The following is a 57,671-nucleotide window of genomic DNA, read 5'->3' on the forward strand; positions in this document are numbered from 1 at the left end:
GCGCCAGGGACGGCGCTCGTCGAGCCCTACAGGGATGTACTTGCCGGGCGTGTCCAGAAAAAGGTCACCGTACCGGGTGACCTCCCCCGAAACTCAAGGACGCGATTACTTGCGGCTGAAATAAAGAACAAGCCGATCCCCCAGCATCTGCAATAACTGCACAAACACCACCAACAGAGCCACAGTAATCACCATGACATCCGTCTGGAACCGTTGATAACCGAAACGTATCGCCAGATCACCCAGACCGCCGCCACCCACAACACCGGACATGGCCGCATAGGACACCAGCGTAATCGCCGTCACCGTGATACCCGCGATAATCCCCGGCAACGCCTCCGGCAACAGCGCCCCCATGACAATCTGGCGGACATTGGCCCCCATCGCCTGGGTCGCCTCAATGATACCCCGGTCCACCTCCCGCAGGGACGTCTCCACCAACCGGGCAAAGAAAGGCGCGCCCCCCGCCACCAGCGGCGGAATCGCCCCGATTACCCCCAGGGACGTGCCCACGATCAGCACCGTCACCGGAATCATCACAATCAACAGGATAATGAACGGCACCGACCGCAACACATTCACCACAAACGACAGGATGGCATAGGCCGCCTTCTGTTCAAGCAGTTGCCGCTTGCCGGTCAGGAACAGCAACACCCCCACCGGCAGACCGATCAGCACACTGAACAGCAGCGACATCCCCACCATCACCAGGGTGTCCCAGCTCGCCCAGCCAATCTCCATCCAGTCCACGTTACCCAGCAGTGATTCCATCATCGCACCACCTCCACATGGACATCCGCTGCATCAAACTCCGCCATCGCCTTCTCCAGGTCACCCCCCACCAGGGACAGGGTCAACTGGCCATAGGGCGTGTCCTTGATGTGATCGATACGGCCGGACAGGATACTGAAGTCCACCCCCGAGGCCCGGGCCACATGGCCCAGCAGAGGCTGGTAGGTGCTCTCGCCCCGGAACGTCAGCCGCAGGATACGACCGCTGGCCTGCTGGTAGTCCTGCTCCATTTCCTCCCGGTCGATATTCTCGCTCTCGAAGACAAAGTCCCGGGTGGTGGGATGCTCGGGATGCAGGAACACATCCGTCACCGGCCCGCTCTCAACGATCCGGCCCGCGTCCATCACCGCCACCCGGTCGCAGATACGGCGCACCACATCCATCTCATGGGTGATCAGCACGATGGTCAGCCCCAGTTCCCGGTTGATGTCCGCCAGCAGGCGCAGCACCGATTGGGTCGTCTGCGGATCCAGGGCACTGGTGGCCTCGTCGCACAGCAGGATGGTGGGGCGACAGGCCAGCGCCCGGGCAATGCCCACCCGCTGCTTCTGGCCGCCGGAAAGCTGCGACGGATACTTGCTGCCCTGATCGGTAAGGCTGACCAGCTCCAGCAGTTCCGCCACCCGCGAACGGATCTCCTCCTTCGAGTAGATGCCGGCAAGCTTCATGGGAAAGGCAATGTTGTCCGCCACCGTCCGTGACGACAGCAGATTGAAGTGCTGGAAGATCATGCCCACCTTGCGCCGGAAGGCCCGCAACTCCGCCGCGTCGTAGTGGGTCACATCCTCGCCATCCACCAGCACCCGGCCACCGCTGGGACGCTCCAGCAGGTTGATCAGTCGCACCAGGGTCGACTTGCCGGCCCCGGAATGGCCGACGATACCGAACACCTCGCCGGTGTCGATGGTCAGGTCGGTGGCCTTCAACGCGGGGATCGCCCGGTCGCCCACCTGGTAGGATTTCTGAACCTGGTCAAGTTCAATCACAAGTCACAAACCTTCCGTAAGGCATTGGCCGTCGCCTTGTGGGCCCCGGCACGAAAAGCCGCTGATTATAACGCAATCACCTCACAAACCCGAATGTTGGATTTTGTATCCGTTCGTGTCCGGGGGCAGGGGTTCGGGCTGGAAGTGTAGTATGATTATTTAGTTTACACATGCACCTATAATCCGGAGACAGCAACCATTGTGAGCGATCCCTCATCCCCGACCACAAGGATGGAATCCACCCAGGCATGGGTCGCCTACCTCAGCCGCGTCGAACTGCCGGTGCTGGCCAACACGCTACGCCGGATCAACGAGCTTACCGACAGCGACAGCAGCACCGTCAACCAGCTGGCCGCGGTCATCATCAACGATGCCCAGCTCACCTCCCAGGTATTGCGGCTGTCCAACACCGTGTTCTACAACCAGACCCGGGTGCAGGTCAGCACCGTCAGCCGGGCCATCACCCTGATCGGGTTTGATTCGGTGAAATCCATGGCGATTTCATCCCTGGTGGTGGATTCGCTGCTCAAGCGCTCCTCCCGCCCCCATCTCCTCAAATGCCTGGCCCGCGCCATCCACGCCGCCGTCCAGGCCCGTAACCTGCTACCCAAACGAAACGAACAGGCCCAGGAGGAAGTCTTCATCGGTGCCCTGCTGATGAACATCGGCGAGCTGGCCTTCTGGGCCTGCGACACGGAACAGGCCATGGAGCTGGAGCACAGCCTGCGGGCGGGCACGTCCCACGTGGAAGCCCAGAAGGAAATCCTCCACAGCACCTTTCCCGAGATCAGCCGCGGCCTGGCAGAGGCCTGGGCCCTGGGGCCTTTTATCCGCGACGTGGTGTCCTCCAGCCGCCCGGGATCCGACGCCAGCCGACTGGCCCGTCATGCGGTGGAAATGTCGCGGTTGGCCGAGGAAGGCTGGCGGACCGCGGAGATGGACCAGTTGATGGATACCCTCGGGAGGGAACTGGACGAATCACCGGCAGCAGTCCGTGACCGGGCCCGACTGAATGCGGGGGAAGCGGGTGAGGTGGCCGTATCCCTGGGTATCCCCCAGGTACAGTCGCTGATGCCCGACGGGTCCGGCGACATCGAGGCGCCCCCGCCGCCAGACATGGATGCGGACCTGCAACTGCGTATCCTGCGGGAACTGGCCCAGAGCCTCACCGAAAAGCCGGACCTGAACACCGTGTTCCAGTTGGTGATGGAAGGCATCCAGCGGGGTATCGGGCTGAAACGGGTGGCCCTGCTGATGCCGGACCGGGACGGACGCAACCTGGTGCTACGGACCTGTACCGGCCCGCAGACCGACGGCTGGCGCAACCACTTTGTGGTGCCACGTAACGGTAGCGGCGCCCTCGGCCATCTGTTGCCCCGGGACGGCTGTACCATCTACCAGCCGGACGCCAAGGCCCCGGAACAGGACTTTGACCCCTGGCTTGGCCGGGTACCCGCCCTGATCGGCCCACTGGTCACCAACGGTCGGATACTGGGGATGTTCTACGCGGATTTCGGCGCCAACGGCAGCGAGCCCGGCGAGGAACACCTGCAGGCGTTCAGCCACTTCCTGCAGCACGCCCAGCTATGCCTGACGCTGCTCTCCGGAAAGTGAATTTCCGGGGAGCAGCTTTCCGGCACAGGTGCCGGTTCAGTGCAGTGCCCGCATCTGCCTCGGGTAGAGGGCGGCGCTCACCTCCGGCTCTTCCAGCAGGTCCGCCAGCTCCCGGTCCACATCGGTTTCTTCCCCCTCTTCAGGCAGCGGCTCGAACAGGGTGTTGAGCCAGGAGGTCACCGAGGGCGCCTCCTCCCGCTCATACTCGTTAGACAGGGCACCAATGGTGCGGAAGCCCACGATGCGCTGGTGACGGGGATCGCGGATCTGCTCGAAGCCACGCCAGTAGATACGGTCGCGGGTGTGCAGCTGTACAAACAGGGTGTCGATGGGTTCGGGGCCATCCTCGGGCTCCTTGCGCACTTCCGCCTCGGGATTGCGCTGGCGGATGGTGGTCCAGGCCGGGTACAGCAATGCCACCGCGTCTGCTTCAACGTGTTCACGGGCAGCACGCAGGATCAAGGCCCACCGGGCCTTGTCGGCATCGGTTTCAAGGGAGTTGATGGGAAGGTCGTAGCTCTGCTCGCTGGAAAGGACTATTGCCATAATCGGCGCGTCCAGCTCGCCCATGGCTTCCGCCTGTGCTACAGACACCAGTTCTTCGATTGCCATCGGTTGGTTCATGGTACTCGCCTCCTCGATGCCATCAGAAAGGGGAACCGGTCCGGAAACCGGCCCCGGAGAACGGGGCAGTCGCAGCCGTCACCCGTTGGCGAGCCTCCGGACCAGCCCTGCAAAGCCTTCCATGTCCAGATTACTCACTCACAGCATAGCCTGTTCCGGCCTAAAAAATAAACGTGGAGTTTGCGGGAGCGGATCACAAGTCCGACCGTTACATTTCCCTTTCAGGGGCAGTTTGCCATAGCTGCTCGTAACGGCCATACCACGGCGCCGCCTCCTCCAGCTGTGCCGCCAGTTGCAGCAGGCGGCCCTCGGCTCCGTGGGGCGCCCCGAACTGGACGCCCACCGGCATGCCCTTCTGGTCCCACCCCAGGGGTAGGGACAGGGCCGGCGTGCCGGTGAGGTTGGCCAGTTGCGTGAACGGCGTTCGCGCCAGGCTTTCCATGGCGAGCTGGTCGATCATGCCAGTGCGATGGAGCAGCTTCCCCGCGTGGGCCTTCACAAGCAGTTTCGACACCACCTTCATGGCCGGTGGCAGGTCCAGCTCACCAATCCGGGCCGGCGGCTGGGCGGTGGTCGGACACAGGTAGAGATCATACCGGCTGAAATAATCCCCCAGAGCACGGGCGAAGTCGTTCCACTGCTGGCGCATGCGCACATAGGCCGGCAGCGGGAAACTGCGACCGAGCATCGCCAGCACGCGGCTGTCCAGCTCGAAGTCATCCTTCGAAGCCCCCTCGGCGAGCGCCATATCGATGAACGCCGGCACCTCGCCAAAATAGATCCCCAGGTAGCAGCGGGCCAGGGCCTGCCCATCAAACTCAGGACTGGCTTCTTCCACCTCGTGACCCAGCGACTCCAGCAGGCGGGCGGATTCTTCCACTGCCGCCACGCAGTCGGGATGCACGTCATCGCCGTACGGGGAGCGGGTAAACAGACCGATACGAAGCCTGCCCGGCGGCTCACTGGCCTGTTCACTCCAGGGGCGGGGTGGCGCCTCAATGCGGAACGGATCGCCAACGGCGGGGCCGGCCAGCACATCCAGCATGCCGGCACAGTCCCGGACGGTGCGGGTCACCACATGGTTGTCCGCCGCCCCCAGCCAGCTCTCCCCGGTGTGGGGCCCCCAGGATACCCGCCCCCGGGACGGTTTCAGCCCCACCAGACCGTTGTAGGCGGCGGGAATCCGGATCGAACCACCACCGTCATTGGCGCCGGCCACCGGCACGATACCCGCGGCCACAGCCGCTCCGGAACCGCCACTGGAGCCGCCGGGGGTGTGGTCACGACCCCAGGGATTTCTGCTTGGCCCCCACAGTTCTGATTCGGTAATGGCCTTGAGACCGAATTCCGGGGTGGCGGTACGACCCAGGAACACCAGCCCCGCTTCCCGGGCCCGGATCACATAGTCGGAGTCCTCCGCCATGACCCGGCGCCGAAGACCCCGGCTTCCCATGGTGCAGGGCTGGCCCGCCTGTTCCTGGCCCAGGTCCTTCAACAGCATGGGGACACCACCAAAGGGACCATCAGAAGGGGCCTGTTGGCGGGCTTCCTCGTACTGGGGAATACAGATGGCGTTGATATCCGGGTTCAGCGTTTCGGCACGGGCGATGGCCGCCTCCGTCACCTCTGACCGGGTGACTTCGCCCCGGCGCACCAGGTCAGCCAAACCGGTGGCATCGTACTGCAGGTATTCGGAAGGTTTCATGGAGTTGATCCGTTGTTATTGGAGTTCCGGACGTTCTTTTCGCATGTCCTGTCGCATGGTTCCGCTTGAGTTTATCAGTAGTTTGACGCGACAGCAGTGCCATCACTCCGAACTGAGCTGATGTTTGACGATTTCGGCAAGGGAGGGGAGGAAGGACCGGTCAACCCGGTACTCCTCTTCCCAGAGTTTCCCGACCACGAGGGCTTTCGGACAGTGGAAATAGACACTGTCCACGGCGACCTTTATGACCACCTTCGGGGCTTTCTTCCCATCCGGGCAGAGATCAAACAGCGCTTCGTCCCGATGGATACTGGCGCGGCCTTTGACACGGATCACCTCATTCACGCCATTGACCATGAACAACAGGCCAACACCAGGGTTCTCGAGGATGTTCTGCAGGCTGTCGATGCGGTTATTACCGGCACTGTCCGGAATCAGGATGGTTCCGGCATCCATCACCTTGATAAAGCCGGGTTCGCCGCCCTTGGGAGAAATATCGACATAACCCTGGCTATCGACCGTCGACAGCAACGCAAACGGACTGTTCTGGATGAACGTCGTGGTGTACGAATCCAGCGCCGGCATGACTTTGGCTTTCACCACGTCCCATGGTTCGGGATACAGCTCCCTCAGTTGCTCCAGTGAAACGATTTCACTCATGATATTGATTCTCGTTGGCATTAGCGCGTTTATTTAAGGTACAGTTCAATCCCAGTCAATCAAACCAGACACGCCGAGATGTATAACATTCCCCGAACGTTTGTCGTTACCTTCCTGTTTGCGACCTCACTGGTTATCCCCCTCGTCGGATGGGCACAGCAAACGGAAGACCAATTCCCCAAGACCATCGAACATGCGTTCGGTACCACGACCATCGAAGAAAAGCCCGAGCGCGTGGCGACCGTGGCCTGGGCCAATCATGAGGTTCCCCTGGCACTTGGCGTGGTTCCCGTTGGCTTTGCTGCCGCCGGCTTCGGTGACGACAATGGCGATGGCCTGCTGCCCTGGGTCAGTGCCCGGCTCCGGGAGCTGGATGCCGACACCCCCGTGCTGTTCGATGAAGGTGACGGCATTGATTTCGAAGCGGTGGCGGCGACGCAACCGGATGTCATCCTGGCCGCCTATTCCGGTCTCAGCCAGGCCGACTACGATACCCTGAGCATGATTGCGCCGGTTGTCGCGTATCCCGAGTCTCCCTGGTCAACCGACTGGCGCGAGATGATCCGCGTGAACAGCGCTGGCATGGGCATGACGGCTGAAGGCGAGGCCCTGATCGACAGGCTGGAAGCACAGATCGCCGACAGCGTCGCAGGGTACCCCGAACTCGAAGACAAGTCAGCCATGTTCATTACGCACCTTGACGCCACGAACCTGAGCATCCTGCGCTTCTACACCGCCAACGACACCCGGGTGAAATTCTTCGAGGATCTCGGCATGCACTCACCTGAAAGCGTGAACCAGGTAACCGGGGAAGGGCAGTTTTCCGGAGAGGTCAGTGTCGAGCAGATAGACACGTTCAACGATGTGGATATCTTTGTCACCTATGGCGCCGAAGAGCTCCTGGAGCCGCTGGAGTCCAATCCCCTGATGTCCAGGATGCGCGCCATCGAGAATGGTTCCGTGGTGATGCTGGGCAATGGCCCGGTCGCCACCGCGGCCAATCCTACCCCCCTGTCGATCCCCTGGGTGCTTGAAGACTACGTCAAGGTGCTGGCGGACGCCGCACGCAAGTCACAATGACGGCACAGTCGGCGGCGACGGGCGGAGTATCGTCTTTTTACCGGAGCAATCTGGCAAAATCGGCCAGCCTGATGGTGCTGGTCGCGCTGCTGGCGTCACTTTGCCTGCTTTCCATCGCCGTTGGTACGCGCGACGTTCCCTGGCCTGATATTGTCTCCGCACTGCAGGGGCAGGTGAACAGCATCGGTGAGGCCGCCGTCGCCATGCGCATTCCACGCACGGTCCTGGCCATCATTGCCGGTGGCGCACTCGGCGTCGCCGGCGCCATCATGCAGGGCGTGACCCGCAACCCCCTGGCCGACCCGGGCATCCTGGGGATCAATATGGGGGCCTCACTCGCGGTGGTGATCGGGCTGGCCTGGTTCGGCATGAGCATGGCCCAGGCCTATGTGTGGACGGCGATCCTCGGCGCCGGCCTGACCGCCGTCTTCGTCTACGCCATCGGCTCGCTGGGCCGGGGTGGCGCCACTCCCCTCAAACTGGCCCTGGCCGGGGCCGCCACCTCGGTGGCCCTGTCCTCGTTTACCATCGCGGTGATCCTGCCCCGGAACGACATCGCAGGAGGGGTGAGGTCCTGGCAAATCGGCGGGGTCGGCGGCACCACCTTCGACACCATCGGGCTTGTGCTGCCGTTCCTGATGGTGGGCTTCGTGATCAGCCTGCTGTCGGCCCGGAAACTCAACACGCTGGCGCTGGGGGATGACCTGGCGGCCGGCCTGGGCGAAAAAGTCGCACTGGCCCGGGGCACGGCAGGACTGGGCGCCATCCTGTTGTGCGGCGCTACCACTGCAGCCTGTGGCCCGATTGGCTTTGTCGGGCTGGTGGTACCGCACCTGTGCCGCCTGCTGGTGGGGGTGGATCACCGCTGGCTGCTGCCCTTTTCCGCGCTGAGTGGCGCCAGCCTGTTATTGCTCGCGGATGTGGCCGGTCGCCTCGTCGCCCGGCCCAGTGAGCTTGAGGTGGGCGTGGTTACCGCCTTCATCGGTGCCCCCTTCTTTATCTGGGTTGTCCGTCGGCAGCGGGTGCGTGACCTATGACCTCAGACGCTTCCCACGCTCTCGCCGGTGTGAAGGCCGGGCGCCAGCGCCGTGCTCGCCTTTGGTGGGGCGTCATGGCGGCCCTGGTTCTGATCCTGGTCACCGCTATTGCGGTGACACTGACGCTGGGGCAATCGTTCACCCCGCCCCAGGATGTGCTGCGGGTGTTGATGGGGGAAAACGTCCCCGGCGCCAGCTTTACCGTCGGCCACCTGCGCCTGCCCCGGGCGGTCTTGTCGGTGCTGGTGGGCATGAGCTTTGGTCTGGGCGGTGTCGCCTTCCAGATCATGCTGCGTAACCCACTGGCCAGCCCGGACATTATCGGTGTCAGTTCCGGAGCCAGCGCCGCCGCAGTCTTCGCCATCGTGATCCTGCAACTGGACGGCCCGGCGGTGTCGGTCTTTTCGGTCATTGCCGGACTCGGGGTTGCCCTGCTGGTTTACGGGCTGGCATCAAAGAATGGAGTGGCGGGTACTCGTCTGATCCTGATCGGCATCGGCGTCGCGGCGATGATCGAAAGCTTTATCGCCTATATCCTGGCCCGGGCGCCGGCATGGGATCTGCAGGAGGCCATGCGCTGGCTCACCGGCAGCGTCAACGCCGCGCAACTGAACGAGGCCGTGCCGGTACTCTTGGCATTGCTGGTCTTCGGTGGCCTTCTGCTCAGCCGGGGGCGTGATCTCGAAGCGCTGCGCATGGGCGATGATATGGCGGCGGCGCTCGGGGTCCGGGTCGGCCTGACCCGGATCACGGTGATGGTCTGTGCCGTGGGCATGATCGCTGTTGCCACCGCCGTGACCGGCCCCATCGCGTTCGTGGCGTTTCTGTCGGGACCCATTGCGTCGCGTCTTATTGGCCCTAACGGTTCGATCCTGATCCCGGCAGCCCTGGTCGGCGCCTGCCTGGTGCTGGTGGGGGACTACATCGGGCAATTCCTGTTGCCGAGCCGCTACCCGGTCGGCGTTGTCACCGGCGCCCTGGGTGCACCCTATCTTATCTATCTGATCATTCGCGTGAACCGCAGAGGAGGCTCGCTGTGACCGCCGCTCACCATCTTGTTGTCGAAGACCTGTCCGCCGGCTATGGCGAGCGCACCATCCTCGATGGTCTTGATCTGGACATTGCCCCGGGGCGCATCACCTCGATTGTCGGGGCCAACGCCTGTGGCAAGTCCACCCTGCTGCGCACCCTTTCGCGACTGCTGGCGCCAAGCAGGGGACAGGTCCTGCTGGATGGCAAGTCCGTGCACCGCATTCCCACCCGCGAGCTGGCCCGCACCCTGGGGCTGCTGCCGCAATCGCCGGTGGCCCCCGAAGGGATCACCGTTGCCGATCTGGTCAGCCGGGGGCGCCACCCCCATCATGGCCTGATGTCCCGCTGGAACTCCCATGACGACGAGGCCATCGCCAACGCGCTGGAGGTGACCGGAATCATCGATCTGGCCGACCGGGAAGTGGATGAACTGTCGGGCGGGCAACGGCAGCGGGTCTGGATCGCCATGGCGCTGGCCCAGGAAACCGATCTGTTGCTGCTGGATGAGCCCACCACCTTTCTGGATGTCAGCCATCAGGTCGAGGTGCTGGACCTGCTCACCGACCTGAACCAGCACCGTGGCATCACCATTGTCATGGTGCTGCATGACCTGAATCTGGCCGCGCGTTATTCCGACCACCTGGTTGCCATGAAAGGGGGCGGGCTGTACGCCCATGGCCAACCCGGGGATGTCCTGAATGAAGAGGCCATCCTGTCGGTCTTTGGCCTGCGTAGCCGGGTGATTGCCGACCCGATTTCGGGCAGGCCGATGATGCTGCCGATCGGTCGCCACCGGCTGGCAGGGGAGTAGGCCAGAAACCACCCTGGCGGCGTTGATGGCATACCTGTTGTCGCCAGCCAGGGCACACCGCCTTCAGTAAATGATTATACTTCTCATTATTGACTTCATTACGATGCCCGGACAAACTATGACATCCTTTTAACCAAACGTTATAAGGCGGGCGCCTGAGCCCGCCAACCTGTCGAGGATGTCGAGTATGAGTGATAGTAGAACCGGACTTGATGCGGCACGGACACCGTGGCAACGCATCACTACCGCCCTGCTGTACTGCGTGCCATTGGCCGTTGCCCCCATGGGCGGGATGGCCCAGGAGAGCAGTGACACCAATGAGGGGGAGGCCTACCGTCTCGCTCCCATTATCGTCAACGCCCAGGCCAACGCCGACGATGACGCCAACTCCACGGTGGCCCAGGAACTCTGGGTGGGCGGCAAGGTCGCCACCAGCATCCTGGACACCCCCGCCTCCGTGTCGGTGATCACTGAAAAGGAAATCGAGCAGCGGGACGCCAACACCACCGAGGAGGTCCTGCAATACACTCCTGGCGTTGTCACCGAGTACTACGCCACTGACGATCGCAACGACTATTTCAAGATTCGCGGCTTCCAGGCCACCACCTACCGTGACGGGCTGACACTTGGCTCCATGCGCGGCGTTCGCGAGGACCCTTACGCTTTCGAACGGGTGGAAGTATTGCGTGGCGCCAACTCAACCCTGTTCGGCCCGGCGGACCCGGGCGGCTCCGTGAACTTCGTGAGTAAACAGCCCAAGTTTCAAAGCTTTGGTGAGGGCTACGTCACCTATGGCTCCTTTGATCACAAAGAGGCTGGCGTTGATGTGGGTGGCGCCCTGAACGATTCCGAAACCGTGGCCTACCGTTTCACGGGCAAGGTCAAGGACAGCGAGCGTGAATACGACTATTCCAGGGACGACAGCGAGTTCGTGATGGGCGGCCTGACCTGGGAACCGACCGCGTACACCTCGGCAACCGTCATCCTGGACTACCTGAACCGGGACAGCACCCCCAACAGTGGCGGCTATCCGTTTGACAAGGAATACGACCGCAGCGATTTCTATGGCGAGCCGGACTACAACTTCCACGATGTTGAACGAACCAGCGTGACCGGCCAGCTCACCCATGACTTTGATAACGGCCTGGTTCTGCGGGGCAACCTGCGTTACAGCGATCTGACCGATGATTCCGGCTACGTTTACATCACGGATTCGGTCAACCGGACGGGCACCGTGGTGGATCGCGGTTATATCGGCACCGACAGTGAGGCCGAAGAGCTGATTGGCAACGCGATGCTGCAATACGATGTCAGCTTTGAGCGGGTCGACAGCAGTACACTGGCGGGGGTTGAGTACCGCGACGCGTCCAGTGAGAGCACCTCTGTCTACGCGCCGGCGGATCCGATTGATGTCGCCAACCCCGTCTACAGCGGTGCCCCCAGCAGCCTCACGCCCTACAACAGTGAGGAACAGGACTATAAGACCAAAGCGGTTTTCCTGCAGCAGAACCTGTCCTTTGACGACCGATTCATCGTTACAGCGGGTGTGCGCAACGATAACCTGGATCTCTCCAGCGATGACAGACTCGCCGACACCAGCTCTTCCGATGACTTCTCGGAAACGTCGGTACGCGGTGCACTGACCTATATCGTGAACGATGAAATCTCCACCTACGTCAGCATGGTGGAGTCGGTGGCCCCCCCGTCCATCGGCACGGATCCCGAGCGCGGCGAACAGTATGAACTCGGTGTGAAGTATTCACCGATCGCCATCAATGCGTTGTTCTCGGCGGCCATCTACGACCTGACCAAGAAGGACATCAGCATCAGGGTTGCGCAGGATGACGGCACCATCGAAAGTGAAACCATCGGCAAGTCCCGCGTTCGTGGTCTTGACCTTGAAGCCAAGACCGAGCTGACAGACAACCTGAGTCTGACAGGCGGCTATTCCTACATGGATACTGAGGTAGTGCGCGCCGAACCGCTGCGCGATGGAACCAACATCGAGGGCAATGAGTTCAACATTGCTCCAAAACACAGCGCCTCCCTCTGGAGTTATTACACCCTGCCAAACCTGGGGATGAGCTTCGGCCTGGGCGCACGCTATACCGGCACCTACTACTTTGACGCCGCAAACACGGCCAAAAGTGAAGCCGCCACGCTCTTTGATGCAGCCTTCAGCTACCGGGTCTTCAGGAATACCGACCTGAAGGTCAACGTCAGCAACCTGCTTGATGAACAGCATGTCGTAGGATCGGGCACGGCCGACTACTACAACCAGGGCCGCGAAATCACTGCAAGACTGAGCTACAGCTGGTAAACAGTCACGCCATCACGGGGGCGGTCACTGGCCGCCCCTGTGATGCCTACCCGAATGTCCCCTTCCCTCCCGAAGACGCCTCCCTGATTATGAAATCGGCGTCAGCCTGACAGCGAACGGTGGCGTCCACATCAGCTTTTCGGGTACCATCCGAAAACACGCCGAAAGTGTTACTCAATCTTATAACCAACTGAATTAATAACACTTTTTATTTCCTTTCCCGGCAAACATCCGGGCTGAACCGAGAGAAGGACTGTCCATGCATCACCCTGGCCGGTTTCCCCGTGTTACACAGACTGTGGGGCTGCTGGTGCTGAGCTGCATGCCGTTCCTGTCCCACGGTAACACCACCCCGGTGGAAGACTGGCAGGCCATCATCCGCGATACGCCCTACTGGGACAGCCAGGGGGTCTACAGCAATATCCTCGACATCCGCCGCTGGGTACTGGAGGAGTCCGGGTACTGCGCCGACCAGGAGCGGCACCTGCTGTTTGATCACCGGGGCCGGTTCATTGGCTATACCAGCGATGGTGCGACCCGTGCGGAAACCCAGAAGCGCCTGAATGAACAGCGCGAGAAACTGGCGCGGCAGGGTCGCGCCACCGGCTGGACCCCCGGCGATGCCACCACCACCGGTTACCCCTTCGCCCTGGCCTGCGACCAGCCCCATGCCCGTCTGGACGAGGCCCGCAGCCGCTATCTGGGAGATGACACCGACGCCCGGCTCTGGGGGCGATGGGACGACCTGGATTTCGCCACACGGGAGAATCCCGGCACCCTCCACGACGCCCTGGTCTATGTCTACGGCACCCGAAGCCGCCAGCAGCAACAGTCACTGCCGCCGGAGCTGCCCCGCTACCTGGCCGGTATGATGATGATTGAGAGCGGTGGACGTACCCGGGCCCATTCCGCCGCCGACGCCAAGGGCATCATGCAGCTCACGCCCCAGGTGCTGTCGGACTGTGGCGTGGCCCCCCGTAATCACTGGCACCGCCTGGCCCAGCTCGACTGCGCCATCAAGCTGATGAGCCAGAACGCCCGCATCCTGGAGCCGGCCATCAACACGGCCTTCGCCGGGCTGCCCAAGGCGAAACGCCAGCGGCTGTTCACCCTGCTGCTGATCCAGGCCTACCATGGCGGCGCCACCCGGGTACTGCGCCTGCTGGAGGACGACGAACTGGGCGGGCCGGCGCAATATTTCGCCGAACACCATGAACGCTTCACCGCCGGTGATATCGCCTTCGGCATGATCTTCCATAACCTGGGCCGGGATCGACTGGGTCTGGCATCCCTGTATTATGTGGCGGATGTGGAACTGGCGACCCAGGCCATCTGTGAAGAACCGGCCCTGACCCAGACTCCGTTCTGCCAGTCGCCCTGAACCCGTCCGGAGGATGTCTTGCCGTCATTCCTGCCTCCGGGGCTGAGCCCCGACATTGCCGTACTGCTGATGGCCTGCTCCGCCTTCACTTCCATGGTGACGGCGGCCCTGGGCGCCGGCGGGGGTGTCATGCTGCTGGCGCTGATGGCCATGTGGATACCACCGGCGGCGGTCATTCCGGTGCACGGCATGATCCAGCTGGGCTCCAACGCCGGGCGCATGACCCTGGCCTGGCGCCATATCGACTGGCGGGTGATTGCCGCTTTCGCGCCGGGGGTGTTGCTGGGCGCCGTGGCGGGCAGCCTGGTACTGGTCCAGCTCCCTCCCTGGGCCTGGCAGGTGACCATCGCCCTGTTTGTGCTCTACCTGTGCTGGGGCCCGAAACTGCCTCCCCTGGCACTGGGCCGGAGCGGGATACTGGTGGCCTCGGCGCTGACCAGTTTCATCTCCCTGTTCGTGGGGGCCACCGGTCCCCTGGTGGCGGCGTTCATCAAGCAGATCCACACGGAACGTTTCACCACGGTGGCCACCTTTGCCACCGCCATGACCCTGCAGCATCTGCCCAAGGCCGTGGTATTCGGGTTCGCCGGGTTTGTCTTCAGGGACTGGATCGGATTCCTGGCCGCCATGATCGCCTGCGGCTTCGCCGGCACCTGGTTGGGGCTGAGGCTGCTGAACCGTCTGGGCAACCGGGCCTTCGGCCAGTTCTTCAATATCCTGCTGACACTGCTGGCAATGCGGCTTCTATGGCTGGCCTGGTTGCAGTGGACAGGATGAGTCCGCCGACCATTCAGTCATCCTCCGGCGCGGGCACCGACACCACCTGGTTACGCCCCTGAGCCTTGGCGGCATAGGCGCCCTCATCGGCCCGTGCCATCACTTCCTTGGGGCCACTGTCCCCCGCCGTCAGTTCGGTGAGGCCGATACTGGCGGTAACGCCATAGCTCTCACCGTCGTGGTGCAGCCGCAGCGCTTCAATTTCCGCCCGCACCCGTTCCGCCAACGCCCTGGCACGGTCCAGGCCACAGGCCGGCAGCAGGATGGCAAACTCATCACCGCCAAGACGCGCTATCACATCCGACTGGCGAACCGACTGACGGAGGATATCCGCCAGCTGACGTAGCAATTCGTCACCGAGCAGGTGCCCGCCCTGATCGTTCACCGGCTTGAAGTGGTCCAGGTCAATCATCATCAGCACCGTGGGAGTCTGCAGGCTGGCGGCCTGCCCCAGCCATTTCACCAGATCCGCCGCAAAGGCCCTGCGGTTGAGCAGGGAGGTCAGGCTGTCGTGGGTGGCCTGCCAGGACAGTTGCTGCTCCTGCTGGCGGCGCTCGCTGTCGTCCCGGATAACAAACACCAATCGCTCGTCGGGGCTCCCCCGGCTGACATGGAGCATGGTGATTTCCACATCGAACGTCTGCTGCTGTTCGTTTCTCAGCACACCGTCCATGCCCTGGATCTCGTCACTGGCCAGGAAGTGGGCGGCGCTCCACTCCTCCTGCCCGGTCTCGAAGGACACCAGCTCGAAGAGAGACTGTCCCTCAAGGCGACCGGACGCACCGATAAAGGTGTCCGTTGCCCGGTTGGCGTAACGGATATTGCCGAGGGTGTCCGTCATGATAACGCCTTCGTACAGGGCACCCAGGATGCTCTCGGCCCGCTGTCGTTCGGCCCGCAGGCGGGCTTCCACTTCGGTACGGTCCGAGAAAACCCGGTTGAAGGCTTCCGCCAGATCACGGATTTCCCGGTACCCACCGGCATCAACCGGCCGGTCCCGCAGCCCCAGGTGGCGGTCGCGGATCTGTTCCGCCAGTTCTTCCAGGGGGTTGAGATAGCGCCGGAACAGCCACACCGCCAGAGGCAGCAGGATCAGCACCGCCATGGCGGCCGTCAGCGCCAGGGCTTCCCGCAACCGGTTGGCCGGTGCGAAGGCGTCGTCCAGCGGCCAGGTGGCCGTCACAAACCAGGGCGCCATGTTGAGCTGCTGCACCGCTACCATCACGTCCTCACCGTTCCGGTTCCGGGTATGGGTTACCCCCTCGAAACAATTCATGGCGTCCATTGCCGCCTGATTTACCATGGACACGGACTGGATACCCTTGACCATATCCTGCTGCGCCAGCAGCAACCCTGAACGACTGGCCACCGTCACGTAGCCATCATTGCCGATAGCGGTCCTGCTCACCTCGCTGAGGAAGTTGCTGGAGGTCAGGTCGATAAACCCGGCGAACAGACCGACAAAGCGCCTGTTGTGATCGAATACCGGGGCGGTCATGACCACACTGGGGTGGCCGGTGGCATGGGAGGTGAAGGGCTCGGATATCTGCGGCGCCAACTGGGCCACGGTGTCCCGGAAATAGGCACGATCGGACAGGTTTATGCCGGTCAGATCCAGCAGGTCGGGATACTCCTCCAACAAGACGCCGTGTTCATCCACCAGGAATATGTTCCGGAACAGGTGGCGCAGGGGTTGCTGGCGTTCCATCAGCAATGAGGAGAAATTGCGGAACGAGGCACTGTCCATGCTCATGGTGTCCGCCGCCTCGGTGAGCACATTGAAGCGTACCATCAGTTTGCGATCCAGCTCATAGGCCACCATCCTGGCGACCGTTTCCACCTGGTTGCGGGCCTGCCGTTCGAGCTCTTCCCGGCTGATTACCATATTGAACAGACTGACAAACACCACGGTCAGCACGATGGCGCCCACAAACAGCACCACGCCCCGGTTGGCCAGTCGATCAAACCATGCCCGCATTCAAGCGTTCCCCATTCGATATCGGCGGCGTGATGAGCATCGTTGGTAGAGCGTAACCCCCGTGAAGTCCTGATGTGATACCCGCAGTCTATCAGAGCGAGGCAAATCTGACTGCCGGGCAGTACGGGTTTCACTGGATGCCACCAATAAAAATTGTTATCGTTTGCGTTCAATCTTCTTCCCATCAGGATAGTGACCATGCCTGAACATTCAGACCTGACTGCCCTGGGGTCCCCGCTGGAAAACCTGGTCGCCATGGGCGGCCCGGTCATGTATGTGCTGATTGCACTGGCGATTCTGGGGCTGCTGACGTTCTTTTACCTGACCATAGCCGGCGCCCTGTTCGCACCACGCTCCGGAGGCCGGGTCCGTCGGGACGTGGCCGAGTGGAAGCAGGCCGGGGGCGGACAGCCGCCTCGCCCGTCCGGCTCGTTCCTGGCCCGCTGCAATCCCATGGTCTCGCTGACACAACGGGCCATGACCGGCGTCAGCAACGGCGAACCCACTGACGCCCTGAGGGAAAACCTCGCCCAGGGCGCCCAGAAGGCACTGCAACCCTTCGAAGCCCCCCTCAAGATCATTGAAGTGATCGCGGCCCTGGCCCCGTTACTGGGCCTGCTGGGCACGGTCATGGGCATGATGGAGGCGTTCAGCGCCATGGCCACTACCGAGGGCCGCGCCAGCGCCAGCCAGCTCAGTGGCGGTATCTACGAGGCACTGACCACCACCGCCGCCGGCCTGGTGATCGCCATTCCCTTTGCCGCCATCGCCGCCTGGGCCGAGTTCCGCCTGCGCCGGCTCAACAGTCACATGAATGAGCGCCTGCTGGATATCCTGAACCTGGCCACCGCGGCCACGCCGGCCCAGGCTGAAAAGGAGCCTTCACGGCAGACTGGCAGATCCCCGGAGGACACCCGGGAGTCCTACCAGCCGACCCGGGTCGCCCATGCCGCTGGTTAAACCCCGGCCCGCACGTCCCATGCCCATCCGGATGACGCCACTGATCGACGTGGTGTTCATCCTGCTGGTGTTCTTCATGGTGACCAGCTACCTGTTGCCCACCGGCTACCTGGAGCTGGAGAACGACACCTCCGCCAGCCGGGGCGTGGATGGCGAACCCCTGCCACAGCTGCAGCTCCTGGCCAGTGGCGAGATCCGCTGGCAGGACCGGGACTGGCAGTTGGAGGAGCTCAGCCGGCAACTGGTGAGCACCGGCCAGCGGGAGGTCCGGCTGGCCACCGATGGTGACGTTCCCCTGGAGCGCTTTACCCTTACCCTGAGCACACTGGATAACGCCGGCATCAACGCCCAGTGGAAACGCTCGACGCCCGACAGCAAGACAACGCCGCAACCATGACGCCATTGACCCCGGAACCCTTCGAGGACAGCAAGTCGCTGCTGGAAAGGGTGGAAGACAGCCTGCTGCCGTTGATCAACCTGGTTTTCCTGCTGTTGATGTTCTTTATCGTGGCGGGACAGCTGACGGATACCTCCCTGCCGGAACTGCCGGAAATGGCCTCGTCGGAAGCAGGCGAAGAGCCGGAGGCGGACCTGGTGGTCAACGATGAGGGCCAGTTCCTGGTGGCCAACGAACCGGTCACCCTGGATCAACTCGCTGGTGTATTACCGGCACCGGACGACACCGAAGAACCGCTGCGTATCGGTGCCTCCGGCAAAACGGCCATGGATGAACTGGAAAAGCTCTTCCGCGCCCTGGAAGAGCTGGGCCATGAGGAAGTGATCCTGCTGACGGAGCCGGCGGAATGAACCATACCGCCCGCGCCCTGATCCTGGCCACGGCACTGGTACTCACCGCCATCACCCTGTGGCTGGCCATGCCTTCGGTGCCGACCCTGGAACTGAAAACCCGGGGCAACGCCAATGTCACCACACCGGCCCTGAAAGTATCCCTTGCCGGGGGCACACCGGCCCCGGAGCCGGTAGAGAAGCCCCCTCAGCCCGCTCCGGTTCCCGAGCCCGTGCCTGAACCAGAGCCGAAGCCCGAACCGGAACCTGAGCCCGAACCAGAGCCAGAACCCGAGCCCGAACCAGAGCCGGAGCCGGAGCCACAACCTGAACCGGAGCCCGAACCAGAGCCAGAACCCGAGCCCGAGCCGAAACCTGAACCGCAACCAGAACCAAAGCCTGAACCACCCCCCGAGCCCCAACCGCAACCGGAGGAGCCCAGGGAAACGGAGGTTTCCGATGTTGCCCCAACCGCCGACGTCGAGGCGGAGGCAGCCGTGAGCACACCGGACCCCGACGCCGGTGCGGACCTGGCAACCCAGCAGGAGCAGGTGGAACTGGTGGCCGGTGATGACGAATCCGTGGACCAGTACCTGAGTGACCTGAGCCGACATCTGTCCCGGTATCGGGAGTATCCCCGTCGGGCCCGTCGCCTGGGCCAGGAGGGTACCCCGGTGGTGGAGTTCGAGTTTGACCGCAACGGCAAACTGCTGGAAGCCCGCCTGCGGGACTCATCCTCCCACCGGCTGCTGGATCAGGCTGCCATCCAGCTGTTGCGGGACGCCAGCCCGTTACCGGAGGTGCCCGACTCCATGGTCGGCAAGAGCTTTACCTACACCCTGCCGGTAGGGTACAAGTTGCGTTAATCCGTAACGCGGCTTCATCCCCCATGACGCTTGATCCCAAAACCGGCCGGGCCATTGCCCGGCTGATGTGCACCACCACCCGCGACATCCTCTGGTCCAGCTACCGTGACCGGTTGCGCCAGACCCGCCCCCACAGTCACCTTGAGTGCCGTACCGGCAGCGGTCGCGCCACCTACCACCGTTACGACCACCGCAACCAGCACCACCTGATCACCTATGGCGTGGGCATGGTGATGGCCAAGCAGGCGCCGGAAACCGCGGTCAGCTGGCTCTCCACCCGCGAGATTCGCAGCCGGGGCTATTTCGGCGGTGAGGTATCGGTGCTGAACCTGCTGGCCCACACCTGTACCCACGAATTTGCCCACCTGTTACAGCAGCATGCCGGCAAGCGCTACCACGGCTCGGTCCACAACCGGGATTTCTATCGCCTTCTGGACCAGCTCAACGAGGATGGCCTGGCGGCCCGGACCCGCGAACGCCTGGCCGACCTGGCTCAACACCATGGCCTGACCCTGGACGACGGTCCCATGGTCATGCCCTGCCAGCAGACGCAGGCAGCGCAATGGCAACCGGGAGATCCGGTGCGCTTTGGGGAGGGGCGTTCAGCCCGGGAGGGACGGATCCTGCGGGTCAACCGCAAGACCTGCACGGTGGAAGGCACCGGCGCCTCCAGGGGCCTGAGGTTCCGGGTGCCCTTTGTCATGCTGGAGACGACGGAGTAAATCGTCAGGACGCGGCGCTGGCGGGCTCCGGCACACCGGCGGCCAGGCACGCCTTGAGTTCCGGTATGCAGGAGCCACAGTTGGTGCCGCACTTCAGCTGCCTGCCCAGGGCGTCCACATCGGCGGCGCCGTCACGGATCGCCGCCTCGATCTGGCGCTCGCCAATCCCGAAACAGCTACACACCAGCGGCCCGACATCCGCCACCTCCACATCCCGGGCGGACAGCAGTCCACGCCGTTCCTGGCGGCTCAGGGTGCGGCCATCAAACAGCGACGACAGCCAGCCCACATCCGGCAGGTCGCTGGCGTCACGGGCCACCACCAGCACGCCCTGGAGGCGCCCGTCCACCAGCCGGGCGGCCCGATAGACACCGGAGGCGCTGTCCTCCAGCACCAGGTCGGGCACCCCGCCAAGCCAGCGGGTGACCTGACGCTGCCAGGCCACGGGCTCACAGCCCGCCACCCACCAGGCGTCGCAATGTTCCTGGGGCACCCGGGTCCAGTAATCCGCCTGCCAGCCCCCAGGGGCGTTCCGGGGGCGAAGCAGGCGACCGTGCCAGGTGGCCTGTACCGGCCTGACCGACACCACCCCATACTTGGACTCCGGCTGCCCGGAGACCGGATCGGTGACCGGGGCAATCAGCGAGCTGGCCAGGGCGCTCAGGCTAAACTGGTTGTTCCAGTGGATGGGCACGAACACTTCACCGGGGCGCTGGCCGGGTTCGGCCCGCACCCGCCCCAGGAAGTCGCCACCGCCGTCACGACTGGCCAGGCGGGCCAGGCCACCCGAGGTCAGTCCGAGACGGCCCAGGTCCTCCGGATGCACATCGATAAAGGGCTCGGAACGGTGCTGCACCAGACGCGGGGAGCGGGCGGTGCGGGTCATGGTGTGCCACTGGTCGCGGATGCGACCGGTATTGATGATCATCTCCCGGGCCTGCTCCGGCCTGGCGTCCGGCAGTCTCGGCTGCACCGGCACAAAGCGGGCGCGACCATCATCGGTGCTGAAACGACCATCGGTGAACAGTCGGGCGCGGCCGGTGGGGTCGGCCCCGGTCACCGGCCACTGGATGGGGGCCAGGTCCTCATACGCCTCATCGGTGAGGTCGGCCAGGGCCAACAGGTTGAACTGGCGCTCGCCCCGGTTGTCCAGCGCCGATAAACGGGCATGCTCCCGGAACACGTCCGCTGCGTTGGTCCAAAGGAAGGCCTCCCGGTAACCCAGGCGCTGGCCCACCTCCGCCAGTATGCGCCAGTCGGGGCGGGCCTCGCCGGCAGCGGGCAGGAACCGGCGCTGACGGGAAATGCGGCGTTCCGAATTAGTCACCGTGCCATCCTTCTCACCCCAGCCTTCCGCCGGCAACAATACATCCGCCAGCTCGGTGGTGTCGGTCCGGGCGATGCAGTCGGAGACAATCACCACCGGGCAGTGCTTCATGGCCTCGCGGATCCGGGGGGAATCCGGCAGGCTCACCGCCGGGTTGGTGCCCATCACCCAGAGCACCTTAATCTCGCCACGATGCACCGCGTCGAACAGATCCACCGCCTTGTGCCCCGGGGCCTCGGGAATCCGGTCGGTGCCCCAGAAGCGGCCGATCCATTCCCGGGCGCCGGGGGTGTCGTATTCCATGTGCGCCGCCAGGGTGTTGGCCAGCCCGCCCACTTCCCGTCCGCCCATGGCATTGGGCTGGCCGGTAAGGGAGAAGGGGCCGGCACCGGAGCGACCGATGCGCCCGGTGGCCAGGTGGCAGTTGATGATGGCGTTGCCCTTGTCGGTACCCGCCGAGCTCTGGTTGACGCCCTGGGAGAAGGCGGTGACCGTGCGCTCGGTCCCGGCAAACCAGCGGTAGAAGGTCACCACGTCCTGCTCCGGCAGGTCGCAGATCTCCGCCACTTGCTGGGGTGCAAAGGCGCTGGCCCGGGCCGCCGCCAGGGCTTCGTCGAAGCCATTGCAGTGCTGTCCGATGTAGTGGTCATCCAGTGCCCCGGTATCCGCCAGCCACACCAGCAGGCCGTTAAAAAGCACGGTATCGGTGCCCGGTTTCAGGGCCAGGTGCAGGTCCGCCAGCTCGGTGGTGGCGGTGCGCCGGGGGTCAATGACCACCACCCGCCGCCCCGGACGGTCCGCGGCCTTCATGCGCTGGTAGAGCACCGGATGGTTCCAGGCGGCGTTGCTGCCGGTGAGCACCAGCAGGTCCGCCAGTTCCAGGTCCTCGTAACAGCCCGGCACCACATCCTCGCCGAAGGCCCGTTTGTGGGCCGCCACGGCGGAGGACATGCACAGCCGGGAATTGGTATCCACATGGGGCGTACCGATAAACCCCTTGGCCAGTTTGTTGGCGGCGTAGTAGTCCTCGGTCAGCAGCTGACCGGACAGGTAGAAGGCCACCGATTCCGGACCATGGTTTTCCACCGCTGCACGAATGGCGCCGGCCACCTCGTCCAGTGCCCGATCCCAGGTGACCCGGCTGCCCAGCACCCGGGGGTAGAGGGTCTGCCCCTGGCTGCCGGTGGTCTCGTGCAGGCTGGAGCCCTTGACGCAAAGCCGGCCATGGTTCGCCGGATGCGAGGTGTCGCCCGCCACCGGTGGCCCGCCTGCCGCCCGGTCGTTGGAATGGGGTGTGGCCAGCACGCCACAACCCACACCACAGTAGGGGCAGGTGGTCCGACGCGGTTGTTGGAGGTTCTGGTTGCTCACGGTCGCTCCGCAAATTCCCTGTGTCCAGTGGCCGGACAAACAAAAAGCCCGACGGCCCTGCCCCCTCAAGGAGTCCTCAGACTCTGAGAGCAGATCCGTCGGGCTTCGTTGCCCGCTGTTATCCCGCCAGAGACTGGTATCGCTGGCGGAACATCAAATTGGTTGTGTTCAATAATAAGCAAGAATGGTTCCACAGCCCTCGGATACGGACCTTCCGGAAGACCGGTGTTGGTAAATGTCCATGGCATCAGGTCATTACGGACGTCGGCCCGCCCTATAAAGAAGGGCATAAGGATCAGCCCCTACCCAATCATCGCCACTTTCCGCACATGACTGGTGCGCAGCGCCCGAAAATGCACCGCCGATTTCCCGGGGAATCCCGCCAACTCATTGCCGAAAATTTTCACAACGCTGTTTTACAAGGGAATTCAGAACTGGCACAGGTTCTGCAATGTCCTGGACAAGAGCGGGCCCAATGGCGTGGTCGGCTCCGGGAGTCCCAGCGCATGTCCTGAGGATCCCACTGACATTCTGACTGATCTGCAGACATTGGCGTCTGTCTCCCTGGAAACCGGGGGACAGGCGCTTTTTTTTTGGGCGAAATATCGAGTGAAAGACGTTTGGGGGAAGCAATAATGAAACGGAATCTGATACTGGCCGCGTCCCTGGTCCTCGGACTGACGGGTACCGCCCACGCCGAGATCGGCCCGGCGGAAAAGCCGGACCTGAAGCTGGGCTTTATCAAGCTGACGGATATGGCCCCCCTGGCAGTGGCCTGGGAGCAGGGCTTCTTCATGGACGAGGGCCTGTTCGTGGAACTGGAGGCCCAGGCCAACTGGAAGGTGCTGCTGGACGGGGTCATCACCGGTGAACTGGACGGCGCCCACATGCTGGCGGGCCAGCCGCTGGGCGCCAGCATCGGCTATGGCACCCAGGCCGACATTATTACCGCGTTCAGCATGGACCTGAACGGCAACGGCATCACCGTTTCCAACGATGTCTGGGAGATGATGGAGCCGCAGATCCCTGCCAACGACACGGGCAACCCGCAACACCCCATCAGCGCAAGCACCCTGAAACCCGTGGTGGAACAGTACCGCGACCAGGGCGAGCGCTTCCGCATGGGCATGGTGTTCCCGGTGTCCACCCATAACTATGAGCTGCGTTACTGGCTGGCGGCCGGCGGCCTGAACCCCGGCTTCTACGCGCCCCAGCGGGGTGACACCAGTGGCACTCTGGAGGCAGACGTGCACCTGTCCGTGACTCCGCCGCCGCAGATGCCCTCCACCCTGGAGGCCGGCACCATCCAGGGCTACTGCGTGGGCGAGCCCTGGAACCAGCAGGCGGTGTTCAAGGGTATCGGTGTGCCGGTGATCACCGACTACGAGATCTGGCCCAACAATCCTGAAAAGGTGTTTGGCGTGACCGAGCAATGGGCCGAGGAGAATCCGAATACCCACCTGAGGCTGTTGCGGGCGCTGATCCGTGCCGCCCACTGGCTGGACGAGAACGATAACGCCAACCGGGACGAGGCGGTGGAGATCCTGGCCCGCTCCCAGTACGTGGGTGCGGATGAGGAAGTAATCGCCAACTCCATGACCGGCACCTTCGAGTACGAGAAGGGCGATGTGCGGAAAGTACCGGACTTCAACGTGTTCTTCCGTTACTACGCCACCTACCCGTACCCGTCTGACGCCATCTGGTACCTGAGCCAGATGCGCCGCTGGGGCCAGATCCCGGAAGCCAAATCGGATGACTGGTACATGAAAACGGCGAAGGAGGTCTACCGCGCGGACATCTACCAGGAAGCCGCCCGTTCACTGATCGAGGACGGCACCCTATCGGCGGAGGATTTTCCGGACCTGGACGCGGAGAACTTCGAGCGGCCTCACCAGGGTGAACTGATCGACGGTGTCGCCTTCACCCCCCGTGAGCCCAACGCTTACATCGACAGTTTCGAGATCGGCCTGAAGGGCGACGACACGCCCTGAAGCCGGAACCACAAGAGGGAGAACGGCCATGAGCACCCTGAGCCAAACCAGTCCGTCCACGGGGGGCAGCCGCTGGCTGTCCGCCCTGGCGGCGTTTTTCAACCCGCGCCAACTGGCATCGAAGGCGCAGCAACTGCTGTTGCCACTGGTGGGTATTCTGCTGTTCCTCGGGTTCTGGCATCTGGCCGCTCCCCAGGTTCAGACCTCCCTGGGTGCCTTCCCGGGTCCGGCGGATGTGGCGGAACAGGCCGGCGCCCTGTGGCAGGAACACCAGGATCAGCGGGCCCGGGCGGACAAGTTCGTCACCATGCAGGAGCAGCGTAATGAGCGCATCCTGGCGGAGAACCCGGATGCGGAGGTGAAGATCCGCGACTATCCGGGGGCGCCCACCTTTATCGATCAGATCGGTACCAGTCTGGTGACGGTGCTGGCCGGGTTTGCCCTGGCCACGGTGATTGCGGTGCCGCTGGGCATTGTGGTCGGCCTGAACCGCCATGTGAATGCGGCGATCAATCCGCTGATCCAGGTGTTCAAGCCGGTGTCGCCGCTGGCCTGGCTGCCGCTGGTGACCATGGTGGTGTCGGCCACCTATGTCAGTGACGATCCGATGTTCGAGAAGGCGTTCCTGACGTCGATGTTCACGGTGACCCTGTGCAGCCTGTGGCCAACGTTGATCAATACCAGCTTCGGGGTAGCAGCGGTGAATCCGGACCTGGTGAATGTCTCGAAGGTGCTGCGGCTGTCGTTCTGGACCCATGTGCGCAAGGTGGTGCTGCCGTCGTCGATTCCGATGATTTTCACCGGTCTTCGGGTGTCCCTGGGGATTGCCTGGATGGTACTGATTGCGGCGGAGATGCTGGCGCAGAATCCGGGGCTGGGCAAGTTCGTGTGGGATGAGTTCCAGAATGGCAGCAGTGAGTCCCTGAGCCGGATCATGGTGGCGGTGCTGGCCATCGGCTTCATCGGGTTCCTGCTGGATCGGGGGATGTTGCTGATTCAGCGCAAGGTGGCCTGGAACGAATAACTTTTGCCTTTTGGAGCATGACGCACTGGGCGGGGTGGCTCTTCGGAAACATTAAGTCGAAGACTGTCTTGGACACCTGATTCTTTTAACTTAGGAGTATGACGCAGTAGCTGGGAGGCCTGTTTGCCGGACACGCCGGTGAATACATCCCTGTAGGCTCGTCGAAAAGGTCCCTCTTTTCGACGGTCCGGCAAACAGGCCTCCCACCCACTGCTCCGCCAACCTTGGGGGAAACCATGAGTAAATCACATCTTGAATTGACTGGCGTCCAGATGGCTTTCGGTACGCCATCTGATTCCTTTATCGCCCTGGACAATCTGAACCTGAAGATCAGAAAAGGGGAGTTTGTTTCCCTGATCGGCCATTCCGGTTGCGGCAAGTCCACCGTGCTGAACATCGTTGCCGGGCTGCTGAATGCCAGCAAGGGTGGTTGTGTGCTGGACGGGCAGGAGGTGAACACACCGGGGCCGGAGCGGGCGGTGGTATTCCAGAACCATTCTCTGATGCCCTGGCTGACGGTGTACGAGAACGTGGAGCTGGCGGTACAGCAGGTGTTCCGCAAGTCCATGAGCAAGAAAGAACGGAAAGAGTGGATCCTTCATAACCTGGCGCTGGTGCATATGGACCATGCCATCGACAAGCGCCCCGGGGAGATTTCCGGCGGCATGGCGCAGCGGGTGGGTATTGCCCGGGCGCTGGCCATGAAGCCCAGTGTGCTGCTGATGGATGAGCCGTTCGGGGCGCTGGATGCCCTGACCCGGGCACACCTGCAGGATTCGTTGATGGAGATCCAGAAGGACCTGAACAACACGGTGATCATGATCACCCACGATGTGGATGAGGCGGTGTTGCTGTCGGATCGCATTGTGATGATGACCAATGGCCCCGCCGCCACGGTGGGCGAGGACCTGGCCATTGACCTGCCCAAGCCCCGGGATCGGGTGACCCTGGCGGATGATCCGGATTATGTGCATTACCGGCAGGCGGTGCTGTCGTTCCTGTATGAGAAGCAGCGTTTCCCCGGTCAGGGAGAACCGCAGCAGAAGGACGACAACCAGGAGGGCGATGTCACCGACGACGAGCGGCGCGATCTTCAGGCCATCGCCTGAGCATTGTGTGCAATGTCGGTGCAGGAATCCGGGGTGGTGAACGCTTACAGGGCATTCCCGCTCCGGGGCGAAAATCCCGAAAACTGCTTATCCACATGAATTTCATGGATTATTTGATGCTGGCACGGTACTCGCTTTATCTGACGTACGGATGATCGTCCCGGCCATGGATTGGCTGGACCATCAGGAAGTCCCCGGGCCTTCGGGCTCAAGGGCTTCACAGAACATCGTTGTTGGCATTGGCGCCGGACCATCGTTCTCCTTCGGGGGATCTGATGCTCCGGCTTTTTTTCGTCCCGCCGATGCCAATCCGGACAGACAGGAGCAGCCACATGGACTCGAACACACTGGTCATCTGCGGACACGGCATGGTCGCCCAGCGGTTGCTGGAGCGGCTGCACGACGGCGGTCACCCGTTCAGCCGGATCGTGGTGCTGGGTGCCGAACCGGATGCGGCCTACAACCGCGTGCTGCTGTCCTCCGTCCTGGCGGGCGATGCCACCATGGAGCAGATCCGGCTCAAGGAGGACAGCTGGTTCGAGGCCGCCGGCATCGAGCGCCACTATGGCGACCCGGTGGTCGGCATTGACCGTGACAACCAGCAGGTCGAGACCGCGGACGGACATCACTTTCACTATGACGCCCTGGTTCTGGCCACCGGTGCCCGCCCTGCCCCGCTGGGTATTGATGGCGAAGACCTGGAGGGCGTGCTGTCGTTCCGGGACCTGCGGGATACCCGCCGGCTGATTGATCTCAGCCAGCGCCACGGTCGTGCGGTGGTGATCGGCGGCGGTTTCCTGGGCCTGGAGGCCGCCGAGGGCCTGCGCTGCCGGGGCATGGCGGTGACCGTGTTGCATCGTAACCCGTACCTGCTGAACCGCCAGCTGGATACCACCGGCAGCCAGTTGCTCGCCGACAGCCTGGAGGAACGGGGCCTGAGCATCCGCACCGGTCATTCACCGGGCGCCCTGTTGGGCAAGCGCTGCGTGCGCGCCGTGCAACTGGACGACGACACCCTGATCAGCACCGACCTGGTGATTACCGCCGCCGGCATCACCCCCAACGCCGAGCTGGCCCGTTCCGCCGGGCTGGATTGCGGCCGGGGTGTCCAGGTGGACCGGCAACTGCGCACCAGCGACCCGGCCATCTTCGCCCTGGGCGAGTGCTGCGAAATCGATGGCCAGACCTTCGGCCTGGTCGACCCCGGTTACCAGCAGGCCCAGGTACTCGCCGACGTGCTCGGGGACCCGGCCACCGGGCAGGCTTTCCATACCGCCAGCCAGCCCACCCGGCTGAAGATCAGCGGCATCCCCATTTTCTCCTGCGGCCAGACCGACGACGGCGATGACCAGACCGAGTCCATCGTCTGGCAGGACTACGAACAGGACCGTTACTGCCGCCTGTTGCTGAAGGACGGCCGCCTGGTGGGCACGGTGCTTTTCGGCGACACCACCGACGGTCCCTGGTACGCGGAGCAGATCCAGCACGGCCATGACATGACCCCCTGGCGGGCCAACCTCGCCTTCGGCCCCGATTACTGCGAGCAGGCAGCCTGATTACCGGATTAAAAGAGTTGAGAGAGGAAACAGACCATGAGTAACAAGACCCTGATCGTCATCGGCAACGGCATGGTGGGCCATCACTTCCTGGAGCAGTTCGTGGCGACCCCGGCTGCGGCCGACTACAACGTCATCGTCTTCGGTGAGGAAAAGCAGCTGGCCTACGACCGTGTGCACCTGTCCGAGTATTTCGGTGGCTCCACCCACGCCGACCTGGCCATGGGCACCGCCGACTGGTACGCGGACAACGACATCGACCTGCACCTGCACGAGCAGGTCACCGGTATTGACCGGGACGCCCGTACCGTCACCACCCCCAAGGGCAGTTATGCCTACGACGAGCTGGTGCTGGCCACCGGGTCCTATCCGTTTGTGCCGCCCATCGACGGCAAGGACAACGACAACTGCTTTGTCTACCGTACCCTGGATGACCTGGATGCCATCCGCGCCTGTGCCGCCGGGGCAAAGACCGGTGTGGTGGTGGGCGGTGGCCTGTTGGGCCTGGAGGCCGCCAACGCGCTCAAGAGCCTGGGCCTGAGTGCCCATGTGGTGGAATTCGCCCCGCGCCTGATGCCGGTGCAGCTGGATGAGGACGGCGGCGCCGTACTGCGCAGCAAGATCGAGGAACTGGGCGTGCAGGTGCACACCGAGAAGGCCACCACCGGCATTGTCGACGGCGAGGACTGCCGCCTGCGCATGAACTTCAGCGACGAGTCCTTCCTGGAGACGGACCTGATCGTGTTCTCCGCCGGCATCCGCCCCCAGGACGCCCTGGCCCGGTCCTGTGAGCTGGAGATCGGCGAGCGCGGCGGCATCGTGATCAACAACCAGTGCACCACCTCCGATCCGCATATCCATGCCATCGGCGAGTGCGCCCTGTGGAACCAGCAGATTTTCGGTCTGGTGGCCCCGGGCTACACCATGGCCCGCACCCTGGCGGCGGCCCTGAACAACGACACTGATGCCGCCTTCACCGGCGCCGACATGAGCACCAAGCTCAAGCTGCTGGGTGTGGATGTAGGCTCCATCGGCGACGCCCACGCCAAGACCCCCGGTGCCCGTAGCATCCGCTTCAATGACGAGAAGGCGGGCCACTATCGCCGCATGGTGATCAGCGGCGACGGCAAGAAGGTACTGGGTGCCATCCTGGTGGGCGACAACAGCCACTACGACACCCTGCTGCAGTACGCCCTCAACGGCATCGACCTGCCGGACAACCCGGAATCCCTGATCCTGCCGGAGAGCCAGGGCGGCGCCCCGGCCCTGGGACCGGACGCTTTGCCGGACACGGCTCAGATCTGCTCCTGCCACAACGTTACCAAGGGCGATATCTGCTGCTCCATCGATGCTGGCGCCACCGACCTGGGCACCGTGAAAGCGGAGACCAAGGCCAGCAGCGGCTGTGGTGGCTGCGCGGCCCTGCTCAAGAACGTGGTGGACAGTGAACTGGAAAAACGGGGCGTGGAAGTCAGCAAGGACATCTGCGAACACTTCCCCTACAGCCGCCAGGACCTGTTCAACATCGTCAAGGTCAATGGTATCCGCACCTTCCGCACGCTGATCGAACAGCACGGTCGCGGCCATGGCTGTGATATCTGCAAGCCGGCGGTGGCCTCCATCCTGGCCACCTGCTGGAACGACCACATCCTGGCCACGGATAACGTACCGCTGCAGGACACCAACGACACCTTCATGGCCAACATGCAGAAGAACGGCACCTACTCCATCGTGCCCCGGGTGCCCGGTGGCGAGATCACCCCGGAGAAGCTGATCGTGCTGGGTGAGGTGGCCAGGGACTACAACCTTTACACCAAGATCACCGGCGGCCAGCGGGTGGACCTGTTCGGCGCCACCCTGAGCGAGCTGCCGGAGATCTGGGAAAAACTCATCGCCGCCGGCTTCGAGACCGGCCACGCCTACGGCAAGTCCCTGCGCACGGTGAAGTCCTGCGTGGGCAGCACCTGGTGCCGCTACGGCGTGCAGGACAGCGTGGGCATGGCGATTTTCCTGGAGAACCGCTACAAGGGCCTGCGCTCACCCCACAAGATCAAGATGGCGGTTTCCGGCTGTACCCGCGAGTGCGCCGAGGCCCAGAGCAAGGACATTGGCGTGATTGCCACCGAGAACGGCTGGAACCTGTACGTCTGTGGCAACGGCGGCATGCGCCCCCGTCACGCCGACCTGTTCGCCACCGACCTCAGCGACGAGGAGCTGATCCGGGCCATCGACCGGGTTCTGATGTTCTACGTGCGCACCGCCGACCGCCTGCAGCGCACCAGCGTGTGGATGGAGAACATGGAAGGCGGCCTGGAGTACCTGCAGAAGGTGGTGCTGGAGGACAGCCTGGGCATCGGTGAGGAGCTGGAACAGCACATGGCGGACCTGGTCGGCACCTACCAGTGCGAGTGGAAGACCGCCGTGGAGGATCCGGAGAAGCGCAAGCGTTTCCGCGAGTTCGTCAACGCGCCGGAGAAGAAGGACCCGGTGCAGCAGTGGACCACCGAACGGGAGCAGCGTCGTCCGTTGCTTGAGACTGAGCCGGCCTAGACCTTGGGGGCGGGAGGCAAGCGGGGATGCTTTTCTTCCGGAAATCGAAAACTCGCTGCGCTCAGACAACGATTCCCTACAGAAAAACATCCCCGCTCACCTCCAACAGAGCCAGGGGGCATGCCTCCTAAAATCAATCTGCACGGTGATTGATAGGACAGACGCGACCTGCAAACAACTTGATAACGGTGGGGTGGGGGTAGTGTCCCGCAGGCAAAAAAGGTGTCTGAGCGCAGCGAGTTCTTTTTTGCCGGAGGGGCGCTACCCCCATCCCGCCACAGGCACACAATTAAGCATCCCGAACAATCGAATTGAAAGAAAAGGAGCAACACATGAAAACCAGCAGCCAATGGAACATCGTCTGTACCGTGGACGACCTGGTACCCGAGTCCGGCATCGCCGTCTGGACCCCCGAAGGTCCGGTGGCCCTCTTCTACCTGCCGCACCACCCGTCGGCGGTGTTCGCCATCAGCCACACCGACCCGTTCAGCGGCGCCAACGTGCTGGCCCGGGGAATCACCGGCGACCTGAAAGGCCAGCCCGTGGTGGCGTCACCGTTGTACAAGCAACACTTCAACCTGATCACCGGCCAGTGCCTGGAAGACGAGGACGTGAAGGTGAAAACCTACCGGGTATTGCTGGATGGCCAAGCGGTACGGCTGGAAACCAGCAAGGTCAGGGCCGACTACGAAGCGGCCTGACACAGCATTACCGAAGGCGCTACCACCCTGATCTCCCGGTACATAACATTGCTGCTCCTCTTTACCGGGGTGGGGTGGGATGTCATACCCTCCCCGGCCTTTTCCACATCCGACCGTCAGCACCCCTTCAAGCCAGGAACAAAACCGTCAATACCAGTGTGGTTCTGCTACAGTTAACAAGATGTTCTGTAGCGGCCAACCCATAAGGACCTCATCTATCCCCGAATTAATGGACCTGTAGGGTATCAGGCGATATTTGTAATGCGCTGGCGTCTCAATTGTCCGATTTCGTGATAATCTTGGCGCACTTTAAAACAACTGTATAAAAACCGTTCGAACCATGTCGGCAGAAAGCATCGAACAAAGGATCCAGCGTGCCCAGTCGCTACGGCTGAAACGCATGATCTGGGGGTTTGCCAATCACGGCTGCACCGCCCTGGCCGTCACTGGCCTTTACCTGGGGGGCTTCCTGCCGCTGGCTCCGGTGATGGTGTTCTTCGCCAGTAGCATCCTGATCGGCACGCTCCTGGTGCTGGCATTGCAGTTTGGCATCAACCTGCGCTTCCGCGACCCCAGCATGACCATGTTCCAGATCCTCTGGCCCGTCGTGCCCTCGCTCTATGTCATGTTTTTCGTGGCCCTGCCCCAGGGACGTCTGGTTTTCCTGCTACTGGCGGTGGGCGGACTGATGTTTGGCACCCTCGCCCTGAACCGTCGCCAGATGCTGACCATCGCGTGGCTGTTCTGGCTCGGCTACCTGTCGCTGGTTCTCCTGCTCACCTGGTTGAGGCCGGACTATGTCTATTGGCCACTGGAAGCGGTGACCCTGTTTGCCTATGGTTCGGTGCTGTCCATCATCGCTTACCTGGGCAGTTTCATCTCCCACCTCCGCCAGCAGCTCGGGGCCCGCAACCGGGAGCTCAAGCATGCCAACCTGGAACTGGTGGAACTAGCCACCCGTGACCCCCTCACCAGCCTGCCCAACCGCCGCACCGTAATGGAACAGTTCGAGCGGGAAGTGGCCCGCAGCGACCGGCAGACCGCCGGCCCCAAGGCCCTGGGCATCAGCGTGCTGGATATCGATCACTTCAAACGCATCAATGACACCTACGGTCATCAGGCAGGGGACGAAATACTGCGCAAGGTGAGCCGCACCATTGAGGCCGCCATCCGCAAGGGGGACTATATCGGTCGGATCGGTGGCGAGGAGTTCCTGGTTATCTTCCCGGAAACCTCACCCGACATCACCGTGCCCGCTGCGGAGCGCATCCGCCGTGCGGTGGAGGCCCTGAGGTTCGATGCCCTGCCGGAGGGCTATCGGGTGACCGTGTCCCAGGGCGTCGCCCTGCACCAGCCCGGCGAATCCCTGGAGGCCACCTTCAAGCGGGCCGACGAAGCCCTTTACCAGGCCAAGAACAGCGGCCGCAACCAGGTGCTGGCGGCCTGAGTGACACCGCTGCAGGCCCAGGATGCTATTGCTCGTCACCCAGCAAATGGTCCAGCGGCTGGCTGTAGCCGGGAGCAAATACCTCCAGGAAATAATCCACCTCCGGCAGGTTCTCCTCTTCCAGGCGCTGACGTATCTGCTGGGCCGCCGGTTCGAATTCCCGGTTGCCGGCCTGCATCTCCGCCTCGCACTTGAGCAGTGCCGACAGGCGATCGGCGGCCTTGACCAGTTCCGTCACATCACGGTCCCAGCGGGATTCCTGGATGTAGGGGGCGAAATCCCCCCGCAGGTGCTCCGGCAGCAGGGCCAGCAGTTCATCCGACGCCTTGTGTTCGATATCCCGGAAGGCTTCACGCATGACGGCGGAGTGGTACTTGACCGGTGTCGGCATGTCCCCGGTGATCACTTCCGTGGCGTCGTGGTAGAGGGCAGCGGTGGCCACGGTCTCGGGATTGACGTTACCGCCACACTCCCGGTTGCGGATCACCGCCAGGGAGTGGGCGATGGTCGCCACTTCCCAGGAGTGGGTGGCCACATTCTCCTCGATGGCGTTGCGCATCAGACCCCAGCGCCGGATCCACCGCAGGCGACCAATGTAGGCGAAGAAGTGACTGGCGCGGGGACGGCTCATCGGGCCTCCAGCTGGAACTCGATGGCAACCTGCCCGGCCTCGCCCTCTCCGGGCAGGACCTCCTGGGCCTTGAGGAAAATCTGCTCGGGCGGCACGTCGTACTCCTCCACCAGCAGGCTCTTCAGGGTCTTGCCCCGCTGGGAGGCCAGGTTGGAGAGAGACTGCTCCGGCAGGGTTTCACCCTCCTCAAGCCCCGATTCCAGCACCGGCAGGTCCACCGACTCGATGGCCTTGCCCCGGATTGCCAGGACCAGTCCATCCCGGGATTTCAGGGCCCTGGCCACGGTTTCCATCTTGGTGTACTCCCCCATCACCAGGGTGGTCTCGCCGGGCAGGAACGCCACCTCGCCCAGTTCCTCCGGCGAGAACCCGGCCAGGTCGACCACGGACCCCAGCAGGCTGAAGGGTGACATGGCCGTCTTCACCAGCACGCTGCGGAAGGTTCTCATCATCACCGGCCCCAGATCGAATTCCGGGTCCGCCAGGTTGCCGTTGACCGGCAGATCCAGGGTGATCCGGTTATCATCATCACGCAGCAGGGTCAGGCCGAGCCTGACCGGAGCCGTCACCGAACTGTCGCTCTGCGTGGCTTCACCCAGGTCCAGCCGGTCGAGGGTCAGGGTGGTATCGGATTCAAGCCGGGTTCCCCGGAGCGTGTAGTTACCGTCCGACGACAGCTTGCCACCGTCCACGCGATAGCCCAGGTAGAAGGCAAAGTAGGGATTCAGTACCGGCATGGACAGGCCATCCACGGTCACGGACAGGCGTGAGGGGTTATCGGTGCCCAGGGTGGCGATGGTACCGTCCGCCTGCAGCTTACCGGAATCGTCGACGGTGGCCCTGACGTTGAACTGTCCTTCCTGGGGAGTGATGTTGCTGAGATTGGACACCGACGCTTCCAGGTCATGGACCCTGCCTCTGAACGTCGGCTGGGGGATATGGTCGGTGTACCGGATCTCGGCGCTGGCCAGTTCCAGCTGCCCAAGCCGGAATATCAGTCCTTCATTGGGAGCGTCGTCATCGTCAGCCGCAGCGTCTCCCTCCACGGCAGCCCCATTGTCAGGAATCACTGGCTGCAGCAGGCGGGTAACATTGTGGGGCCTGTCGCGATAGTTGATCACGTTCAGTTCCGGTTCGGATACCGTAACGCTGCCAATCTCCAGACGTGCCGGGGCGAAGTTGTACTCAACCGGGTCCAGGCGCAGCTCCCGCCATACCACCACCGGTTCGTCCTCGTCCGGGAGCTGGCCATTGAAATGGCTGATGCTGGCACGGCCACTGAAGGTCCCTGTCAGGGGATCGTCCTGCACATCGATATCGATATTGCCGGCCAGGTTCAGGGTGCCGTCGTTGATCTGCAGCTGACTGACCTGCTGCACATAACCGTTGAAAGGAGCCAGCACCACCTGGTCCAGGTTGACGCCGCCTTCAAAGGTCAGCGGGTGCAGGGTGAACTGGCCATTGGCGGAGGCACTGCCACCGCCGGCAAGCGCCGCCCGGAGCTGATAGCTGATGGGTTCTTCCAGTTGTTCGGTCATGGCGCCGAGGTTGAGCTCCACATCCTGCAGAGTCGCCTCTACCGGCGAGGGCGGGCGGTTGTCCCGCCAGTCCACGGTGCTGTTACTGAGGGCGAGATTGCCCACCGACCAGCGGAAGCCAAGGCCGGGGCGGCTGCCATCGTCCTCGTCGCCGCCCATGTCCTGCAGGGGCCGGGTCAGGTTCAACTGTCCTTCCTGGTCCATGATGGCGTTCAGGTGCAGCTCTTCCCCCTCGATCATGGACACCACCAGTTCAGGCCCTTCCAGGTTAAAGGCCACGCCCTCCAGGGTCAGGTTGCCGGCACTGGCCAGGATCTCCTCCGGCTTGTCCGGATCCGCCAGCGCCAGTCGGCGGGCTGTCACCTGGCCATTGCGGGTGGCCAGGGCCGCCCCCTGGTCGTCGTAGGCGAACTGGAAGGCGGTGGACAGGGACAGTCGCCCATCCTGTAACGACCAGGGCAGATGGCGGCCCAGCCATTGCTGAAGAGTCTCCGCCGAAACATTGGACAGGGACAGGCGACCGTTGGACCACAACGGCACCAGGTTGATGGTGCCATTCCAGTCCAGCACCTGCTCACCCATGACCGCCTGCACGGTGTATTCCCCGGGCTCCTGCTCTTCGCGCTCGCGGCTGGTCACGTCCGACAGGGTGAGCCCCAGGGACTCGACGACGATTTCCCGGGACTTGCCACTGGCACCATTGGTAAAGTCCCGGAACCGCAGTCGCCCCCCATTGATCAGCGCTTCATCCAGTACGACGTGGTAGGGTAGAGGCTGTTCCGCGCCCTCGTCGCCGGACGGGTCGTCGCCAGCCTGTTGCTGATTGCGCCAGTCCTCGATAAGGTTGAGCCGGTTGCCCTCCAGCAGGTCCACACGCAGGAACGGGTTATCCAGCTCCAGGTGCTCCACGTGGATCGTTCCCCGTATCAGATCGATCAGCCCCAGGTTGAGCTGGAGTTCCTCAGCCGCCAGTACCCGTTCACCCTCCGGATCGGTGGCGGAGAGCTCCTGAACCGAGAAGGAAAAGGTAAACGGATTGAAGCCCACCTCGTCGAACTCGGCGGTCCAGCCCAGGTGCTGCTGCAACCGCTCGGGAAGGGCCGAGGAGAGGTACAGGGGGATCAGGCCGAAGCCTGTCACCAGATAGACCAGCCCCAGAACCAGCAACCAGAACCACCACCGGCGGTAGGCGGGCTTGCGTTGGGCAGTTTCGGTCAATGCATCGACTCCTTTGCGGTTCTCAAGTGCACCTGATCCTGAAAGAATATAGAACCGACGATCCGAACCCAACCTTTATAGCAGGAAAGCCCGATGGACATAGGTGATATGCGCCGCGATTTCGAGAGTGAAGGCCTTGATCGCGAGCACCTGGACAGCGATCCTGTCCGCCAGTTCGAGCACTGGTTCGACGATGCCCGGGAAGCCGGCATCCTGGAACCCAATGCCATGTCCCTGGCCACCACCGGATCGGACCTGCAGCCGGACCTGCGTACGGTGCTGCTGAAATACTTCGATCACGAAGGCTTCGTATTCTATACCAACTACGGCAGCCGCAAGGCCAGGGAACTGGAAGAAAACCCGAAGGCTGCGCTACTGTTCCCGTGGATCGGTCTCAACCGGCAGGTGATTGTCCAGGGCGAGGTCAGCCGCGTCAGCAAGGCGGAGTCCCTGCGTTACTTTGCCAGCCGCCCCCGGGGCAGTCAGCTCGGGGCCTGGGTGTCCGAACAGAGCCGGGTGATCCGTTCCCGTGGGCTGCTGGAACAGAAGGTGGCCGAAATCAAACGTCGATTCGGAGAGGGGGAAGTGCCGCTACCCTCGTTCTGGGGCGGCTACCGGGTCGTTCCCCACCGCATTGAATTCTGGCAGGGGCGACCAAGCCGCCTGCACGACCGTTTCGAATATCTCAGGAGCCCCGATGGCTGGAACATCCAACGACTCCAACCCTGAGCCGGTGCGCGCCAGCGTTTCCGTGTGGCTGGGCCGCCAGCCCCTGGAGCCGTACGACTTCCCCGACTGGCTGGGCGAGTACGAGCGCGAGGTGGCCTCCGGCATGGCCACCGGCCGGCTGATGGAATACGTCCACAGCCGCTGGCTGATCCGCCAGTCCCTCTACGGCGTCAGCGGCAAGGCGCCTCACCTGTGCCGGCCGGTGCATGGCCGACCGGTGGCCTCCGCCGATCCCGAGGGCTGGTTCCTGTCCCTCAGCCACAGTCACGGCATGTCCGCCTGCGGGATGTCCTCCCACCGGGGTATCGGCGTGGACATTGAGCCCCTATTCCGGGATTCCAACTGGCGCCGGATCGTACGCCGCTGGTTTACGGAAAAGGAGCAGGACTGGCTGCTGGCCCAGTCCAGCCAGGACGCCTTCCTCAAGGCCTGGACCCTGAAGGAGGCCTGGCTGAAGGCCACCGGGCGGGGCATTGCCAATAACCTGCGCACCCTGGAGGTCACCGCGGACATGGCACTGACCGGCGACCGACCGGGAGAGAACTGGCACGCCGCCCTGACCGAGGCGGAGGGGTTCATGATTGCCGTGGTCTGGCAGGACGAATCCGCCGAGGCGGCGCCCCAGCTTCACCTGGTCCACAACAACGACGAGGCGCACATGCAGCCGGCGGAACTTGAGCGACTGGGGGAACAGCCCTGGGTGATCTGCCCGCTGAAGCAGACGGCGCCGGTACAGGACAACGGAGGGTAATGACCATGGACCAGCCGAAAGATGGGGAACGCTGCCCCTGGTGCGGCACCGACCCGCTCTATGTGGACTACCACGACACCGTCTGGGGCCGACCCGAGACCGACGACCTGGCCCTGTTCGAGAAGCTGTGCCTGGACGGGCAGCAGGCGGGCCTGAGCTGGATCACCATCCTGCGCAAGCAGCAGGGCTACCGGGAGGCCTACGATCACTTCGATCCCGAGAAGATCGTTCGCTACGATGACGCAAAGGTGGCGGAACTGCTGGCCAACCCCGGCATTATCCGTAACCGGCTCAAGGTGCAGTCCATCATCCGCAACGCCCGCGGCTTCCTGGCGTTCCGGGAACGGGACGAGTCCTTCGCCGAATTCCTGTGGTCCTTTGTGGACTACCGTCCCATCCAGAACCAGTGGCGGGCATTCCAGGAGATTCCGGTGACCACCGGCGAGGCCGAGGCCATGTCAAAGGCCCTGAAGAAACAGGGGTTCAACTTTGTTGGACCAACCATTGTCTACGCCTTCATGCAGGCCACCGGCATGGTCAACGACCACCTGGTGCAGTGCCCGGCCCATGGGCCCTGCCATGAATTGGGCACGAAAGCGCCCCTTTTCTGAGCCGCCGGATGATCCCCACCTGAACCGGTCCCGTACAAGCCCGTATAAGGAACCGTTTCTTCACCACCGGGGATCTGCCTGTGCGTATTACCCTCGCCGAACTCTATCGGGCCGATACCGGCCCGGTCACACTAATGGAAATCCTGTCCCTGGAAGGACAGCGCTATATGGCCCGCCTGCGGATCGGCGACCAGACCCTGATACTGTCCGACCCGAAAGGCCGCACCCGGCTGTTCCGCAGCAGTTGGGAAGCCCAGGACACCCTGAGTGAGATCCCCATTGCCCGCACCGAGGTGGTACACGCCTCGGCCTACAATGAAATGGTGGGCATGGCACCGTCTCCGGTGGCTCCGCTGCGCATCCAGCTACAGAGGCAGGACCGGTGATTGCCGTCAAGCGACTGGCCATCCTGGTGGGGCTGGCGGGCCTGATCCCGTTCCTCATCGGCGCCTTCGGTCTTTTCCTCGCACCGGGATACAGCGACTGGCTGATCAAGTGGTTCTATATCTACAGCGCCGGCATCCTGGCGTTCATGTCCGGGGTCTACTGGCCGGTGGCCATGCAGCTGGAAGACCGCTGCTACCCCCTGTCGCCCATGGTCACGCTGGTGATCAGCCAGGTGCTGTTCCTCACCGGGGGCCTGACCCTGCTGCTGCCCCTGGGCTGGAGGGCGCTGATCTATCCGCTGCTCTACATCGCCCTGTGCCTGGTTGATGTGCGCTGGCTCTACAACTACTGGCCGCAATGGTATCGCCAGCTAAGGCTGCTGCTGACGGCGGTGGTGGTTGTCTGTCAACTGATGGTACTGGCGGGGATGACGCTTGCCTGACAACCCGCTCGCGGGGAAAGGTGGGAGGGACGGCGTGGTCGGTCAACCGGCTTCCCAGTCACCTTCCCCCCGATGCAGTTGCCGGAGTTTCTGAATGGCGCTCTTCTCGATCTGCCTGACCCGCTCCCGGCTGATGCCAAGATCCTCGGAGATCACCTGCAGGGTTTCCTCGGCCCTGAGGTCAATACCGAAGCGACGCCTCAGCACCTCCTGTTCCCGTTCGCTCAGGCTGGCCATCAGGCCCTCAAGGGTACGTACCCGGTCGCGGTCCGCCATCTGATGTAGCGGATTCTGCCCGTCGTTCGCCAGGGTATCCCCCAGCGACGAATGGCTGTCCTCACCCACGGGCAGCTCGGTGGAAAGCTCCGGGGCGGCGAAACCGCGGATCTCACTGATGCGGGAGGGAGACACTTCCATCTCGCTGGCCAGCTCACTCTGTCGCGGCGTGCGGGCCAGTCGCTGGTGCAGTCGCATGGTGACGACCTGGAGCTGCCGGATCTCGTCAATGATGTGGTCCGGTGTGTGTACCACACGAAGCGCCCGTTTGCGGCTGCGACGCACCTCTTCGGTAATCCACCAGTAGGCGTAGGTGGAAAAGCGGAAGCCCCGCTCCGGGTCGAAACGATCCACCGCCTTGATCAGGCCGATATTGGCCTCCTGGATCAGGTCGGCAATACCACTTCCGCCAGCGTACTCATGGCGCCGGGCGATATGCACCGCCAGCCGGAGGTTGCTGCGGATCAACAGGTCCCGGCTGGCCTCAATCAAACGTCGAACCCGGCGGGCGCTGGGGCTGGCCGGCAAGTGCCCGTAACACGCCCTGGCCTCCCGGATGGTGGCCGGAACCCCCTGCCCGGTCAGGCTGCCAATCCGCCCAAAGCAGCGACACAGGCGTTGGGCCAGCCGCAACTCCCGCTCGGCGGTCAACAGATCGTTGTCTGATACATCCCGGAAGTACCGTGCCACCAGGCTTTCCGGGAAGTCGTCGAAGGTGCGCTTGCTCATGGGGCCTCCGGCATCACCCGTTTCTGGTCATTTTCCAGACCGTTGTTGATAGTACGGGAACGGAATGTGCGCGGATTGCAGCGGAGTGCGCCACGACATGCGACGGGGCGTAGGGCGGGCGGGTATGGTTGCAGTGAGGGACCAGTGGACACCCGGCACGTCAGTACCGGGCGCCCTGGTCAGGAGGCAAGACATCCTCCCTTACCGGCGGGTGAAGCGACCGGTTCCACCCGCCGATAATCGTTCACCTGGGGCAGGTTTCCTCAGGCGGCCACGATGGCGTATTCGTGGTTGTGGGGCTCGATCAGTACGCCGTGAAGGGCCACGATGGCCTTCTCGTAGTGATCCTCATCCACCACGAACTGGATATCCACCTGACGCATGCACTGGTGCAGCGCCAGCACGCTGATTTCCTCATCGGCCAGGGCCTTGACGGAACGGGCCAGGATGCCCGGCACCTTCATATCACTGCCGATGGCGGACACCAGTGCCACCTTACGGGTGCTCAGTTCGGCGTTGGGGAACTCTTCCTCCAGGGCCTTCACCACCCGCTTGACGTGCTTGAGGGTGCTGTCCACGTAGTGGGTGATGGTGTTGGCGTTGGTGTCCTTGGACACGAACCGCACCTTGAAGCGGGTCAGGATATCCAGGATCCGGCGGTCACAGCCCGGCTCGCCCTGCATGTCCTGATCGAACACCTCGATGGCGAAGATACCCTTGGCGCCGGCGATGATCTCCACCCGGGCCTTCTCACTGACGTAGTCGCCGGTGATCAGGGTGCCGGTATGCTCCGGCTCGAAAGTGTTCATCACCCGCAGGGGAATCTCGTTCTGGCGCATGCCCTTGCCGGCCCGGGGATGGATGGCCTCCATACCCAGGTTGGCCAGCTGGTCGGCCACGTCGTAGTTGGTGCGACCCAGGGGGACCACCTTATCGGCACCGACAATGTTGGGGTCGGCGGAACTCAGGTGATATTCCTTGTGGATAACCGCTTCGCGAGCTTCGGTGATCACCGCCACCCGGCTGAAGGTCATCTCGCTGTAGCCCCGGTCGAAGGTACGCATCAGGCCTTCCTTACACTGGGCATAACCGGTCACGATCGGCAGCTCGCGGGTCAGGTCGACCGCATCGAAGGCCTGCTTGAGCTTCTCGTCCAGGGGCAGCAGTTCGTTGTCGCGCCAGCCCGTGAGGTCCACGAAGCGGGCGTTGATACCTTCCTGCTGGAGCTTCAGCGCGGTGTTGAAAGCGCTGTGGGCCTCACCGATACCCGCCAGCATTTCGCGCACGGTCAGCAGGTGTTCCTCGAGCTGGAACTGGCCGTAGGAACACAGCCGCTGCAGATCGATCAGGCAGCCGCGAACGCCTTCAATACGGTCGGTGATGAACTGATCCGCCTGCTGCTTGAGCATGGGGTCGGCAAACAGCTCGCCATTGATGTCGGTGAGGAACTTCACCAGCTTGGTGAGATCGTCGCCCCAGGCCCAGTCGGACTCGGCATCGGCAAACAGGGCATAAACCCCCGGCTCACCGGTTTTCTTGTGCTCCAGAAGCTCGTTGGTGACACCGCCGTAGGCAGACACCACAAAGATGCGCTGGTACAGCTCATCCTTCTTGCGGTCACCGATGATGATGTTATCGCGGACCGCCTCGTAGTTGCTCATGGAGGTACCGCCGATTTTCTCGACGGTATGCAATTGGCTAGTCATGGTGTTTCCGTCATTAACCTGCAGAATGAATGGCCAGGGAGGTCAGTCAGTGCCCCGTCCGGTTGGTTCGGCCCGGTCGTCAGACCAACGAATCAACCGGATGGGCCACGGGCGTCTTTTACGACGCCTTGCTGATCCCTTCCTGCATGATTTCGTCCACACTCTCAGCCAGAATCTTAGCACCTTTTTTCAGGTCGTCCTCACTGGTGGTGAGGGGCATCAGGCACTTGATGACCTCGTCATTGGGACCACTGGTCTCGATGATCAGGCCCTTTTCGAACGCCCGGCTGGTGATGGCATCGGTCAGCTCGGCGTTCTTCGCCTCGATACCCCGCATCAGGCCACGGCCCTTGACGTGGAACTCACCCGGGTACTTGTCGCAGATGGCCTGCAGGGCGTCGCCCAGCACCTGGGTCTTGGCTTTCACCTCGTTGGCGAAGGCGTCGTCCTTCCAGTAGGTTTCCACTGCGGCGCGGGCGGTCACAAACGCCATATTGTTACCCCGGAAGGTACCGTTGTGCTCACCGGAGGACCAGATGTCCAACTCCGGCTTGAACAGCACCAGCGCCATGGGCAGGCCATAGCCGCTCAGGGACTTGGACACCGTGACCATGTCCGGCTTGATGCCGGCAAACTCGAAGCTGAAGAACTCACCGGTACGACCGTTACCGGCCTGGATATCGTCCAGGATCAGCAGCATATCGTGCTTTTCGCAGAGCTTCTCAAGACCCTGCAGCCACTCGGCGCGAGCCGCGTTCAGGCCACCTTCACCCTGGACGGCTTCCACGATGACGGCAGCCGGTGTCTCAAAACCGGAGGAACCGTCGGAGAGCACCTTGTCCATGATGGCGAGAGTATCGACATTTTCGCCCAGGTAGCCGTCGTAAAACATGAAATCCACATTACCAAGCGGCATGCCCACACCACCTCGATGGTGCTTGTTACCGGTGGCGGCAACGGCGCCGGTGGTCACCCCGTGGAAACCGTTGGTGAAGGAGATGATACCGGTACGGCCTTTCACCTTGCGGGCCAGCTTCAGGGCCGCCTCCACGCAGTTGGTGCCGGTGGGGCCGGTGAACTGCATCTTGTAGTCCAGGCCACGGGGCTCAAGGATGTGCTTCTTGTACGATTCGATGAAGTCGTGCTTGGCCGTGGTGAACAGGTCCAGGCCCTGGCTCACGCCGTCGGACTCGACATACTCGAGCAGTGCCTTCTTGAGCACGTCGTTGTTGTGGCCATAGTTAAGGGAACCGGCGCCGGCCAGGAAGTCCAGGTATTCCTTGCCGTCTTCGGTGTACAGGTGCGCGTTCTTGGCCCGGTTGAAGATCACCGGAAAAGCCCGTGAATAAACGCGTACTTCGGATTCAGTAGACTTGAAGATTTCCATTGTCTTGCCTCTTAGCATGTATAGGTTCGAGGTGGAAATGCGGCTGCCGGACGGGGATCGGTCGCGACCGGCAGTCCGCACAGTGTCAGGGGCACAATTGGCAGAGGTTCCTCTAACCCTCCGCCGGCCCGTTGAAACGGTGTGGTTGCGGTCGACTCAGCCCTTCCGGGTGAAGGGCCCGATACGAAGCAGGAATTCGGAGTCGTGCTGGCCGCCGAAGTGCATCTCCTTTTCGAAATGCTCGTGATACTTCACTTCAGCACCCATGTCCCGGGCGAAGGAACGGAACAGCGCCCAGGAGGCTTCGTTGTCCTCGGTAATCGTGGTTTCCATATGGGTTACCCGGCGACAGTCATCGCGACCCACGATTTCCTTGAGCATCTTCTTGGCGAGCCCCTTGCCGCGACCTTTCTCGTGCACGGCCACCTGCCAGACAAAAACGGTGTCAGGCTGCTGGGGAGGAATATAACCGGAGATGAAGCCGACCAGTTCGCCGTTTATCTCCGCCGCCACGCCGGTGTCGGCAAAGTGGCTGCACTGCAGGAGGTTACAGTAGATCGAGTTGGGGTCCAGCGGGGGGCATTCCGCCACCAGCCGGTGAAGCCGATAGCCATCATCCTTGACCGGTTTGCGGAGGGTGATGGCGGTGGTATTTGAACCTTCGGTTGTCATGCTCAGCCTTTTCGCTGCAAACGTTAGTGGTGAATTATATAGACCACAAAAGAAAAATCAACCGGATGCCCCGGGGCCCCGAACCCGGGCGTCCGGCGGCACCCATCTCTTCATGCCCCGCTATCCTGTATTTTAGATGATTTTCTCAGATATTCCAGTGCCCGCCCGCAACTGCCCGGGGGTCAGGGACGTACCGTTCAGAATACGATGGCGATATGACAATGCAGCGTCAGTATTCTCCGGCCACAGGGCATCGAACAGCGACAGCCAGGGAGCCAATGGAAACCGCACCGGCTCCAGGGCGGCACTGACCGGAAAACCGGAAGGTAGCCCGAACGCCGCCTCTGACGGCGCTGACCCGGCAATGCGGGCCAACAGGCCGGCGCTGCTACCGATCAGGTTACCCATCCCAGCCGAGCCGTTGTTGAGGAACAACCGCTGACGACCATCAACGACCATCGCGCGCATCACCGGCAGGCAGGTGTGGGTGCTGACCAGGATATCGGCCCCGGTCTGGCGAAACCAGCGTGCCAGTTGCTCGTTACCACGGGCGCTCAGCTCCTCGTGGGACAGCCCCCACCCCGCCAGGGATTCAGGATCGCCATGGAGGACAACAACCTTTAGTCCTCCAAACATCAGGCACCGATAACGGGGCAACCGACCCAGCCGTTGCTGCAGCTCCGGGTGGTGGGCGGCAATGCCCTGGAGGCGAACCATGATACGGTTGGACCGCTCCACCACGGCATCGTCCACAAAGTCCGGGTAGGCGCAGCCGCAACCCGCGCCATCCCCTGGGCAGGCCAGTTCATACTCCACATTGCCGGTGATGGCGTCGTGGCCCAGCACCCGGTGGTTGATGCTCACAAACAGTTCGTCGCTGGCGTTGAACCAGTTGAAATCGCCATTGAACAACAGGTGTACCCGACGCCCTGCTGCCCGCTCCCTATCGGCCATGGCCTCGATTTCGGCCAGCGCCAGGGGGTTGCCATACAGGCCGCCGGCCACATAGAGCACATCGGCGTCACAGACCACCGGATCGCGGGCCAGATCTTCCGGCCGGTACCGGTAATGCAGCGGACAGGTGCGTCCCTCGGTCATGACCCGGCCTCGGCGGCGGGGACAGCGCGCCCGGCCAGCCGACGGATCACCAGGGGCAGGAAGAAACCGCCGGTGCAAATCAGGATGCCCCAGGCGTTGGTGCCCAGCAGCAGGGCATAGGCCCCTTCGCCGATGGCCCAGGATTCGGGAATCCAGCCCACGGTCAACAGCACGCCGAGGGCCAGACCGCTCCAGAAACTCAGGTGAAAGCTCCAGGGCGACCAGCGAGTGAAGCCATAGAACAGGAACACCGGCGCCAGGCCCATCACCATGGTGCCGGAAATGGTGGTGGCCTTGAGGATGTCGGTGCCGGCGAACATGGGCAGGTTACCCAGGATGGCGAAGACGATCATCACCGCGGCCCCCACCTTCATGCTGGGCAGTCTGTCGGCGGCCCGGCAAGCCAATCGGGGCAGATCCACGGCGATGGTCTTGGAGAATGAGCTGAAGGTGGAGTCCAGGGTGGAGCCGGCGGAGGTCATCATCACCACGCTCATCAGGAACAGGGCGGTAAGGCCCAGGGCCTGGCCCACGGCTGCCGGAGCGTTGCCGCCCGCATCGATGCCATTGAGCCGGGCATGCACGCCCACCAGGCTGAAGATAAACACTGCCACGAAACCCAGCAGGCCCGCCACCACGAAGCTCTTGAGCATGGTTTTCTCGCGGTTCACAAAGCCCCGGTCGGTGAGGACCGGGTCGTGGAACGGATAACTGAACAGTTGCAGCCCGGCCACCAGCAACAGGTCCATGCCCGCATCCAGGCGGAACTCGCCGTTGGTCAGCAGGGTGCCTGTGTCATTGGCGGGAAGGATCAGGAACAGCACCGCCGCCACGAAGAACACGAACACCACCGCCTGGATCACGTCGGTAAAGATGGAACTTCGCAGGCCGCCCTTGAGGCTGTAGGCGAGGGTGAAGGCAGTGAACACCATGGCGGCGGTGTAGTAGGGCCAGTCGCCGGGGCTGCCAAAGTACCCGCCCACCACGGCGGTGTTGCTCCAGACTTCGTTGTAGAGCCGTATCAGGATGGCGGCGGCAAAGCTCAGGGCCGCCAGGCGTCCGAAGCGGGAGATGAGAAATTCCTGCAGGCTGCCGGCCCCGGTCTGGGTGCGGATCAGGTAGATGATGTAGCCGGCCACGGGAATCGACAGCCAGTAGGCCGCGTAGGCCAGGCCGCCGGTGACGCCGTAGGCGGCCCCCAGATTGGCGGCGTTGGTCACCGACTTGGCGAAGATCCAGCTTATGAAGATGGACGCCGTGAGTGACCACTGACCCACCGGCCGACCCTGGTCATCCGCGCCCCGGTAAAAGGACGCCGCATTGCGGCTCCTGGGTGACAGGGCGTACATCACTATCCCGTAGACGATGAGAAATCCCCAGAACAGGGTGGCTTCGGTGCCTGTCATTCCCTTTTCCTCTTTCTCTGTTTTTGGCGGGTGTCACTAGCCTGGTTGTTGTGGGGGGGGAGCCTGCGATGGGGACCCATTCGATGGCCTCCATCTCGTCCCGCGCCTTGCATCCCCTCTCCACAATGCGGGAGAGGGCCAGGGAGAGGGGGAGCGCACGAAGGGCGCCATGCACCAGATAACATTGCTGGCCGCTCCACCCTCTCCCCATCCCTCTCCCGTCAAGGGAGAGGGGGTAAAAACGAGTCCGGCGCCTTGTTGCTGCTACTCCGGCGCACTACAACTCGCCCCAAAGCGGTAGCAGGCAAAACACCGGTGATGCCGCAGCATGATGCGTTCGTCCATGCTTTCCGCCAGAGTGCCGCCCAGGTCGTATTCCGGGTCGTCGTCCACCAGCGTGCAGGCGTAGACCCTGACCTGGTCGTTCTTCTTCACCAGCATGCGGGTATAGGTACACATGAAGTGGGACCGGCTTTCCCGGGTCGGGTACTTTTCCATGCAGGTTTCGGTGATCTCGGGGCTGCCGTCGTCGGAGCCGGGCGTGCCCAGGTCCGGGAAGGCGGTAAAGGCCAGGGTCTCGGGAATGCCCCAGTTGCGGAAAATCGAGCGGAAGGCTTCCTCGATCTGCAAGGGATCTTCCGGGCTATCGGTCTGGCGGGCGATGGACACCTTGAAGCCCTGGTCCACCAGCCAGCGGATTCCCTCAAGGGCCTTGTCGAAACTCCCTTCGCCCCGGTCCACGTCGTGGCGGGCCGCGTCCGGAAAATCGAGACTGACCCGGAAGTGGATCGGGTAGGGGTTATCCAGCAACGGCAGCACCTGGTGCCGACGTTTGAGCAGCGGGTCGGTGGCATTGGTCAGCACGAAACAGGGGCGGTGCTGGCTGGCGTAATCCAGGATGTTGACGAAATCCCGGATCACGAAGGGCTCTCCGCCGGTGAAGGAAAACTGCTCCACACCCATGTCCAGGGCCTCGTGGATAAAGGGTTTCACATCACTGAGTGTCATGCCGGGAATGCGACCGTCACCAGGGTGCGACCCTTCCAGGCAGAAGGGGCAGGACAGGTTGCAGGCGGTGCCTGTGTGAATCCACAACTCCTTCAGGCGGTCGGAGTCGATGTAGCCACGGGGTTCCCCGGCCCGGGTATGGGTCCAGCTGTCCCGGGCCCGGGGCTCCAGCACTTCAGTCGTGGGTATGATTCTCTCTGCAGTCAGGGGCATAGGTGCTCCACTCTGTTGTTCTTCCTCGGACACGGGAATCCGGTTTATGTTACAGACTCATCCTGTGTACGATCCGATCCGGCGGACTGACCACCCCCCAATCGCCACCGATGGAACTTCGCCAGCCAGCCCAGCACGCCTTCCGGGGCGTGGGCCTGCTTCCACTGGCCGGCGGCAAATTTGGCGGATTCGTTCCAGGTGGGGTAGGGGTGGATGGTCCCCAGGATCTTGTTGAGCCCAATGCCATGCTTCATGGCCAGGGTGAATTCCGCCAGGATCTCCGCAGCGTGTGTGCCCACCACCACGGCGCCGAGGATCCGGTCCTTACCTGGTACCGTCAACACCTTGATAAAGCCATGGTCCTCGTCTTCGGCAATCGCCCGGTCCAGGTCGTCCAGCCCGTAGCGGGTGACCTCGTAGTGCACGCCCTGCTGTTGCGCTTCCTCTTCACTCAGCCCCACCCGCGCCACTTCCGGCGCGGTGAAGGTCACCCAGGGCAGGACACGATAGTCCACCCGAAAGCGTTTGAACTGGCCGAACAGGCCATTCACGGCGGCGTACCAGGCCTGGTGGGCAGCGGCGTGGGTAAACTGGTAAGGGCCGGCCACATCGCCGCAGGCAAACACATTGGGGAAACCGACGGACATGTCCTCTTCCACTGGCACGGTGCCATTGCGACGGGGCTCGATGCCCAGGGCCTCCAGGTTCAGGCCCTCGGTATTGCCAGCGCGCCCCACCGCCACCAGCACCCGGTCGAAGGGGATCCGCACCGGTTCGCCATCATGTTCGCACACGGCCACCCGTTCACCGTTATCCTCGACGAACTCCACCACCTTGTGCCCCAGCCGCAGGTCAATGCCGTCACGGCGCAGGCTGTCCGCCACCAGCTCCGCCACCTCCGGGTCTTCCTTCATCAGCAACCGGTCCATGGCCTCCACCTGGGTGACGGTGATGCCCAGCCGGGCAAACGCCTGTGACAATTCACAGCCGATGGGCCCGCCCCCCATCACCAGCAGGCGTTGCGGCTGCTCCTCCAGGTCCCACAGGTTCTCGGAGGTCAGCGGCGCCATGGCATCCAGCCCGGGAATCGGGGGCAGGAAGGGCTTGCCGCCGGTGGCCACCACGATGCTGCGGGCGCTGAGCCGTTCCCGTCGACCGTCATTGTGGGTGACATCCACTTCCCAGGGCGACACGAAAGCGGCGCTGCCGGCAATGCAGTCCACCCCGAGACTCTGGTAGCGCTCCACCGAATCATGGGGCTCGATCTTGCGAATCACCCGCTTGACCCGCGCCATGATGCTGGTGAACGAGCCGGAGACCGGCACCGAGTCCAGCCCATAGCGATCGGCATGACGCATCGTATCCGCCGCCCGGGCACTGCGGATCAGGGCCTTGGAAGGCACGCAGCCGGTGTTGAGGCAGTCGCCACCCATCCTATCCCGTTCAATCAGGGCCACTTTTGCCTTCACGGCAGCGCCGATATAGGCCGACACCAGCCCGGCGGAACCGCCCCCGATCACCAGCAGGTTGTAGTCAAAGCGCTCGGGTCTGGTGAATCCCCGATAAGCGCGGCGACGGCGGATAAAATCCACCACGAACTTGGCGATCAGCGGGAACAGCCCCAGCAGCGCAAAGGACAGCAACAGGTCGGCGGACACGATATCCCCCATGCTGTCGATCTGGGCCAGCTGGGTGCCGGCGTTCACGAACACGAAGGTACCCGGCAGCATGGCCAGCCAGCTCACCAGGGCGTAGGTCCGCAGCTTCATGCCGGTGAGCCCCAGGGCCAGGTTGATCAGGAAGAAGGGGAACACCGGCACCAGGCGAAGGGTCGCCAGGTAGAAGGCACCATCCCGCTCAATGCCTTCATCGATGCGCCTGACGGTGTTGGCGTACTTCCGGCGAAGGGTGTCCCGCAACAGGAACCGGGCGACAAGGAAGGCAATGGAGGCACCGATGGTGGAAGCCACCGACACCGTCAGCAAGCCCACCGCATTACCGAAAAAGGCGCCGCCGGCCAGGGTCATGACCGCTGCTCCCGGCAGCGACAGTGCCGTCACCACAATGTAGATCAGCGCATAGCCGGAGACCGCCAGCAGCAGATTGCTGGCAATCCACTGGTTCAGGTCGGCCTGATGACGCTGCAGGTTCTCCAGCGTCAGCAGCTCCGGCCCGCCCAGCAGCAGGAAGGCCGCCACCAGGACCGCGATAATCGCCAGCAGGATCAGTTTCGGTTTGGACATTGTCTATCGGTTCCGTTTTGACATGAAGGTGTTAGTGTCCCGTTTGGTTAATTCGCTGACCTACTGCGTGACGCTGGGCCCTCTGGCCAAGGCGCCAGTCCGAAGGTGTGGTGGTTCCACATCAAGGGCTGGCAACACCGGCCAGAGGGCCCAGCGTCGCGCCCTTCGGGAGCCACTGAGAGCCTTGATAGCCGCGTTGCGCCGGCTCGATTTGGAGCCACCAAACCTTCGCCACCGCCCCTTGCTCTCAAGGCTCTCAGTGGCTCAGTAGGTCAGCGAATTAACCAAACGGGACACTACTCAGACACCACATTTCGCCGTCCATTACAGACTAGCTTGCAGACCTCACAAAATAATAACGGGAAAGTCGCAATTACATCCGGTCAGGGGCACGTCAGGGGGTGCCGTGAGTATCACAAAAAAAGGGGGCCTGAGCCCCCTTTCCTGACGACATCACGTTATGCCTATGCCGTCGCTCTCTGCCTCTTCACCTTCATCGTCATCCGGCTGACCCGCATTGTGGTCACGGGCCAGCAGGATATAGAACGCCGGCAGGATGAAGACCGTGAAGAAGGTACCGATGCCCAGGCCGGCGACGATGGTCAGGCCAATGGCGAAACGGCTCTGGGCCCCGGGACCAATGGCGACCAGCAGCGGCACCATGGCAAAGATCAACGCCAGCGACGTCATGATGATCGGCCGCAGTCGGATGGCCGCCGCCTCCAGCACCGCCTGGCGCTTGTCCAGCTTGCGATCGATCTGCAACTGGTTGGCGAATTCCACGATCAATATGCCGTTCTTCGCCACCACGCCGATCAGGGTGATCAACCCCACCTGGGTGTAGATATTGATGGTGGCGAAGCCCAGCACGATAAACGCCATGGCACCGGCCACCGACAGGGGCACGGACACCAGGATGATCAGCGGATCACGCCAGCTCTCGAACTGGGCCGCCAGCACCAGGTAGATCACCAGCAGCGAGAGGGCCATGGTAATGGCCAGGGCGCTGCCCTCGGTGGACAGTTGCCGCGTCTGCCCCATGTAATCGGAGCTGAAGCCCTGGGGGAAGATCTCGCTGGCGTTCTGCTCCATCCAGTCCATGGCGGCCCCCATGGCCACGCCGGGCATGACCACGCCCTGCAGGGTAATGGAGTTGAGCTGGTTGAACTGGGTCCGCTGGGACGGCTCCACCCCTTCCTGGAAACTGACCACGCTGCCCAGGGGCACCAGGTCCCCGGTATCCGAGCGTATGTAGTAGTCGTTCAGGGCCGCCTCGCTGATGCGGAAGTCCTGCTGCACCTGCGGGATCACCTGGTAGGAACGGCCTTCCATGCTGAAGCGGTTGATGTAGCCGCCACCGAGCATGCTGGACATGGCCTGCCCCACATCCTGCATGGACAGGCCCAGGTCCGCCACCCGGTCCCGGTCCACCTGGATCTGGACCACCGGCTTGTCGAAGGCGATGGACTTCTGCAGGAACATGAAGTTGCCGCTCTGCATGGCACGACCCTGCAGCTCACTGGCAATCTCGTTGAGTTGCTCGTAGTCGCCGCCGGTGGTGATCACGAACTGGAACGGCAGGCCACTGGAGCCCGGCAGGGCCGATGGAGCAAAGACCGCCGTCTGCAGGCCGGTGACCTTGTTCAGCTCGGCATTCAGCTTCGGCTGGACATCGAACTGGGTGACCGACCGTTCGCTCCAGGGTGCCATCTTGAAGCCGCCGAAGACCTCATTGGGGCCGGTGATACCGAGGATCATGAAATCCTCCTGGTAACCGTCCACCGTGGTCATGCGCTGCTGCACTTCACTGCCCTCTTCCCGGAGGTACTCCAGGGTGGACGTCTGCGGCCCCTTGCCCTGGTAAAACAGGATGCCCTGGTCCTCTTCCGGCGCCAGCTCGCTCTGGCTGAGCATGACCATGAAGAAGATGGAAGCGAAGATCATGAAGGCGAAGAAGATCACCACCGAGATGGTGGACATCAGGGAGGCCAGCGCCCGCTTGTAAGCATTGGCCAGGCCGTTGAAGGTCTTCTCCACGAACTGCTCGAAGCGACTGGGATTGCCGTGGGGCTTGAGGATGGCCCCGGACAGTACCGGCGACAGAGTGAGGGCGACAATGCCCGAAATCACCACGGTGCCCGCCAGCGTAAAGGCGAACTCGATAAACAGCGAGCCGGTCAGCCCCCCCATAAAGCCGATGGGGGCATACACCGCCACCAGGGTGGTGGTCATGGCGATTATGGGAACCGCCATCTCCCTGGCGCCATGGAGGGCAGCATGGAATTTGGTCTCGCCCTGTTCAATGTGACGGTGGACGTTCTCCACCATGATGATGGCGTCATCCACCACCAGGCCGATGGCCAGCACCATGGACAGCAGTGTCAGCAGGTTCAGGGAAAAGCCCATCATCAGCATGATAAAGGCGCCGCCCACCAGCGACAGGGGCACCGCCACCGACGGCACCACCGCGGCACGCAGGGACCCCAGGCAGAGGAATACCACCACCAGCACGATCACCAGTGCTTCCAGCAGGGTCTTGATCACCTCGTTGATGGAATCATCGATGAACTCGGAGGCATCGTAGGCCAGGCGCACGTCCAGGCCGGACGGGAGCTGTTCCTCGATGTCCGGCAGTTCCGCCTTGACCAGTTCCGCCACCGTCAGCGGGTTGGCGCCGGGGGACATCTCGATGGCCACATAGGTGGCCGGCTGGCCCTTGTACAGCGCCAGGTTGTCATAGCTCTGGGAGCCCAGTTCCACACGGGCGATATCCCGCAGGCGGATGATCGAGCCATTGGCCTCCTTCACCACCAGGTCCCGGAACTGGTCCAGGTCCGACACATCGGTGTCACTGGTCAGGCTGATCTTGGTGTACTTGCCTTCGGTGTTACCCACCGCCGCCTGGTAGTTGTTGCGCAACAGCACGCTGACCACTTCCTGGGGCGTCATGTCCACTGCCGCCAGGCGCTCCGGGTCCAGCCACGCCCGCAGGGCAAAGGTGCGGCCCAGCAGGTCCGCCTTGCCGACGCCGGCCAGGGCCTGCAGCTTGGGCTGCACTACCCGGGTCAGGTAGTCGGTGATCTGGGGCACGTCCAGATCACTGCTGTAGAAGGCGATGTACATCAGCGCCGTGGAGTCCCCGGTCTCGGAGGTGATCACCGGGTCCTGGGCATCCGCCGGCAGCACGTTACGCTGGCTGGCCACCTTGGCCTGGATTTCCGCCAGCGCGGCGTTGGCGTCGTAGTTCAGCTCCATCTTGGCGTTGATGGTGGACACGCCCTGGGAGCTGGTGGAGGTCAGGTAGTCGATACCGCTGGCTTCGGCCATGGCCTGCTGCAAGGGTGTGGTGATAAAACCCTTGACCAGCTCGGAGCTCGCCCCCGGGTAGGCCGTGGTCACGGTTACCGTGGTGCTCTCAAGTTGTGGGTACTCCCGGATTTCCATCTCCAGGGCGGCACGGGCCCCGAGCAGCAGGATCAACAGGCTGACCACCGTGGCCAGCACCGGCCGGTGGACAAAAACGTCAGTAAAGCGCATTACTCGGAGGCCTCCGGCTGCTCATCATCCTGCTGGATCTCGATCGGCTGGCCGGCCCGTAGTCGCAACAGGCCCTTGGCCACTACCTGGTCGCCTTCCTCGAGTCCCTTTTCAATAGCGACGCGTTCGCCCCGGACTTCGCCGGTCTGCACGGAACGGCGGTTGACCGTGAGCTGGCCGTCATCGTTCTCGCCGATCAGGAACACGTAGTCACCGTAGGTGTTATAGGACACCGCCGTCCTGGGCAGGGTCAGCACCGCCTCATCGTCCGGCTGGCGGGTCATCACGGTGGCGAACATACCCGGACGCAGCTTACCGTCGGGGTTGGCAAGGGTGGCCCGGATACGCACGGTGCGGGTTTCAGGGTTCACCGAGGTGTTGATGGCGCTGACCTCGCCGGTAAAGGTTTCCCCCGGCACGGCAGCGACGGTCGCCCGAACCTCATAGCCACGGTCAACGCTGGGCAGGTTGCGCTCCGACAGGGTGTAATCCAGGTAGATGGGGTCGAGCATGTTGATCTCGACAATCGGGGTGCCGGTGGGGATGTATTCCCCCTGGTCCACCAGCCGCAGGCCCAGGTTGCCGTCGAAGGGCGCGCGGATCACCTTCTTGTTGAGCTGGGCTTCGGCCTCATTGACCCGGGCCCGGGCGGCATCATAGTTGGCCTTGGCCTCATCGTACTGGGACTGGGACACGGCACGACGGGGCAGCAGGTTCTCAATGCGCTTGAATTCCTGGGCCGCCAGCTGGGCTTCGGCACGACGGGTGCGCAGGGCCGCCTCGTCGATTTCGGAATCCAGCCGGATCAGGATGTCTCCCTGCTCAACGGTATCGCCGGATTCAAACCCGATTTCCTCAATAACGCCGGGCACCTCGTTGGCAACCCGGATGCCATTGACAGCCTCGACGCTACCCACGGACTTGATAGCGGGTGTCCACAGCTCCAGGGCGACATTGGTGGCACTCACCGGTGTCGGCGGCTGGGGCTGGGACATCATCTCCTTCATCTGGCCGAACTGGTAGAACTTGTAGCCGAAAATGCCGCCCAGGATCAGACCCAGAAGGACGATGACAATCAGAAAACGGACAAAGGTGCGCATAGGTTAGACATCCTGATCAGAAAACCCGGCCCTGGGATCATGCGGACATGCACACAAGACCGATACCGTAATTGATGCAATAGACTAACGATGATTATTTCATTATAAAAGCAAGCAAACCAGTGCCTTGCCCATTGACCCGCCACAGAATGCCATATCGTCTGCTACCGGAGAATGACCAGGGGCTTCTCCGCCGTCTTCAGCATGGTGGTTGTAGTGCTGCCCACCAGGAACTGACGGATACGGGAATGGCCATAGGCACCCATCACCAGCATGTCGATATCGTGCTCCGTCTGATAGCGGTGGAGTGCGGGTTCCACATCGCCAGCGCGGATGGCCAGGGTAATCTCCCCGCCCAGCTCCGACAGCATGACTTCCGCCTGTTTCAGTTGCTCCCAGCGGTCACCGGTTTCCGGCCCGATCATCACGATGTGAAGCGGCATGCCCTTGAGAACCGGACTGCCTGCCAGCAGTTCAACGCTGCGGAAGGCGGTCTTGCTGCCATCGAAGGCCAGCATGGCACTCTTCGGCGGCGTAAACTCGTCCGGTACCAGCAGGATGGGGCGATGCAGGCTGCGGATCGCGGTTTCCAGCTGGCTGCCGATGTGCAGGTCACGGTCGGAACTGCTCTCGCCGTGCAGCCCCATGACCAGCAACCGGGTCTGGCTTTCCAGGGTCAACAGGGATTCAGTCAGGTCGCCGTGACGCTGCCGCTTGATGACCTCGGTGGCGCCAGTGTCCATCACCCGCCGCTCCGCCTGCTCCAGCAGGTGGTGGCCCTGCTCCAGGGCCAGCTTGCTGCGTTGCTGATCCAGGTCCGCCAGCTCCTCCAGCAGGTGTTCCCGGCTGCCCAGGCCGATATTGCCGGCCAGGTCCGGGGCGACCGGGTAGCGTTCCTCGTCAAGCACATGCAGCAGCATGAGGGGAACCCCCATATGCCGACCGGCCCAGGCGGCATAGTCACAGACCGCCGGAGCGGCCCGGGAACCATCGATACAGGCGACTACTCGTAGCATGGCATTCTCGCTCTGATTGTCAGTATGGTTGTTATTCTGACCGCGATCGCTCTGGCTTTGCGTGTTCTCTGTCATATCAGTGCCCCATCAACTGGTCGATGGCGTCCGGCTTGTCATGCACCCCGAAACGGTCAACGATGGTGGCACTGGCCTCGTTCAGGCCAATCACCTCCACCTCGGCGCCTTCACGGCGGAACTTGATGACCGCCTTGTCCAGGGCCGCCACGGCGGTGATATCCCAGAAGTGGGCCCGGCTCAGGTCAATGATTACCTTATCCAGAGCTTCCTTGAAATCAAAGGATTCGGTGAACTTTTCCGAGGAACTGAAGAACACCTGCCCCACCACGTTGTAGGTACGGGTATCAGACGTTTCATCGTACTCGGATGTGACCAGCATGTAGTGCCCCACCTTGTTGGCGAAGAACAGGGCCGCCAGCAGTACCCCGGCCAGTACACCGAAGGCCAGGTTGTGGGTGGCCACCACCACGACCACGGTCACCACCATCACGATATTGGTGGACAGCGGATGGTCCTTGAGGTTCTTGATGGAACCCCAACTGAAGGTACCGATGGACACCATGATCATCACCGCCACTAGGGCGGCCATGGGGATCTGCACCAGCCACTGGTCCAGCACCAGCACCATGATCAGCAGGAAAATGCCTGCGGACAGGGTAGACAGCCGGGTACGGCCACCGGATTTGATGTTGATGATGGACTGGCCAATCATCGCGCAACCGGCCATGCCCCCCAGCAGGCCGGAGCCGATGTTGGCAATGCCCTGGCCCTTGCACTCCCGGTTGCGGTCCGAGGTGGTGTCGGTCAGGTCATCCACGATGGTCGCCGTCATCATGGATTCCAGCAGGCCAACCACCGTCAGGCCCACGGAATAGGGCAGGATGATCATCAGGGTCTCCAGGGTCAGCGGCACCTCCGGCCACAGGAATACCGGCAGGGTATCCGGCAGCTCGCCCATATCACCCACGGTGCGGATATCAATGCCGTACCACATGGCCACCCCGGTCAGCACCACAATGCACACCAGCGGCGAGGGGATCAGCCTGCCCACCACCGGCAGGTAGGGGAACAGGTAGATAATGCCCAGGCCCGCCGCCGTCATGGCGTAGACATGCCAGGTGACATTGGTCAGTTCCGGTAGCTGGGCCATGAAGATCAGGATCGCCAGGGCATTGACGAAACCGGTGACCACCGAGCGGGACACAAACCGCATCAGGCCGCCCAGTTTCAGGTACCCGGCACCGATCTGCAGCACCCCGGTCAGCAGGGTGGCCGCCAGCAGGTATTCCAGCCCGTGCTCCTTCACCAGGGTCACCATCAGCAACGCCATGGCACCGGTGGCGGCGGAGATCATGCCGGGGCGCCCACCGACAAAAGCGATTACCACCGCAATACAGAACGAAGCGTAAAGACCAACCTTCGGGTCAACGCCGGCAATAATGGAAAAGGCGATGGCTTCCGGAATCAGGGCCAGGGCCACGACGATACCGGCGAGCAGGTCACCACGAATATTGGACAGCCAGTTGGCTTTGAGGGTTTTCACCATAACAACGGGGTTCCACGGGTTTCAGAGAATCTTGGGACGCTGGCTGCGCAGCGTGAACATGACAGACAGCTCCCCATGACTCGCCTGAACCAGGCTGGTAGATCGGGAAGGCAGCATGTCGAAAACAGGCCGACTAGGGGAGAGCCGGAATACTATGGCGGAGTGATCGTCACGATGGGCAGCGTACTGTTCGGTTGATGGA

General features: G+C 62.8%; 46 protein-coding genes. 25 read left to right on the forward strand and 21 right to left on the reverse strand.

Annotation, left to right across the window (positions count from 1 at the left end):
• Positions 1–105: 105 nt before the first annotated feature.
• Positions 106–771 (reverse strand): methionine ABC transporter permease, encoded by a 666-nt coding sequence (locus RO069_RS07265; protein ID WP_328186439.1) that lies wholly within the window; start codon positions 769–771, stop codon positions 106–108.
• Positions 771–1,778, reverse strand: a complete 1,008-nt coding sequence (locus RO069_RS07270; RefSeq protein WP_328186359.1) for a methionine ABC transporter ATP-binding protein — start codon at positions 1,776–1,778, stop codon at positions 771–773. The genes RO069_RS07265 and RO069_RS07270 overlap by 1 nt, the downstream gene beginning before the upstream one ends.
• A gap of 201 nt (positions 1,779–1,979) precedes the next feature.
• On the opposite strand from RO069_RS07270, the gene RO069_RS07275 reads away from it, so the two are divergent.
• On the forward strand, positions 1,980–3,392 hold the full coding sequence (locus RO069_RS07275; RefSeq protein WP_328186361.1) for an HDOD domain-containing protein: 1,413 nt from the start codon (positions 1,980–1,982) through the stop codon (positions 3,390–3,392).
• Positions 3,393–3,428: 36 nt separating this feature from the next.
• On the opposite strand, the gene RO069_RS07280 is transcribed toward RO069_RS07275, so the two are convergent.
• From RO069_RS07280 to RO069_RS07290, 3 genes are all read right to left on the reverse strand, one after another.
• Entirely contained in the window at positions 3,429–4,016 is a 588-nt protein-coding gene (locus RO069_RS07280) for a hypothetical protein (RefSeq protein WP_328186363.1), read from the reverse strand.
• Positions 4,017–4,224: 208 nt separating this feature from the next.
• Positions 4,225–5,721: an amidase gene (locus RO069_RS07285; protein WP_328186365.1), complete on the reverse strand. Its 1,497-nt coding sequence runs from the start codon at positions 5,719–5,721 to the stop codon at positions 4,225–4,227.
• Between the two features lie 102 nt (positions 5,722–5,823).
• Positions 5,824–6,381 (reverse strand): MSMEG_1061 family FMN-dependent PPOX-type flavoprotein, encoded by a 558-nt coding sequence (locus RO069_RS07290; protein WP_328186367.1) that lies wholly within the window; start codon positions 6,379–6,381, stop codon positions 5,824–5,826.
• Between the two features lie 78 nt (positions 6,382–6,459).
• On the opposite strand from RO069_RS07290, the gene RO069_RS07295 reads away from it, so the two are divergent.
• From RO069_RS07295 to RO069_RS07325, 7 genes are all read left to right on the forward strand, one after another.
• Positions 6,460–7,461 (forward strand): iron-siderophore ABC transporter substrate-binding protein, encoded by a 1,002-nt coding sequence (locus RO069_RS07295; protein ID WP_328186369.1) that lies wholly within the window; start codon positions 6,460–6,462, stop codon positions 7,459–7,461.
• 71 nt (positions 7,462–7,532) lie between these two features.
• Positions 7,533–8,498 (forward strand): FecCD family ABC transporter permease, encoded by a 966-nt coding sequence (locus tag RO069_RS07300; RefSeq protein WP_328186371.1) that lies wholly within the window; start codon positions 7,533–7,535, stop codon positions 8,496–8,498.
• A complete protein-coding gene (locus RO069_RS07305) occupies positions 8,495–9,538 on the forward strand; it encodes a FecCD family ABC transporter permease (protein ID WP_328186373.1) in 1,044 nt (347 codons plus the stop codon). Before RO069_RS07300 ends, RO069_RS07305 begins: the two co-directional genes overlap by 4 nt.
• Positions 9,535–10,341: an ABC transporter ATP-binding protein gene (locus RO069_RS07310; RefSeq protein ID WP_442915348.1), complete on the forward strand. Its 807-nt coding sequence runs from the start codon at positions 9,535–9,537 to the stop codon at positions 10,339–10,341. The genes RO069_RS07305 and RO069_RS07310 overlap by 4 nt, the downstream gene beginning before the upstream one ends.
• A gap of 283 nt (positions 10,342–10,624) precedes the next feature.
• Positions 10,625–12,661: a TonB-dependent siderophore receptor gene (locus tag RO069_RS07315; RefSeq protein WP_328186443.1), complete on the forward strand. Its 2,037-nt coding sequence runs from the start codon at positions 10,625–10,627 to the stop codon at positions 12,659–12,661.
• 259 nt (positions 12,662–12,920) lie between these two features.
• Positions 12,921–14,042 (forward strand): lytic transglycosylase domain-containing protein, encoded by a 1,122-nt coding sequence (locus RO069_RS07320; protein WP_328186374.1) that lies wholly within the window; start codon positions 12,921–12,923, stop codon positions 14,040–14,042.
• 69 nt (positions 14,043–14,111) lie between these two features.
• The gene (locus RO069_RS07325; protein WP_328186444.1) at positions 14,112–14,819 is read left to right on the forward strand and encodes a sulfite exporter TauE/SafE family protein; all 708 of its coding nucleotides are present in this window, start codon (positions 14,112–14,114) and stop codon (positions 14,817–14,819) included.
• A 13-nt stretch (positions 14,820–14,832) separates the two neighbouring features.
• Here RO069_RS07325 and RO069_RS07330 read toward each other — a convergent pair whose 3' ends face one another.
• Positions 14,833–16,797: a sensor domain-containing diguanylate cyclase gene (locus tag RO069_RS07330; RefSeq protein ID WP_328186376.1), complete on the reverse strand. Its 1,965-nt coding sequence runs from the start codon at positions 16,795–16,797 to the stop codon at positions 14,833–14,835.
• Positions 16,798–16,995: 198 nt separating this feature from the next.
• Here RO069_RS07330 and RO069_RS07335 point away from each other — a divergent pair, with 198 nt between their 5' ends.
• From RO069_RS07335 to RO069_RS07355, 5 genes are read left to right on the forward strand one after another with little or no spacing between them, the layout of a single operon-like run.
• The gene (locus RO069_RS07335; RefSeq protein WP_328186378.1) at positions 16,996–17,757 is read left to right on the forward strand and encodes a MotA/TolQ/ExbB proton channel family protein; all 762 of its coding nucleotides are present in this window, start codon (positions 16,996–16,998) and stop codon (positions 17,755–17,757) included.
• Positions 17,744–18,154 carry an ExbD/TolR family protein gene (locus tag RO069_RS07340; RefSeq protein WP_328186380.1) on the forward strand — a complete coding sequence of 137 codons (411 nt, stop codon included), beginning with the start codon at positions 17,744–17,746 and terminating at the stop codon, positions 18,152–18,154. The genes RO069_RS07335 and RO069_RS07340 overlap by 14 nt, the downstream gene beginning before the upstream one ends.
• Positions 18,151–18,564 carry an ExbD/TolR family protein gene (locus RO069_RS07345; RefSeq protein WP_328186382.1) on the forward strand — a complete coding sequence of 138 codons (414 nt, stop codon included), beginning with the start codon at positions 18,151–18,153 and terminating at the stop codon, positions 18,562–18,564. The genes RO069_RS07340 and RO069_RS07345 overlap by 4 nt, the downstream gene beginning before the upstream one ends.
• Positions 18,561–19,409, forward strand: coding sequence for an energy transducer TonB (locus RO069_RS07350; protein ID WP_328186383.1), 849 nt, complete (start codon positions 18,561–18,563; stop codon positions 19,407–19,409). The genes RO069_RS07345 and RO069_RS07350 overlap by 4 nt, the downstream gene beginning before the upstream one ends.
• 23 nt (positions 19,410–19,432) lie before the next feature.
• Positions 19,433–20,131, forward strand: a complete 699-nt coding sequence (locus RO069_RS07355) for a hypothetical protein (protein WP_328186384.1) — start codon at positions 19,433–19,435, stop codon at positions 20,129–20,131.
• Positions 20,132–20,135: 4 nt separating this feature from the next.
• On the opposite strand, the gene RO069_RS07360 is transcribed toward RO069_RS07355, so the two are convergent.
• On the reverse strand, positions 20,136–22,829 hold the full coding sequence (locus tag RO069_RS07360; protein WP_328186386.1) for a nitrate reductase: 2,694 nt from the start codon (positions 22,827–22,829) through the stop codon (positions 20,136–20,138).
• Positions 22,830–23,464: 635 nt separating this feature from the next.
• Here RO069_RS07360 and RO069_RS07365 point away from each other — a divergent pair.
• From RO069_RS07365 to RO069_RS07395, 7 genes are all read left to right on the forward strand, one after another.
• Positions 23,465–24,820, forward strand: coding sequence for a CmpA/NrtA family ABC transporter substrate-binding protein (locus RO069_RS07365; protein WP_328186388.1), 1,356 nt, complete (start codon positions 23,465–23,467; stop codon positions 24,818–24,820).
• A 28-nt stretch (positions 24,821–24,848) separates the two neighbouring features.
• A complete protein-coding gene (locus RO069_RS07370) occupies positions 24,849–25,844 on the forward strand; it encodes an ABC transporter permease (RefSeq protein WP_328186390.1) in 996 nt (331 codons plus the stop codon).
• A gap of 272 nt (positions 25,845–26,116) precedes the next feature.
• On the forward strand, positions 26,117–26,953 hold the full coding sequence (locus tag RO069_RS07375; RefSeq protein ID WP_442915349.1) for an ABC transporter ATP-binding protein: 837 nt from the start codon (positions 26,117–26,119) through the stop codon (positions 26,951–26,953).
• Between the two features lie 332 nt (positions 26,954–27,285).
• Positions 27,286–28,509: an NAD(P)/FAD-dependent oxidoreductase gene (locus RO069_RS07380; protein WP_328186392.1), complete on the forward strand. Its 1,224-nt coding sequence runs from the start codon at positions 27,286–27,288 to the stop codon at positions 28,507–28,509.
• A gap of 36 nt (positions 28,510–28,545) precedes the next feature.
• Entirely contained in the window at positions 28,546–31,059 is a 2,514-nt protein-coding gene (gene nirB, locus RO069_RS07385; protein WP_328186394.1) for a nitrite reductase large subunit NirB, read from the forward strand.
• Positions 31,060–31,391: 332 nt separating this feature from the next.
• Positions 31,392–31,760 (forward strand): nitrite reductase small subunit NirD, encoded by a 369-nt coding sequence (gene nirD / locus RO069_RS07390; protein WP_328186396.1) that lies wholly within the window; start codon positions 31,392–31,394, stop codon positions 31,758–31,760.
• Positions 31,761–32,100: 340 nt separating this feature from the next.
• On the forward strand, positions 32,101–33,207 hold the full coding sequence (locus RO069_RS07395; RefSeq protein WP_328186397.1) for a GGDEF domain-containing protein: 1,107 nt from the start codon (positions 32,101–32,103) through the stop codon (positions 33,205–33,207).
• Positions 33,208–33,232: 25 nt separating this feature from the next.
• On the opposite strand, the gene yfbR is transcribed toward RO069_RS07395, so the two are convergent.
• Positions 33,233–33,838, reverse strand: a complete 606-nt coding sequence (yfbR, locus tag RO069_RS07400) for a 5'-deoxynucleotidase (protein ID WP_328186398.1) — start codon at positions 33,836–33,838, stop codon at positions 33,233–33,235.
• Positions 33,835–36,594: a DUF748 domain-containing protein gene (locus tag RO069_RS07405; protein ID WP_328186400.1), complete on the reverse strand. Its 2,760-nt coding sequence runs from the start codon at positions 36,592–36,594 to the stop codon at positions 33,835–33,837. The genes yfbR and RO069_RS07405 overlap by 4 nt, the downstream gene beginning before the upstream one ends.
• Positions 36,595–36,687: 93 nt before the next feature.
• Between RO069_RS07405 and pdxH the strand changes: the two genes are divergently transcribed.
• The 5 genes from pdxH to RO069_RS07430 all read left to right on the forward strand — a co-directional run bounded on the left by pdxH (position 36,688) and on the right by RO069_RS07430 (position 39,514).
• Complete coding sequence (pdxH, locus tag RO069_RS07410) at positions 36,688–37,323, forward strand: pyridoxamine 5'-phosphate oxidase (RefSeq protein WP_328186401.1); 636 nt, start codon at positions 36,688–36,690, stop codon at positions 37,321–37,323.
• The gene (locus RO069_RS07415) at positions 37,292–38,074 is read left to right on the forward strand and encodes a 4'-phosphopantetheinyl transferase family protein (RefSeq protein ID WP_328186403.1); all 783 of its coding nucleotides are present in this window, start codon (positions 37,292–37,294) and stop codon (positions 38,072–38,074) included. Before pdxH ends, RO069_RS07415 begins: the two co-directional genes overlap by 32 nt.
• A gap of 5 nt (positions 38,075–38,079) precedes the next feature.
• Positions 38,080–38,685, forward strand: a complete 606-nt coding sequence (locus RO069_RS07420) for a DNA-3-methyladenine glycosylase I (protein ID WP_328186404.1) — start codon at positions 38,080–38,082, stop codon at positions 38,683–38,685.
• A gap of 80 nt (positions 38,686–38,765) precedes the next feature.
• Complete coding sequence (locus RO069_RS07425; protein WP_328186405.1) at positions 38,766–39,071, forward strand: DUF6482 family protein; 306 nt, start codon at positions 38,766–38,768, stop codon at positions 39,069–39,071.
• Positions 39,068–39,514, forward strand: coding sequence for a DUF3429 domain-containing protein (locus tag RO069_RS07430; RefSeq protein ID WP_328186406.1), 447 nt, complete (start codon positions 39,068–39,070; stop codon positions 39,512–39,514). Before RO069_RS07425 ends, RO069_RS07430 begins: the two co-directional genes overlap by 4 nt.
• Positions 39,515–39,556: 42 nt before the next feature.
• Here RO069_RS07430 and RO069_RS07435 read toward each other — a convergent pair whose 3' ends face one another.
• From RO069_RS07435 to RO069_RS07490, 12 genes are all read right to left on the reverse strand, one after another.
• The gene (locus tag RO069_RS07435; protein WP_328186407.1) at positions 39,557–40,519 is read right to left on the reverse strand and encodes a sigma-70 family RNA polymerase sigma factor; all 963 of its coding nucleotides are present in this window, start codon (positions 40,517–40,519) and stop codon (positions 39,557–39,559) included.
• A 263-nt stretch (positions 40,520–40,782) separates the two neighbouring features.
• Entirely contained in the window at positions 40,783–42,225 is a 1,443-nt protein-coding gene (locus RO069_RS07440) for an aspartate kinase (RefSeq protein WP_328186408.1), read from the reverse strand.
• 118 nt (positions 42,226–42,343) lie between these two features.
• Complete coding sequence (ectB, locus tag RO069_RS07445; protein WP_328186410.1) at positions 42,344–43,612, reverse strand: diaminobutyrate--2-oxoglutarate transaminase; 1,269 nt, start codon at positions 43,610–43,612, stop codon at positions 42,344–42,346.
• 156 nt (positions 43,613–43,768) lie between these two features.
• Positions 43,769–44,284 (reverse strand): diaminobutyrate acetyltransferase, encoded by a 516-nt coding sequence (gene ectA, locus RO069_RS07450; RefSeq protein ID WP_328186411.1) that lies wholly within the window; start codon positions 44,282–44,284, stop codon positions 43,769–43,771.
• A 132-nt stretch (positions 44,285–44,416) separates the two neighbouring features.
• Positions 44,417–45,382 carry a metallophosphoesterase family protein gene (locus tag RO069_RS07455; protein ID WP_328186412.1) on the reverse strand — a complete coding sequence of 322 codons (966 nt, stop codon included), beginning with the start codon at positions 45,380–45,382 and terminating at the stop codon, positions 44,417–44,419.
• Complete coding sequence (locus RO069_RS07460; protein ID WP_328186413.1) at positions 45,379–46,788, reverse strand: sodium:solute symporter family transporter; 1,410 nt, start codon at positions 46,786–46,788, stop codon at positions 45,379–45,381. Before RO069_RS07460 ends, RO069_RS07455 begins: the two co-directional genes overlap by 4 nt.
• A gap of 264 nt (positions 46,789–47,052) precedes the next feature.
• The gene (locus RO069_RS07465) at positions 47,053–48,009 is read right to left on the reverse strand and encodes a radical SAM protein (RefSeq protein WP_328186414.1); all 957 of its coding nucleotides are present in this window, start codon (positions 48,007–48,009) and stop codon (positions 47,053–47,055) included.
• Positions 48,010–48,053: 44 nt separating this feature from the next.
• Positions 48,054–50,252, reverse strand: a complete 2,199-nt coding sequence (locus tag RO069_RS07470; RefSeq protein WP_328186416.1) for an FAD-dependent oxidoreductase — start codon at positions 50,250–50,252, stop codon at positions 48,054–48,056.
• Between the two features lie 453 nt (positions 50,253–50,705).
• Positions 50,706–53,789 carry an efflux RND transporter permease subunit gene (locus RO069_RS07475; protein WP_328186418.1) on the reverse strand — a complete coding sequence of 1,028 codons (3,084 nt, stop codon included), beginning with the start codon at positions 53,787–53,789 and terminating at the stop codon, positions 50,706–50,708.
• Positions 53,789–54,889 carry an efflux RND transporter periplasmic adaptor subunit gene (locus RO069_RS07480; protein WP_328186419.1) on the reverse strand — a complete coding sequence of 367 codons (1,101 nt, stop codon included), beginning with the start codon at positions 54,887–54,889 and terminating at the stop codon, positions 53,789–53,791. The genes RO069_RS07475 and RO069_RS07480 overlap by 1 nt, the downstream gene beginning before the upstream one ends.
• Before the next feature lie 164 nt (positions 54,890–55,053).
• Positions 55,054–55,905, reverse strand: a complete 852-nt coding sequence (locus RO069_RS07485; protein ID WP_328186445.1) for a universal stress protein — start codon at positions 55,903–55,905, stop codon at positions 55,054–55,056.
• A gap of 76 nt (positions 55,906–55,981) precedes the next feature.
• Positions 55,982–57,469 carry a SulP family inorganic anion transporter gene (locus tag RO069_RS07490; protein ID WP_328186421.1) on the reverse strand — a complete coding sequence of 496 codons (1,488 nt, stop codon included), beginning with the start codon at positions 57,467–57,469 and terminating at the stop codon, positions 55,982–55,984.
• Positions 57,470–57,671: the final 202 nt, after the last annotated feature.

This window comes from Marinobacter sp. OP 3.4, assembly GCF_036224885.1.
Lineage (GTDB): Bacteria > Pseudomonadota > Gammaproteobacteria > Pseudomonadales > Oleiphilaceae > Marinobacter.

Coding starts and splice junctions, on each gene's coding strand:
- RO069_RS07350 (WP_328186383.1), top strand. CDS start 18,561: ATGAACCATACCGCCCGCGCCCTGATCCTGGCCACGGCACTGGTACTC.
- RO069_RS07355 (WP_328186384.1), top strand. CDS start 19,433: ATGACGCTTGATCCCAAAACCGGCCGGGCCATTGCCCGGCTGATGTGC.
- RO069_RS07330 (WP_328186376.1), bottom strand. CDS start 16,797: ATGCGGGCATGGTTTGATCGACTGGCCAACCGGGGCGTGGTGCTGTTT.
- RO069_RS07285 (WP_328186365.1), bottom strand. CDS start 5,721: ATGAAACCTTCCGAATACCTGCAGTACGATGCCACCGGTTTGGCTGAC.
- pdxH (WP_328186401.1), top strand. CDS start 36,688: ATGGACATAGGTGATATGCGCCGCGATTTCGAGAGTGAAGGCCTTGAT.
- RO069_RS07325 (WP_328186444.1), top strand. CDS start 14,112: ATGGCCTGCTCCGCCTTCACTTCCATGGTGACGGCGGCCCTGGGCGCC.
- ectA (WP_328186411.1), bottom strand. CDS start 44,284: ATGACAACCGAAGGTTCAAATACCACCGCCATCACCCTCCGCAAACCG.
- RO069_RS07480 (WP_328186419.1), bottom strand. CDS start 54,889: ATGCGCACCTTTGTCCGTTTTCTGATTGTCATCGTCCTTCTGGGTCTG.
- RO069_RS07265 (WP_328186439.1), bottom strand. CDS start 771: ATGGAATCACTGCTGGGTAACGTGGACTGGATGGAGATTGGCTGGGCG.
- RO069_RS07380 (WP_328186392.1), top strand. CDS start 27,286: ATGGACTCGAACACACTGGTCATCTGCGGACACGGCATGGTCGCCCAG.
- RO069_RS07315 (WP_328186443.1), top strand. CDS start 10,625: ATGGGCGGGATGGCCCAGGAGAGCAGTGACACCAATGAGGGGGAGGCC.
- RO069_RS07415 (WP_328186403.1), top strand. CDS start 37,292: ATGGCTGGAACATCCAACGACTCCAACCCTGAGCCGGTGCGCGCCAGC.
- RO069_RS07490 (WP_328186421.1), bottom strand. CDS start 57,469: ATGGTGAAAACCCTCAAAGCCAACTGGCTGTCCAATATTCGTGGTGAC.
- RO069_RS07290 (WP_328186367.1), bottom strand. CDS start 6,381: ATGAGTGAAATCGTTTCACTGGAGCAACTGAGGGAGCTGTATCCCGAA.
- RO069_RS07460 (WP_328186413.1), bottom strand. CDS start 46,788: ATGACAGGCACCGAAGCCACCCTGTTCTGGGGATTTCTCATCGTCTAC.
- RO069_RS07485 (WP_328186445.1), bottom strand. CDS start 55,905: ATGCTACGAGTAGTCGCCTGTATCGATGGTTCCCGGGCCGCTCCGGCG.
- RO069_RS07320 (WP_328186374.1), top strand. CDS start 12,921: ATGCATCACCCTGGCCGGTTTCCCCGTGTTACACAGACTGTGGGGCTG.
- nirD (WP_328186396.1), top strand. CDS start 31,392: ATGAAAACCAGCAGCCAATGGAACATCGTCTGTACCGTGGACGACCTG.
- RO069_RS07395 (WP_328186397.1), top strand. CDS start 32,101: ATGTCGGCAGAAAGCATCGAACAAAGGATCCAGCGTGCCCAGTCGCTA.
- RO069_RS07375 (WP_442915349.1), top strand. CDS start 26,117: ATGGCTTTCGGTACGCCATCTGATTCCTTTATCGCCCTGGACAATCTG.
- RO069_RS07365 (WP_328186388.1), top strand. CDS start 23,465: ATGAAACGGAATCTGATACTGGCCGCGTCCCTGGTCCTCGGACTGACG.
- RO069_RS07420 (WP_328186404.1), top strand. CDS start 38,080: ATGGACCAGCCGAAAGATGGGGAACGCTGCCCCTGGTGCGGCACCGAC.
- ectB (WP_328186410.1), bottom strand. CDS start 43,612: ATGGAAATCTTCAAGTCTACTGAATCCGAAGTACGCGTTTATTCACGG.
- RO069_RS07305 (WP_328186373.1), top strand. CDS start 8,495: ATGACCTCAGACGCTTCCCACGCTCTCGCCGGTGTGAAGGCCGGGCGC.
- RO069_RS07470 (WP_328186416.1), bottom strand. CDS start 50,252: ATGTCCAAACCGAAACTGATCCTGCTGGCGATTATCGCGGTCCTGGTG.
- RO069_RS07455 (WP_328186412.1), bottom strand. CDS start 45,382: ATGACCGAGGGACGCACCTGTCCGCTGCATTACCGGTACCGGCCGGAA.
- RO069_RS07335 (WP_328186378.1), top strand. CDS start 16,996: ATGCCTGAACATTCAGACCTGACTGCCCTGGGGTCCCCGCTGGAAAAC.
- RO069_RS07475 (WP_328186418.1), bottom strand. CDS start 53,789: ATGCGCTTTACTGACGTTTTTGTCCACCGGCCGGTGCTGGCCACGGTG.
- RO069_RS07345 (WP_328186382.1), top strand. CDS start 18,151: ATGACGCCATTGACCCCGGAACCCTTCGAGGACAGCAAGTCGCTGCTG.
- yfbR (WP_328186398.1), bottom strand. CDS start 33,838: ATGAGCCGTCCCCGCGCCAGTCACTTCTTCGCCTACATTGGTCGCCTG.
- RO069_RS07295 (WP_328186369.1), top strand. CDS start 6,460: ATGTATAACATTCCCCGAACGTTTGTCGTTACCTTCCTGTTTGCGACC.
- RO069_RS07300 (WP_328186371.1), top strand. CDS start 7,533: ATGGTGCTGGTCGCGCTGCTGGCGTCACTTTGCCTGCTTTCCATCGCC.
- nirB (WP_328186394.1), top strand. CDS start 28,546: ATGAGTAACAAGACCCTGATCGTCATCGGCAACGGCATGGTGGGCCAT.
- RO069_RS07340 (WP_328186380.1), top strand. CDS start 17,744: ATGCCGCTGGTTAAACCCCGGCCCGCACGTCCCATGCCCATCCGGATG.
- RO069_RS07465 (WP_328186414.1), bottom strand. CDS start 48,009: ATGCCCCTGACTGCAGAGAGAATCATACCCACGACTGAAGTGCTGGAG.
- RO069_RS07280 (WP_328186363.1), bottom strand. CDS start 4,016: ATGAACCAACCGATGGCAATCGAAGAACTGGTGTCTGTAGCACAGGCG.
- RO069_RS07440 (WP_328186408.1), bottom strand. CDS start 42,225: ATGACTAGCCAATTGCATACCGTCGAGAAAATCGGCGGTACCTCCATG.
- RO069_RS07370 (WP_328186390.1), top strand. CDS start 24,849: ATGAGCACCCTGAGCCAAACCAGTCCGTCCACGGGGGGCAGCCGCTGG.
- RO069_RS07435 (WP_328186407.1), bottom strand. CDS start 40,519: ATGAGCAAGCGCACCTTCGACGACTTCCCGGAAAGCCTGGTGGCACGG.